The sequence below is a fragment of the Luteimonas sp. gir genome (genome assembly GCF_037198055.1).
Lineage (GTDB): Bacteria > Pseudomonadota > Gammaproteobacteria > Xanthomonadales > Xanthomonadaceae > Luteimonas > Luteimonas citri_A.
Map to the genome: position 1 here is coordinate 110054 of NZ_JBBAXQ010000011.1, position 41246 is coordinate 151299.

Below are 41246 nucleotides of genomic sequence, written 5' to 3' on the forward strand. Positions count from 1 at the left end.
CGTGCGCTCAACGAGGCGACCCGGCCCTCGTAGCTGTCGATCTTGACGGTCTCGCCCGGCTCGAACGGCCGGCGCAGGCTCAACAGGATGCCGGCGATGTAGTTCTCGGCGATGTCCTTGAACGCGAAGCCCATCGCGATGCCCAGCACGCCGGCCGATCCGAACACCACACCGATCACCGCGGTCGCGTTGAGCAGGTCCAGTGCGATCACGATGCCGATCAGCAGGATCGCGGCCTGCACCATGCGACGCAGCAGGCTGTCGAGATAGGGGTTACGCGTACGCAGGTGCAGCCAGTGCAGGCGCTGGGAGACCACGCGGCCCAGCCATGCGGCGAGTGCCACGACCACCAGCGCGGCCAGCAGCAACGGCAGGTTCGCGAGCAGGCGCATGAAACGATTGACGGTTTCGTCGTACACCGCGTCGAAACGACCGCGCACATCGGCCTCCTCGAACGCTTGCGCCGCGCTTGGCGGTGGGGCATCGACCGCTTGAGTGCCGGCGGCCGTGCCAGGATCGGCGGCTGCCGATGCGGCCGGCGCCGCGCTCGGTGCGGCCAGGCTTGGCCCGGCAATGAGGCCGGCCATGAGCGCCAGCAGCAGAACGGCCAACAGGCCGAGGAATCGCCCGCGACGGGGCGGCAGGGAAGCGGTATGGGGGTGATCGGTCATCGGGGGATTGTGGACTCAGAACCACCAAGCGAATGCGAAGATCGCCAGCATCGAGACCGCCAATGCGAGTTTCAATGCCACGCCCAGCGCGATGCCCAGCCACGTGCCGATGCCGACCTTGGCCGCATGGCCGAGGCCGGCAGGATACAGAGTGCGGCGGCTGATCAACTCGCCCACCACCGCGCCGACGAAGGGACCGGCGAACAGGCCCGGCAGGCCGAAGAACAGACCGACGAAGGTGCCGACCACCGTGCCCAGCAATGCCAGCGGACTGGCGCCCACGCGCTTGGCGCCGACCGCGGTGGCCCAAAAGTCCACCGCGAACGAGACCGCGGTCAACAGCCCCAACACGACGAGCGGCATCGCGCCCACGCGCTGGAAACCGTCCGCCCAGGCCGCTGTCAGCAGGCCCGCGAATACCAGTGGCAGGCCGGGCAGGGCCGGCAACACGACGCCGGCCAGGCCGATGGCGACCAGCAGGCCGGCGAGCAGGTAAAGCGGCACACTTATGTCCATGCGGACCCCGCTGGATCGGGGGCCACGGGCCCCTGGAACGGGCCTTTGGGGGGCGATTGCATTTTCATAAATGCCGGGTTACTTTGCAGGCGCTGTGTTTGTCAAGGTCACCGTGAATCGTGACCCTGCATCAAGTCGCTGGCTCGTTCCACCGGTCCGCTGCATCGTCGCACCCGTGTTCTCCTTGCAACCAGCCGCCCGACAGGCGTAATCGCTCGATACATCGAACAGTTTCAGGGAGAGAGAGCAACATGGCAGAGCGCGAGACCGGTACCGTGAAGTGGTTCAACGATGCCAAGGGATTCGGATTCATCAGCCGTGAAAGCGGCGAAGACGTTTTCGTGCATTTCCGCGCCATCCAGGGCACGGGCTTCAAGAGCCTGCAGGAAGGCCAGAAGGTCAGCTTCACCGTCGTCCAGGGCCAGAAGGGCCTGCAGGCCGACGCCGTGACGCCGCTCTGACCAGCTGCGATGCTTCAAGAAAAACCCGGCCAATGGCCGGGTTTTTCTTATGTCCTCTTCTTAATTCGGAAATGCGGCGCACTTCGGATGGGCAGCGGCCTGTCAGGCGGAAGCCGCTCCTCCCTCGGTCAGGACATTCTGTCCTGACTCGGGCGCGCGCCATCCATGGCGCGCTCGACGCGGCCACCGGCTGGCAGGCCGCTGCTGCGGGTACTGGCAACCTGACTTCGGGTAGCCACAGAGTCGCCCGCCGAACAAGTGCACCGCGGGTCAGTAGGCGTAGGCGCGTCCGTTCTGGACGCGGACCGGCGAGCCTTCGCGGATGCCGTCCAGATCGCCCTGACTGAGCACGATCGTGCGGCCGTCCTGCATGCGCACATGCACATTGAAATGACGCGCGCCCTCGACTCGATTCTGGATCGCGTTGCCGGCCACCGCACCGCCGACCGCACCGGCGCCGATCGCGACATTCCGGCGACCGTGACTGTCGGTGTTGTGTCGTGCGAGTTCCTTGGCCGCCACCGCGCCGACGATGCCGCCGATCAGCGGTCCGGCGACATTCGGGCCACGGTCGCCACCGACCACCTCGATGCGGGTCACGGTGCCGCAGTCATAGCACTCACCACGATAACCGCCGCCATAACCGCTGCCGTAGCCATCGTAACGGCCGTAATCGGAATAACCGGGCGAGGACGCGCAGCCGGCGAGTGCCAACGAGACGGCGACCGCTGCGGTACCGATCAGACGAGATTTCATGGGATCTCCTAGCGTGAGCGGGCCCGCTGCCCGACGTCGCCAACGCTATGCGGGGCGACGTGAATGAGGCAGCAATTCGTCGCGTCCAACGACGCGACCGAGGTGGACGTCCAGCCTCGATTCAGACCCGTATTCAGGACTCAGCGCAGATCCCGGTGGCACCCGCTGCAGGTCTCACCGACCGCATCGACCGCGACGCGCAGCTCGGCGCAATCGCTCGGCGGCGTGGCCAGGGCTGTATCGAGGGCGCGTCGCGCCGCGTCGGCATGCGCGCTGAAACCGCGATGGTCGCGCAGCTCGGGAAACGCCGGTTCCAGATCATCGGACAACAGGCGTAGCGCGCGCAGATGGGCCGTGCTGTCGGCCGATGGGCAGCGGCCCGTGTCGACCGCCGTCTGCAGGCCCGCCATGTGGGCCTGGTAGAGCCGCATCAGCGCACCGGGATAGTGGTCCTGCCAATCGCGCCGGCTCTCGAGCGCGCGCAGCACGACGACGAGCGCGAACACCCCGACCACCAGGCCCAGGACGAACACCACTGCATAGCGTGCGGCAGCTGATGGCGGCGTGCGCGCGGAAGACGAGGGCTCGGGCGTCGGCATCGTGCGCTCCTGGCGGTGGCGAAAGGCGGCGCGACCTTAGCATGGGCGGCCGGCGGGGCAGGGCGCCCGGTAGAATGCGCACCATGGACGAACACGCACGCGCCCGCTTTGCCGGAATCGAACGCCTGTACGGGCAGGGCACGATCGCGCGCCTGTTGCAGCGGCACGTCGCGGTGGTCGGGCTGGGCGGGGTCGGTTCGTGGGTGGCCGAGGCGCTTGCCCGCAGCGGTGTCGGCACGCTGACGCTGATCGACGCCGACGATCTGTGCGTGTCCAACACCAATCGGCAGTTGCCGGCGCTCGAGGGCCAGTACGGGCGCAACAAGGCAAGGGTCATGGCCGAGCGCTGCCTGGCGATCCATCCGCGCATGACGGTGCATGCGCTGGAGGACTTCGTGACCCCGGCCAACCTTGAGGCAATGCTGGGGCGGGGCTACGACCTGGTGATCGATGCCTGCGACAGTTTCCGCAGCAAGGTCGAGTTGATCGCCTGGTGCCGGCGACGCAAGCTGCCGGTGATCACGGTGGGCGCCGCCGGTGGCCGTATCGACCCGACGCTGGTGCGCGTGCGCGATCTGTCGCGGACCGAGCACGATGCGATGCTCGCGCTGATCCGCAAGAAGCTGCGCGCCGAATTCAATTTTCCCAAGGGCCCCAAGCGCTATTTCGGGGTGCCGGCGATCTATTCGCTGGAGAACGTCCGCTATCCGCAGGCCGATGGCAGTGTCTGCGGCGTCCGCCCGCAGTTGGGGCCCGATGCCGCGCTCAATCTCGATTGCGGCAGCGGCCTGGGGGCGGCTACGCACATCACCGGTGCGTTCGCATTCGCCGCGGCCGGCAAGGCGCTCGAACTGCTGTTGCGGCCGGCGGCCGATGCCGCCGCCTGATCGACGCGGCGGCTAGAGCGGCGGCAGACCGAACAGCCGCGCAGCGTTGTCGCGCGTCTGCGCGGCCACGATCTCCGGCGGTTCGCCGCGCAGGCGCGCGACCGTCTCCAGCACGTGGACCAGGCGCGCCGGTTCGTTGCGCTGGCCGCGGTGGGCGCTGTCGGGCTGGTCGGGGGCGTCGGTCTCGAGCAGCAGGTGTTCGATCGGCATCGTCGCGGCCAATCGGTGCAGGCGGCGGGCGCGGTCATAGGTCAACGGCCCGCCGAGTCCGATCATGAAACCGCGCTGCCACAGCTGGCGTGCCTGTTCGGCGCTGCCGCCGAAGCTGTGCACCACGCCGCGCAGGCCGTCATACCGTTTGAGCGCTGCGATCACCGGATCGACTGCCCGCCGCGCGTGCACGATCACCGGCAGGTCGTGGGCATGCGCCAGGCGCAACTGGCCTTCGAAACAATGCGCCTGGGCCTGGCGGTCGAGCCCATCGACGAAATGGTCCAGGCCGCACTCGCCAACCGCCACCGGCCGCTCGCGCACGATCCAGTCGGCCAGGGCGTCCAGATCTTCGGGCTGGTGTTCGGCCAGAAACATCGGGTGCAGTCCGTAGGCCGGAAACAGGCCGGCGTCTTCGGCGCAGACCGCGCGCAAGCCCGGCCATGCCGCGCGGGTGATGGCCGGCACCACTTGTTGCACGACGCCCGCCGCCCGCGCGCGCGCCAAGACCGCCGCACGGTCGTCGTTGAACTGCGGTGCGTCGAGATGACAATGGCTGTCGACCAGCCTCAAGGGCGGCGCGCCTGGCCATCGATCGGCGGACGCGGATCGGCGTGTGTCGGCGCGTCGGGCGTGCGCTTGCGCCGGGCCAAGGCGACCGTCGCCAGCCCCAGCAGGACTTCGTCGATCAGGATGATCGGATCGGGGATGACCAGATTGATGCCGAACAGGATGGCCACGACCACGAACAGGCGCGGGTGACTCAACCGGGACAGCCACGACACGAGCGGCACGGTAAAGGGACTGGGCATCGTGGGCCTCGCGAGGGGGGCGGGATGCGGCACACGCTAGCACGGCCTGCTGACGTCCCGGTTTAGCGCCGGGTCAGCCTGAGTCGCCCTTGTTCGTGTGCCTGTTCAGCTTGGCAATGGTGCAATCACTGTCACGACGTACAGGCCGATGGCCGCAAGGAGATCCCATGAAGAGCAACACGATCGCGATTGCGCTGGCGTCTTTGCTGGTAGGTGGCGTGGCCGTCGGCGCGTACCACAACAGCCGCGATGGCGCGGGGACATCGGTCGCCGGCGATACGACCGCGGGCGCCGAGGACAAGCGCGTCGAGGACAAGCTCGACTATGCCGACGTCGTGGCGACCCGCCCGGTCACCGAGACCGAACAGGTCTATGCGACCGTGCTGGGCAGCGAGCCGATCCGCGAGACGATGACCTCGACCTCGCCGCGCCAGGTCTGCGAGGACGTGGTGGTGCAAGACCGTCTGCCCGAGCGCGACGGCAACGTCGGCGGGACCGTGGTCGGCGCGCTGGTCGGCGGTCTGGTGGGCAACCAGGTCGGCGGCGGCAATGGGCGCAAGCTCGCCACCGCGGCCGGCGCGACCGCCGGCGGCTTCATCGGCAACCGGATCGACCGTAACCATGTCGGCGGCCGCGTCGTCGAACGTGTCGACCGTCAGTGCCGCACCGTGCAGGATTCCTCGCAGTCCTCGCGTGTGGTCGCCTACAACGTGACCTATCGCAATCCCGACGGCACCACCGGCTCGATGCGCACCGACAGCAAGCCGGGCAACCGGATCCTGCTGGGCGACGAGGAAAAGACGGTCGGCTACGACGTCACCTATCGCTACGAAGGCACCGAGCACACGCTGCGCATGCGCGAAGCCCCGGGCGAGCGTCTGCCGGTGCTCAATGGCCGGGTGATGACCGCAGCGCTCGACGACGCGCCCGTGCGCGGCTGAGCAACCGCGCCATCGCTGTCTTGCAGGAAGGCCGGCACATCGCCGGCCTTCCTGCGTGGAGGCCCCCGACGACGCCGGCGCGTGGATCGCTACAATGGCCGGCATCCCGCCCAGACCGGACCGCCATGGCCCTGCATCCCTACGATCTGTACGACGTGCGTTCGCTGCTCGATGAAGACGAGCGCGCGGTCCAGGACGCCGTCGCCCGCTTCACCGACGAGCGTGTGCTGCCGATCATCGGCGCCTGCTTCGACGAGGGGCGGTTTCCGACCGAACTGATTCCCGAGATGGCCGAACTCGGCCTGCTCGGCGCCACGTTGCCGACCGAGTACGGCTGCGCCGGCCTCAACGCGGTCAGCTACGGCCTGATCTGCCAGGAACTCGAGCGTGGCGACAGCGGCCTGCGCAGCTTCGCCAGCGTGCAATCGTCGCTGTGCATGTATCCGATCTATGCCTACGGCAGCGAGGAGCAGCGCCGCCGCTGGCTGCCCGACATGGCGGCCGGCCGGGTCATCGGTTGCTTCGGTCTGACCGAGCCCCATGGCGGCTCGGACCCAGCGAACATGAAGACCCATGCGCGCCGCGACGGCGGCGACTGGATCCTCAACGGCGCCAAGATGTGGATCACCAACGGCAACCTGGCCGACATCGCGATCGTCTGGGCGAAGACCGACGACGGCATCCAGGGGTTCGTCGTGGAGAAGGACTTCGCCGGCTTCACGGCGCAGGAGATCAAACACAAGATGAGCCTGCGTGCCTCGGTCACCAGCGCGCTGTACTTCGACGATGTGCGCGTGCCCGATGCCAACCGCCTGCCGAACGTCAAGGGACTCAAGGGTCCGCTGGGCTGCCTGACCCAGGCGCGCTACGGCATTACCTGGGGGCCGATCGGCGCGGCGATCGCGTGCCTGGACGAGGCGCTGGGCTATTCCAAGGAACGCATCCTGTTCGATCGCCCGGTGGCCGCGACCCAGAGCGCGCAGATCAAGCTTGCCGACTGGGCGCGCCGGATCACCAGCGCGCAGTTGCTGTCATTGCAGCTCGGCCGTCTGAAGGATGCCGGCAAGATGCAGCCGACCCAGGTTTCGCTGGCGAAGTGGAACAATTGCCGCATGGCGATCGACATCGCCCGCGAAGCGCGCGATCTGCTGGGTGGCGCCGGCATCACGACCGAGCACTCGCCGATCCGTCATGCGCTCAACCTCGAGTCGGTCATTACCTACGAAGGCACCGAGACCGTGCACCAGCTCGTCGTGGGGCGCGAGTTGACGGGTATCAACGCGTTCTGAGCATGCGTACGATTCGATCGCGCGAGTTCACCGCCGACAGCGCGTGGGGCGCATTGGATGTCGCCGCCATCGAGGGCGCCACCGTCCGTCTGCACTGGACCGATCGTCCCTACCAGTGGCATGTCAACGACGGCGAGGAAGTCTTCGCCGTGCTCGACGGCCGTGTGGAGATGCGCTATCGCCAGGGCGAGGCCGAACACGCGGTCGTGCTGGAAGCCGGCGACCTGTTCCATGCCGGGCCGGGCGACGCGCATGTCGCCCATCCGATCGGCGAGGCGCGCATCCTCGTGATCGAGAAGGCCGGCAGTCTTTGAGACCTGCACTATGCCCACGATGCCGTCATCCGCTGCCGCGCCGATCCTCGAAACCGACCGCCTGATCCTGCGCCTGCCCAAGGCCGAGGATTTCGACCGCTACGCCGAACTGCTGGCCGACGAGACCGCGGCGCGCTACATCGGCGGGTGCCAGCCGCGCGCGGCCGCATGGCGCAAGTTCCTGCAGCAACCCGGCGCCTGGTTGCTGCAGGGCTTCGGCATGTTCTCGGTCGTCGAGCGGGCGGGCGGGCGCTGGCTCGGCCAACTCGGGCCCTGGCGTCCGGAGGGCTGGCCGGGCAACGAGATCGGCTACGCGTTCCATCCCGATGCCTGGGGCCAGGGCTATGCCGTGGAAGCGGCGGTCGCCGCCATCGACTGGGCATTCGAGGCACTGCACTGGGACGACATCATCCACTGCATCGATCCGGCGAACCTGCCATCGCAGAACGTCGCCCGGCGGCTGGGCGCTGTCTGCCGCGGGCCGGGCCGGCTCCCGGCGCCGTTCGAGGACCATCCGATCGAGATCTGGGGCCAGACGCGCGCGCAATGGCACGAGCACCGAAAGCGTTTTGCATGACCGCGATCTACGGCTACTCGCCATCGGGCAATTGCCACAAGCTGCGGCTGCTGCTCGAACAGCTCGGCCGCCCGTATCGCTGGATCGAAACCGACAGTAGCCGCGGCGCGACCCGCACCCCGGATTATCTCGCCAAGAATCCCAACGGCAAGGTGCCGATGCTCGAGCTCGACGACGGCCGCGTGCTGGTGGAGTCGAACGCGATCCTGCACTGGCTGGCGGAGGGCAGTGAGTTCGTGCCGGGCGATGCCTGGCAGCGGGCACAGACGCTGTCGTGGATGTTCTTCGAGCAGTACAGCCACGAACCCTGTCTCGCCGTTGCTCGCTTCATCTGTGGCTGGACGCCGCTCGATTCGCCGCGTCGCGCCGAACTGCCGCGCCTGCACGAACGCGGCGCGCAGGCCCTGGCGGTGATGGAGACGCACCTGTCGGCGCATCCCTGGTTCACCGGCCCGCGCTATGGCATTGCCGATATCGCGCTGTTCCCTTACACCGATGCCGCCGGCGACGGGGGATTCGACCTGTCGCCGTACCCGGCGCTGCGCGACTGGCTGGCCCGCGTGCGCGCGACGCCGCGGTTCGTTGCCATGCCGGCACCCGCGCCCGAACACGCCGCGCTGATCGCGGCATCCCGCCAGTAGGTCCCGACCGCATGTTCGCCACCGTCCCGAACCCGATTCCCGCCCGCATGAAGGGCCTCAACCGCGCCGAGATCTGCGACGCGAACTTCCAGCAGTTCGTCCGTGACTGGCGCGGCCCAGTGCAGGCACGTCCGGCCGATGCCGACGCCGTGCTGCCCGGCAGTGCGTTGGATGCACGCGGGTTTGTCGAACTGCTGGAATCGCAGCTGATCAGCCGGCACCTGGACCTGATGGCGCGCGTACTGCGCGTGCAGAACAAGGTCTTCTACACGATCGGGTCCAGTGGCCACGAGGGCAATGCGATGGTCGCGCGCCTGACCCGGCATACCGATCCGGCGTTCTTGCATTACCGCAGCGGCGGCTTCATGGCCGAGCGCTTTCGCAAGCTGCCCGGCATGGATCCGGTGATGGACTCGGCGCTGTCGTTCGCGGCCAGCCGCGAAGATCCCGCCAGCGGCGGCCGCCACAAGGTCTGGGGCAGTAAGCCGCTGTGGGTGCTGCCGCAGACCTCGACCATCGCCTCGCATCTGCCCAAGGCCTTCGGCACCGCGGTCGCGATCGAGCAGGCGCGGCGCATCGGCCATGCGCTGCCGGTGCCCGACGACAGCATCGTCGTGTGCTCGTTCGGCGATGCGTCGAGCAACCACGCGACCGCGCAGACCGCCTTCAACGCCGCCGCCTGGACCGCCTACCAGAAGCTTCCCGCGCCGGTGCTGTTCGTCTGCGAGGACAACGGCATCGGCATTTCGGTCAAGACCCCGGACGGCTGGATCGCGCGCAACTTCGCTCAGCGCCCCGATCTGGACTACTTCGCCGCCGACGGCCTGGACCTGGCCTCGGGCTACGGCGAGGTCGAGCGCGCGGTGGCGCACTGCCGGCGCACGCGCAGGCCGACCTTCCTGCACCTGCGCACGACCCGGATCATGGGCCATGCGGGAACCGACTTCGAGGTCGAGTGGCGCTCGCTCGAGGAACTGTGCGCGGTCGAGGCCACCGATCCCTTGCTGCGTTCGGCCGCGATCGCGCTCGAGTCGGGGCTGATGAGCGCCGATGCGCTGCTGGCACTGTACGAGGACACGCGCGCGCGCTGCTTCGCGGCTGCGCACGACGCCGACAGCCGGCCGCGGCTGGAGAACCTAGCCGAGGTCATGCAGCCGTTGGCCCCGTACTCGCCGGCCCAGGTCCAGGCCGAGGCCACGCGGTATGAGCACGCCGCCGCGCGCCCAGGCGTGTTCGGCGGCGAGGCCAAGCTGCCCGAGACGCAGCCGCCGCGGCACCTGGCGATCCAGATCAACCAGGCATTGCACGACCTGTTCGCCAAGTATCCCGAAGCGCTGCTGTTCGGCGAGGACGTGGCGCAGAAGGGCGGCGTGTACACCGTCACCAAGGGCCTTCAGAAGGCATTCGGCCCGCGCCGGGTGTTCAACACGCTGCTCGATGAGACGATCGTGCTCGGGCTGGCGCAGGGCTACGCCAACATGGGGCTGCTGCCGCTGCCCGAGATCCAGTATCTGGCGTACTTCCACAACGCCGGCGACCAGATCCGCGGCGAGGCGGCGAGCCTGCAGTTCTTCAGCAACGGCCAGTACCGCAACCCGATGGTCATGCGCATCGCCTCGCTGGGGTATCAGCGCGGCTTCGGCGGTCACTTCCACAACGACAATTCGATCACCGCACTGCGCGACATCCCGGGCCTGGTTGTCGGCTGCCCGTCGCGCGGCGATGACGCGGCGACGATGCTGCGCACGCTGGCCGCGCTGGCGAAGGTCGACGGCCGGGTCTGCGCGTTCCTCGAGCCGATCGCGCTGTACATGACCAAGGATCTTTACGAGCCCGGCGACGGCGGCTGGCTGACCGCGTATCCGCCGCCGGACCAGGCGATGGCCTTCGGCGAGGAACGGGTGTACGCACCCGAGGCAACCGATCTGCTGGTGCTGACGTTCGGCAATGGTGTGCCGATGAGTCTGCGTGCGGCACGCACGATCGAGGCCGAGCGCGGCTGGCGCGTGCGCGTGGTCGACCTGCGCTGGCTGTTGCCGCTCAACGAAGGCGCGATCGCCCGGCACGTGGCCGAATGCGACCGGGTATTGGTGGTCGACGAGGGGCGGCGCAGTGCCGGCGTGGGCGAGGGCATCGTGACCGCGATCACCGAGGCGGGCTTTGGCGACCGGCCGCTGCGCCGGGTGGTCGGGGCCGACACGTTCACGCCGCTGGCCGGGGCCGCATTCCTGGTGATTCCATCGGAGGCGGACATCGTCGCCGCCGCATCGGCGATGGCCTGATCCTAAAAAAGGCCGGCGCAACGCGCCGGCCCTTCGGCTGATAAGGGGCGTTGGATCAGTCGGTGAAGCGGGCCCGGACCTCGACGCGGCGGTTCGGTGCCAGGCAATCGATCAGGGCCTGACCGCGCTCGCTGCGGCATTCGACCACCGGCTCCACGTCGCCGCGCCCGACCGCCGTGATCCGGTCGGCCGGCACGCCGTGCTCGATCAGATACGCGCGCACCGCTTCGGCCCGCTGGTTGGACAGCCGCAGATTGCCCTTGGCGTTGCCGATGCGGTCGCTGTGGCCGATGACGTGGACGATGTCCAGTTGGTGCGCGCTGCCCGAGAGCCGAGCGGCGATCGCGTCGAGCGCGGCCCGCCCGTCGGGGCTGAGGTCGCGGATGCCGGCCTTGCCGAATGCGAACAGGCCGTCTGCATCGAGCTTTTCGATGAAGGCGCTCGATGGTGCGGGCGGCTGCGGTGCCGGTGCCTGCGCGTCGGGTGTGGACGAGCAGGCCGCCAATGCGAGCGAAACGACGGACGCGGCGAAGGCCGCGGACAAGATAGTGCGCTTCATGACATTCCCTTTGAGCTTTCCAGTTCCCCTGCCACCGGACCGCAGCCGGTCCGGCGACTGCCTCGACATTCCCCAGCGCTTGCGCGCCCTGTCAGCGGCCGAGCATAGCAGCCGCACATGGCATGAAAAGGGGGAGGCTTCTCCGATATGCGAGATGGAAATCCCACTTCGGATAGGCAGCGGCCTGGCAGCCGGAAGCCGCGCTTCCCTCGGTCAGGACCGCTCGCGGTCCGGCCACGCGAAGCACGCGCGGCGTTCGCATGGCTGCGCGGCATGCCGCGCAGGCAGAGCGGGCTCATCCATGGCGCGCTTGACGCGACCACCGGCCGTCAGTCCGCTGCTGCAGACCTATGGACTCTGGCTTCGGATGGAAGAAGACGGGGCCTTTGCCTCAGTGCGTTGCGCCGGTAAGCGGATAGAAGCAAAAAGCGGGCAGATCATTCAGCGCGCCAGGCCGTCGCGGAGCGCGACGGTGGTCACCGGATGCGCATCGACCGCCAGTGACGCAGGTCCCAGATCCAGCGGCAGCACCGCAAGCTGGACCTGCGTTGAGACTGCGACGATCCTGCCCACCGGCGCGCCGTCGGCGGCGACGTCCTGCCCGGCCTGTGCGGTGTGGGCACCGTGCAGCGCGACCAGCCCACGTTTGCTCTGGCCCAGGAAATGCGTCCGCGCCACGATCTCCTGGCCCGGGTAGCAGCCTTTCTTGACGCTGTAGGCCTGCAGGCGGTCGAGCGAGAGTTGCTGCGGCGTCCAGCGGTCGAACTCGCTGGCGGCCAGTCGCGGCAGCCCGTGCGCCAGGTCGATCGCGCGCCAGTACGCATCGGCCTCGACATCGGGCTGGGGTGCGGCATCGGCTGCAGTCGTCGTGGTCGTATCCCGCGCGTCTGGCTGCAGGCACAAGGTGCGCGGTTGCGACGGTACGCCCAGGTCCAGTTCCACCGCCTGGCCATCGCATGCGGCCTGGGCGCCGCGCGCAGCCACCGGGGCGGCGAACCGGCCGGTGACGGGCGTGCCGGCCATCACGATTGCGACCTTGCTGCGGAATACGAATCGTTTCAGCGCATCGGCGAACAGGGCGGGGTCCGCGTCGTGCAGGACCAGGTCGAGCGTCTGCGCGTCACGACGCAGCAGCGCGAACAGCGCGATGAGGCGGCCCTTGGGCGTCAGCCAACCGCTCCATTGCCACTGGCCGTCGGCGAGCGTGGACACGTCGTTCATGAACTGGGCCTGCGCGAATGCGAGCGCATCGCGGCCCGACAGCCGCAGCACATGCAGGCCGGAAAGGGCGAAATCCGCGTCGGGCAGGGGATGTGGCTTGTTTACCATGGGTGTGGGAACTAAAATTGAACGAATGATCACCCCGGACATCATAGGCGACGACGCGGCAACGCCGCGGTCGGAACCGGCGGTCACGCCTGTTCCGGCATCCGAGCCGGAGCCAGCGGTCGAGATCGGGGGCCGTGACGGTCTCGATCCCACCCGTTACGGCGACTGGGAAAAGAACGGCCGCTGCATCGATTTCTGATCGCCGCCGCATCGCGTCGGCGCGAGCGGCCCTGTGTACCACCAGCCACGCGGCGCGACGCCGCCAGCGAGGAGACCAGCCAGCGATGGCACATCCCAACCGTCCTCTGTCGCCGCATCTGCAGGTCTATCGACCGCAGATGACCTCGACCATGTCCATCCTCCACCGCATCACCGGCGTGTCCTTGGCGGTGGGCGGCATTTCCCTGGTGTGGTGGCTGATGTCCATCGCCGCAGGCGGCGAAGCCTACGAGTTCGCCTCCCGGCAGTGGGCCTCGCCGATGGGGCTGATCTTCCTGTTCGGCTTCACGCTGGCGTTGATCTACCACCTGCTCAACGGCATCCGCCACCTGCTGTGGGATGCGGGCTGGGGCTTCGAGATTCCCAAGGCCTATGCCTCGGGCTACGCGGTGTTCGTGGTCGGCTTTCTGATCACCGGCATCATCTGGTTCTTCGGTCTGCGGGGTGCGGCATGAGCGGTGGCGGTGGAGAGACCTCGCGCGCAGTGCCGCTGCGCACGCCGGTCAAGCGTGCCCAGGGCCTGGGCTCGGGCAAGTCGGGCACGACGCACTTCTGGAAGCAGCGGGTCACCGCGATCATCCTGGTGCCGCTGGTCGTCTGGTTCGTGCTGACGCTGCTGTCGCTGGTCGGCGCGGAGCTGGACACCGCCCGCGCGATCATCGCCCGGCCGTGGAACGCGATCCTGTTCTCGATCTTCCTGGTCACGCTGTTTTGGCACGCCAAGCTCGGCCTGCAGGTCGTGATCGAGGACTACGTGCACAAGCGGTCCTTCGAGCTGGCGCTCCAACTGCTCGTGACCTTCCTCTGCGGGCTCGGCGCCATCGCCTCGCTGTACGCGATCGCCCGCATCGCCTTCACTGCCTGAGTCCGTGATGACCGCTTACCCGATTACCGAACACAAGTACGACATGATCGTCGTCGGCGCCGGTGGCGCCGGCCTGCGCGCGACCTTCGGCCTGGCCCACAAGGGCCTGCAGACCGCATGCCTGACCAAGGTCTTCCCGACCCGCTCGCATACCGTCGCCGCCCAGGGCGGCATCTCGGCCGCGCTCGGCAACATGGGCGAGGACGACTGGCGCTTCCATTTCTACGACACGATCAAGGGCTCGGACTGGCTGGGCGATCAGGACGCCATCCAGTACATGTGCCGTGAGGCCATCCCGGCGATCATCGAGCTCGAGCACCAGGGCGTGCCGTTCTCGCGGACCAAGGAAGGCAAGATCTACCAGCGCCCCTTCGGCGGTATGACCACGCACTACGGCCAGGGCATCGCCCAGCGCACGTGCGCGGCCGCCGACCGCACCGGCCACGCGATCCTGCACACGCTCTACCAGCAGTCGCTCAAGCACGATGCACGCTTCTTCGTGGAGTACTTCGCACTCGACCTGATCATGGACGAGGAGGGCGCCTGCCGCGGCGTGCTCGCCCTCGACATGGCCGAGGGCACGCTGCACCTGTTCCGCGCCCAGGGCGTGGTGCTGGCGACCGGCGGCTATGGCCGCGCCTACTTTTCGGCGACCTCGGCGCACACCTGCACCGGCGACGGCGGCGGCATGGCGCTGCGCGCAGGTCTCGGCCTGCAGGACATGGAGTTCGTGCAGTTCCACCCGACCGGCATCTACGGCGCGGGCTGTCTGATCACCGAGGGCGTCCGCGGCGAAGGCGGCATCCTGCGCAACGCCAGCGGCGAGCGCTTCATGGAGCGCTACGCGCCCAACGCCAAGGACCTGGCCTCGCGCGACGTGGTCAGCCGTTCGATGACGATGGAGATCCGCGAGGGTCGCGGCGTCGGCGAGCACAAGGACCACATCCATCTCGACCTGACCCATCTGGACCCGGCCGACATCCACAAGAAGCTGCCCGGCATTGCCGAGAGCGCGCGGATCTTTGCCGGCGTCGACGTGGAGAAGCAGCCGATCCCGGTGATCCCGACCGTGCACTACAACATGGGCGGCATCCCGACCAACTACCACGGCGAAGTCGTGCAGTTGAAGGACGGCAACCCGGATGCAGTGGTGCCCGGCCTGTACGCGATCGGCGAAGCGGCCTGCGTGTCGGTGCATGGCGCCAACCGCTTAGGCTCCAACTCGCTGCTCGACCTGGTGGTGTTCGGCCGCGCCGTGGCCAATCGCTGCGCGGAGACGATCAAGCCCGACGCGCGTCACAAGCCGCTGCCGGCCGATGCCTGCGACAAGTCGCTGGCGCGCCTGGACAAGCTGCGCAATGCCAAGGGCGACACCGCGACCGCGGTGATCCGCGACCGCATGCAGCGCACGATGCAGAACGACGCGGCGGTGTTCCGCACCAGCGAGACGCTCAAGCAGGGCGTGGACAAGATCCGCGAGATCCACGCCTCGTTCGCCGACGTCAAGGTCAGCGATCGCTCGCTGGTCTGGAACTCGGATCTGATCGAGACGCTGGAGCTGGAGAACCTGCTGGGCCAGGCGCTGGTGACGATCGTCTCGGCCGAGAACCGCAAGGAATCGCGCGGCGCGCACGCCCACGAGGACTACCCGGACCGCGACGACGAGAACTGGCACAAGCACACGCTGTGCTGGGCGGACGAGGCCGGCAACACCAAGATCGACTACCGTCCGGTGCACATGTACACACTCGACGACGAAGTCGAGGTCGTGCCCCCCAAAGCACGCGTCTACTGAGCCGGGAGACCCCACATGGCCGAATTCACGCTCCCGAAGAACTCCAAGATCAAGAAGGGCCGGCACTTCCCGGCCGCGCCGGGCGCCAAGCGCACGCGCACGTTCAAGATCTATCGCTGGAATCCCGATTCCGGCGAGACCCCCAGCACCGACACCTACGAGCTCGACCTCGACAAGTGCGGGCCGATGGTCCTGGACGCGCTGATCAAGATCAAGAACGAGATCGACCCGACGCTGACGTTCCGTCGCTCGTGCCGCGAGGGCATCTGCGGCTCGTGCGCGATGAACATCGACGGCACCAACACGCTGGCGTGCACGCGCGCGATCGACGATTGCAAGAAGAACGAGGTGCCGATCTACCCGCTGCCGCATATGAGCGTGGTCAAGGATCTGGTGCCCGATCTGACGCATTTCTATGCGCAGTACGCATCGATCCAGCCGTGGATCCGCACCCAGACCGCAGCGCCGCCGGATCGCGAGCGGCTGCAGTCGCCTGAGGACCGCGACAAGCTCGACGGCCTCTACGAGTGCATCCTGTGCGCGTGCTGCTCGACCAGTTGCCCGAGCTACTGGTGGAACGGCGAACGCTACCTGGGTCCTGCGATCCTGCTGCAGGCCTACCGCTGGATCATCGACAGCCGCGACGAGGACACCGGTGCGCGCCTGGATGACCTGGAAGACCCGTTCAAGCTTTACCGCTGCCACACGATCATGAACTGCGCGCGGACCTGCCCCAAGGGGCTGAACCCGGCCAAGGCGATCGGCCAGATCAAGCAACTGATGCTCGCACGACGTGGGTGAGCGGCTGCGCTTGGCCGATGCATCCGCATCGGCTGCAGCCGCGAACGCCCGCACACGGACGTGCGGGCCGGCCTCTCCGGAGTCGGCCATGCCACGCCATGGATGGCATGGGAACTGTCCAAAGAAATGGGAGCGCCAAGCCGATGCCTCCGCATCGGCCGCAGCCGCGAACGCCCGCACACGGATGTGCGGGCCGGTCTCTCCGGAGTCGGCAATGCGCCGCCATGGATGGCATGGGACAAGCCTGGCGCGTCATGAGCGCTTGGCCGATGCCTCCGCATCGGCCGCAGCCGCGAACGCCCGCACACAGGACGCACGTCAGTGACCGACCACGACGACACCACCGAGCTGCGGCGCCTGCGCTGGCGCAGCCGCCGCGGCATGCGCGAACTCGACCGGCTGTTCGAGCGCTGGCTCGACCGGTGCTGGGCGACATCCTCCGAAAGCGAGCGGGATGTTTTCCGACGGCTGCTCGAATGCGAGGACGATAGGCTCTGGAAGTGGTTCCTCGGCCATGAGCGTTCGCCCGATGCGCAACTCGACACCCTCGTCCAATCCATCCGGGCGCTCCCGCCCGACCTCTGAGCCCGCCCGGCTGCACTGGCGGCCGTCGCGCCTGCTGATCGCCGCGTTGGGCCTGATCACGTTCGCCGCCTGCGGTGCCTTGCTGCTCTCCGAACTGCCGGGCCTGTTGGCCTGGCTCGGCATCCCCTACGTCCTGGCCGGTGGCCTGCATACGATCCTGCGCACCGCACGACAGCCGCCGCATCGCGTCGTGGTGCAGGCGACGGGGCAGGTGCTGCTCGATGGGCGGCTGCTGGAAGCACCCTGCCTGCACTGGCGTGGTCCGATCGTGCGCCTGAGCTGGCGCGAGGGCCGACGCACGCACAGGCTACTGTGGTGGCCCGACACCTTGCCGGCACCGCAACGCCGTGAACTGCGTCTGGCCGCAGCGATGCGTCCGCTGCCACGCGCACCGGAATCGGTGGCACCATAGCCACTGCCCAGCGGGACGGGCACGGCGATCGCGCCATCGCCGACGACCCGCATCCATCGACGGACGTCCATGCTCAGACCCATTCCCGCCGCCATCGGCCTGCGTTATCTCCGGGCGAAACGGCGCAACGGCTTCATCTCTTTCATCTCGCTGGCCTCGATCTTCGCGATCGCGATCGGCGTCACCGTGTTGATCACCACCTTGGCGGTGATGAGCGGGTTCCAGAAGGAAATCCGCGACCGCATGCTCGGCATGGTCGCGCACGCGACGGTGAGCGCCGAGGGCGACACGCTGCACAACTGGGGGCGAGCGGTCGAGGTTGCGCGCGAGGACCCACGCGTGGCCGGCGCGGCGCCGTACATCGACACGCAGGCGCTGCTGCGCGGCCGCCGCAACGAGCCGGCCGCGGTGCGTGCGATCTCGCCCGAGGACGAGGGTCAGGTCTCCGACCTGGCAACCTCGATGGTGGTCGGCCAGCTCTCGGACCTGCAGCCGGGCAGCTTCAACATCGTGCTTGGCCGCGAACTCGCGCTGTGGCTCGGCGTCGGCGTCGGCGACAGCGTCATCGTGACCACCGATTTCCAGGTCACGCCGATGGGCGCAGTGCCGCAGCTCAAGCGCTTCACCGTCAGCGGCCTGTTCGAAGCCGGCTACCAGGATTTCGACCGCCGGCTGGCGGTGGTCAACCTGCAGGACGCGCAGCGGCTGCTGCGCATCGGCGATGGCGTCACCGGCGTGCGCCTGAAGCTGCATGACATGGATCTCGCCCAACAGGTCACCCGCGACCTCGTGCACAGGCTGGGCGGGGTCTACCGGGTCAGCGACTGGAGCACCGAGAACGCCAACATGTTCCGCGCGCTCAAGCTCGAGAAGACCATGATCGGCATCCTGCTGTCGCTGATCATTCTGATGGGCGCGTTCTCGCTGTTGAACTCCCAGGTCATGCTGGTCACCGACAAGCATGCCGACATCGCGATCCTGCGCACGCTGGGCCTGACCCCGCGCGGCGTCATGCAGGTGTTCATGGTGCAGGGCACGATGATCGGCGTCATCGGTACCGTGCTCGGGGTCTGCGGCGGCCTGCTGCTGACTTTCAATCTCGAACACATCCTGCGCGCCCTCGAGCGTCTGTTCGGCGTGGTGCTGATGCCTGAGGACGTCTACTACGTCACCGGCCTGCCGATCGACCTGCAGGCCAGCGACGTGACGATGATCGGCGTGATCGCGCTGCTGATGGCGTTCCTGGCCACCCTGTATCCGGCATGGCGCGCGGCGCGCACCGCACCGGCGGAGGCGCTGCGTTATGAGTGAGAACCCGCAAGCAGCCGATACCATCGTGCTGGCGGCCGAGGGTCTGGGCAAGACCTACGCCGAAGGCAAGCTGCATACGCCGGTCTTCGACGGGCTCGATTTCGCCGTGCAGGCGGGCGAGACCGTCGCCATCCTCGGCGCGTCGGGCGCCGGCAAGAGCACGCTGCTGCACCTGCTCGGTGGCCTGGATGTGCCGAGCGCAGGCGAGGTGTTCGTCACCGGGCAGCAGATGAGCGCGCTGTCGAATGCGGCGCGCGGCACCTTGCGCAACCGCGCGCTCGGCTTCGTCTACCAGTTCCATCACCTGCTGCCCGAGTTCACCGCGCTGGAGAACGTGATGCTGCCGGCGCTGCTCAATGGTGCCAGCGACGGCGAGGCGACCACGCGTGCGCGCGGTCTGCTGGAGACGGTCGGGCTGGGCCATCGGCTCGGTCACAAGCCGGGCGAACTCTCGGGGGGCGAGCGCCAGCGCGCGGCCGTGGCCCGGGCGCTGGTCAACAAGCCGGCCTGCGTGCTGGGCGACGAACCCACCGGCAACCTCGACGAGCGCACCGCCGCGACCGTGTTCGAGCTGATGCTGGAGATGAATCGCGCGCAGCGCACGAGCCTGGTGCTGGTGACCCACGACCGCCGGCTGGCGCGCAAGCTCGACCGGGTGATGGAGCTGCACCAGGGCAAGCTGCGCGAGGTCGCGCGCGACGACGTCTGAGGGCGCGCCGCGACACGCCTTGCTTGGCGGCGGGCGCTGCGTGGCTGTCCGAAGCCCGCGCTACTCGCTGGGCTTCGCTGCCTCGGCCGGACGCTGCGAGGCGGCGCGACGCGCGAGCACCGCTTCGCGATGGGCGATGTAGCCGTTGGCGCCGAACACGATCGCCGCGCCGATCATCGTCCACAGGTCCATCGTCTCGCCGAACAGCCACCAGCCGAACACCACGACGATCGGCAACTGCACGAAGCTGATCGGCTGCAGCGCGGAGACCTCGCCCAGGCGCAGCGCGCGTGTCCACAGCCACTGGCCGAGCGTGCCCAGCACGCCCGTGGCGATCAGCCACAGCCAGGTCACCGGACCGGGCCACACCCACTGGAACAGTGCCGGCACCAGCGACAGCGGCACCCACAGCAGATAGGTATAGAAGACGATCGTGTCGGGCGGATCGATCTTCGACAGCTGTTTCATCTGGATCGCGACCAGGGCCGCGAGCAGGGCGCCGAGCACCGGGATCAGCATCGGCAGCGAGAACGCCACGCCCGGGCGCAGGATCACCAGCACGCCGACGAAACCTGCCGACACCGCCATCCAGCGCCGCACGCGCACGATCTCGCCCAGCCACAGCACCGCGGCAATGGTCGCGAATAAGGGCGCGGCATACGACAGCGAGATCGCCTGCGACAGCGGCAGGTGGCCGATTGCCCAGAACGCGCACAGCATCGAGCCCAGGCCGACGAGCGTGCGCACCAGGTAGCGGCCGAGATGGCGCGTGCGCGGCAGGCCGTTGCCGGCGCGCAACAGGATCGGCAGCAGCGCGAGCAGACCGAAGAAGTTGCGGAAGAACGCGACCTCGGTCGTCGGGACGGTCGCCGACGCGAAGCGGATCGTGATCGCCATCAGCGCGAATGCCGACGTGCTGCCGAGCATGAGCAGCGCCGCTTTGCCTGCGGCCGAGGTCGGCTGCCAGCGTTGCGGCAGGCTATTCACCATGTCGTTCCCACGATCCGTGGCTCGGGGACCAAGTCCACGCCGAATCGGGCGCGCACCGAGGCGGCGATGCGCCGCGCCAACGCCAGCAGGTCGCGGCCATGCGCGCCGCCGTGGTTGACCAGCACCAACGCGTGTCCGGCCGAGACGCCGGCATCGCCGTCGCGGTGGCCCTTCCAGCCGCAGCGGTCGATCAGCCACGCGGCCGAAAGCTTGCAGCGGTCGCCATCGACCGCAAACACCGGCAGCTCGGGGTGCGTGTCGCGCAGGGCCGCGGCGATCGCGGCGTCGACAATCGGATTCTTGAAGAAGCTGCCGGCGTTGCCGATCACGGCCGGGTCGGGCAGCTTGCTGCGGCGGATCGCGATCACGGCCTCGGCGACATCGGACGGCGTCGGCGCGGCGACACCGCGCGCGGCGAGGGCGTCGCGGATGCCGGCGTAATCGAGCACCGGCGCGGCGCGGCGCGAGAGCGCAAAGGTGACCGCGGTGACGATCCAGCGCTCAGGCGTCTGCTTGAACACGCTGTCGCGGTAGCCGAAGCCGCAAGCCGTCGCGTCGAGTGCGACCAGTTCGCCGCGCGTGCGATCGAAGGCCTCGACCGCATGGATGCGGTCGGCAACCTCGACACCGTAGGCGCCGATGTTCTGGATCGGCGCCGCGCCGACGGTGCCAGGGATCAGCGCCAGGTTTTCCAGGCCGCCCAAGCCTTGGGCCAGCGACCACATCACCACGTCGTGCCAGGACGCGCCGGCGGCGGCGCGGACCTGCGCCTGGACGCCGTCGTCGGCGACGATGGCCCGGCGGGTGTCGACGATCGCCAGCGCCGCATCGACATCGTCGACGAACAGCAGGTTGCTACCGCCGCCGAGCACCAGTGGCGGCGCCTCACCGAGCGCGTCAAGCGCCTGCGGCAATGCCGCGGCGTCGCCGACCTCGAGCAGCCGGCGCGCCTGCGCCGGGACGCCGAAGGTGTTGCGGGTGCGCAGGTCGACGCGTTCGCGCAGATCGAACGGGGCGGACATCGGCGGCTCAGCGCTCCGACGCAGGACTATGGTCGACGGTCTCGCGGCGCCCGCGGATCGCCTCCACGCAGTCGCCGACCAGCGCCGGCCCGCGATAGACCAAGCCCGAGTAGACCTGGACCAGCGACGCGCCGGCCGCGATCTTGCTGGCGGCGTCGGCGCCGCAGACGATGCCGCCCACGCCGATCAGCGGGATGGTCGCAGGCAACTGCGCGCGCAGCTTGCCCAGCACTGCGGTGGCCCGATCCATCAACGGCGCACCGGACAGGCCACCGGCCTGCGCGGCGGTCGCATCACCTTCGACGCCGGTGCGCGCGATGGTGGTGTTGGTCGCGATGACGCCATCCACCGCCAGGTCGCCGAAGACCCGGGCCGCGGCCTCGATGCCGCCGTCGTCGAGATCGGGGGCGATCTTCACCAGCACCGGCACGCGGCGCCGATGCTGAGCGGCCAGCCGCTCCTGCGCCTCGCGCAGGGTGCCGATCAGGCGCTGCAGGGCCTGCGCCTCCTGAAGGTCGCGCAGCCCCGCGGTATTGGGCGAGGAGATGTTGACGGTGACGTAGTCGGCCAGCGGATAGACCCGCGCCAGACAATGCAGGTAGTCGTCGGCGGCCGCGTCGTTGGGGGTGTCCTTGTTCTTGCCGATGTTGATGCCGAGCACACCGTTGCGGCGCGCGCGCTCGACATTGGCGACCAGCGCATCGACCCCCGCATTGTTGAAGCCCAGCCGGTTGATCAGCGCGCGGTGCTGCGGCAGCCGGAACATCCGTGGTTTCGGGTTGCCGTCCTGTGGGCGCGGGGTCACCGTGCCGATCTCGACGAAGCCGAACCCCAGCGCGAACAGCGCATCGATGTGCGCGCCGTTCTTGTCCAGCCCGGCGGCCAGGCCAACAGGGTTGGGGAAGCGCAGGCCGAAGGCCTCGGTCGGCAGTGGCGCCGGTGCGCCGCCGAGCATCGACGACAGGCCGGCGCGGTGCGCGGCATCGAGCGCGGCCAGCGTCAGATGGTGGGCGCGCTCGGCATCGAGCCGGAACAGCAGCGGTCGGGCGAGTCCGTACACCTCAGCTCGCCGTCCCGAGCCAGAACAGGCCGCCGAAGAACAGCATCAACACCACGATGCCGACGATCGTCGCGACGAACTGCACATAGCCGAGCACCAGCCCGGCGACGGCCATGCCGTCGCCATCGAGCTCGGGCGTGCGGCGGATTTCCGCGCGCGCCAGATGGCCGGTGATCACCGCCACCAGGCTGCCCAGCCAAGGCAGCAGGCTCCAGCCCAACAGGCCGCAGACCAGGCTGGTGACCGCCAGGGCGCTGGTCCGTCTCACAGGTCGAATTTGATGCCCTGGGCCAGGGGCAGGGCGTCGGAGTAGTTGATGGTGTTGGTCTGCCGACGCATATAGGCGCGCCAGGCATCGGAGCCCGACTCACGGCCACCGCCGGTTTCCTTCTCGCCGCCGAACGCGCCGCCGATCTCGGCGCCAGAGGTGCCGATGTTGACGTTGGCGATACCGCAGTCCGAACCGCGCGCCGAGAGGAAGCGCTCGGAGGCCTTGAGATCGTTGGTGAAGATCGCCGACGACAGGCCCTGCGGCACGTCGTTCTGCATGTCGATCGCCTCGTCGAGCTGCTCGTACTTCATCACGTAGAGGATCGGCGCGAAGGTCTCGGCCTGCACCACCTCGGCATCGTTCGACAGGCCGGTGACGATGGTCGGCAGCACGAAGAAGCCCTTGCGGTCGTCGAGCGCCTTGCCGCCGCTCTCGATCGTGCCGCCGGCGGCCTTGGCCTTCTCGATCGCCGCCAGATAGGCGTCCACCGCGTCGCGCGAGTTCAGCGGGCCCATCAGATTGGCCGCGTCGGTGGGGTCGCCGATCCGCGATTCGACCTGGGCGTAGGCGGTCTTGAGCTTGGCCAGCACGTCGTCGAAGATCGAGGCGTGCACGAACAGCCGGCGCGTGGTCGTGCAGCGCTGGCCGGCGGTGCCGACCGCACCGAACACGATCGCGGGGATCGCCAGCTTCAGATCGGCGGTCGGGTCGACGATGATCGCGTTGTTGCCGCCCAGCTCGAGCAGCGAGCGCCCCATGCGGCGCGCGACGCGCTCACCAACGTGGCGGCCGACCTGGGTCGAGCCGGTGAAGCTGACCAGTGCGATGCGCTTGTCGTCGACGAACGCCTGGGCCAGATCGCTGCCAGCGTCGTTGAACAGGAAGAAGATGTCCGGGAAGCCGCCGGCCCGCAGCGCTTCGTTGCAGATCTTCATCGATGCGATCGCCGACAGCGGCGTCTTCGGCGACGGCTTCCAGATCGTGACATTGCCGCAGACCGCGGCGACGAAGCTGTTCCAGGCCCAGACCGCGACCGGGAAGTTGAACGCGCTGATCACGCCGACCAGGCCCAGCGGGTGCCACTGCTCGTACATGCGGTGGCCGGGGCGTTCGGAATGCATGGTCAGGCCGTAGAGCTGACGCGACAGACCGACGGCGAACTCGCCGATGTCGATCATCTCCTGGACTTCGCCGTCGCCTTCGGGCTTGGACTTGCCCATCTCCAGTGCGACCAGCGAGCCGAGCGCGTCCTTGTGCGTGCGCAGCGCCTCGGCGCACAGCCGGATCGCCTCGCCGCGGCGCGGCGCCGGCGTTGTGCGCCATTCGCGGAACGCGGCCTGGGCGCGGGTCACGATGGTCTCGTAGTCGGCCTGCGAGGTCGCCAGCACCTGCGCCAGCGACTCGCCGCTGGCCGGGTTGACCGGAGTCAGCGTGCCGGCACCGGTATCGCGGGCCCATTCGTTGTTGCCGAGGTAGGTGCCCGATTCGGTGGGATCGAGGCCGAGCGCGGTGAGGACGGGATGGGACATCGCGAAAAACTCCTGGTGTGCGCTGGCGCCGCTGGGCGGCGCTGGCGAAGAAGGGGGTGCGACGCGGCGGGACCGCCGCTGGGGGATGGTCGCGGAACTGGCGACCCCGGCACGATTCGAACGTGCGACCTTCCCCTTAGGAGGGGGATGCTCTATCCAGCTGAGCTACGGGGCCATCGGGGTATTGTAGGTCACCTGTGCTGGCGGTGTGCTGGACGAGGCCCCCCCAAAGCGCGCGGGGCGCACGATCGCAATGTCCGCTGCGGAGGCGGTTGGCTGCCATAGGATGGCGCGAATGACATGGGTCCTCGCCCAGGCGCCGCCGCTCAATGGAAATCGCGCGAGGGCAGCGGCATCGTGCCGAGCAGGTCGCTGAGGTCGTGCAGGTCGCCGGCGATGAGATGGGCGACCCCGTCGACCCGCTCCCAGCGGCCGCGCACCGCGAGCAGCCGCGATTCGAGCAGGGCGCGCCGGCGGCGGATCGCCAGGTGCGACCAGACGATGACGTTGATCATGCCGGTCTCGTCTTCGAGGGTGACGAAGATGGTGCCCTTGGCGGTGGCCGGGCGCTGGCGCTGGGTCACCAGGCCAGCAACGTGCACGCCGCTGCCGTGGCGCCGGGCTTGCAGGTCGCGCAGGCCGATGATCCGGCGTGCGGTCATCTGCGGACGCAGCAGCGCCATCGGATGCGGGCCCAGGCTCAGGCCCAGGGCGCGGTAGTCGGACAGGATCTCCTCGCCAGCGGCGGGCGCGGGCAGGGCGACCGCGGCCTCGTCGGGACTGCCGGGCAGCAACGGCCGCCGCTGCTCGATGCCGGCGACCGCCCAGCGCGCGGCATTGCGGTGGCCGGCCAGGCTGCGCAGCGCATCGGCCTCGGCCAGCGCTTGGCGCGCCTTGGCCTCGAGCCCGGCGCGCAGGACCAGGTCGGCGATGTCGGCGAACGGCCGCCGGTCGCGTTCGGCGACGATGCGATGCGCGGCCGCCTCGGGCAGCCCCGCGACCAGGCGCAGGCCGAGCCGGATTGCCGGCTGAACGCCCGGATCGGCGTCGCTGCGCCAGGGCCGGCCACCGACCAGCGTGCTGTCGTAGTCGCTGTGCAGCACGTCGACCGGCAGCACCTCGACGCGGGCGCGCTGCGCGCTGCCGCGGCGGGCGTCCTGCACGATCTGGCTGGGCGAGTAGAAGCCCATCGGTTGGGCATTGAGCAGGCCGCAGGCGAACGCGGCCGGCTCGTGGCGCTTGAGCCAGCAACTGGCGTAGACCAGCTTGGCGAACGAGGCGGCGTGGCTCTGCGGAAAGCCGTAGGAGCCGAAGCCCTTGATCTGGTCGAAGATCTGGTCGATGAATTCCTGCGAATAGTCCTTCGCCAGCATGCGCTCGCGTACCCGCACCCGGTGCTGCTCCATGTCGCCGCCGCGCCGCCAGGCCGCCATCGAGCGCCGCAGGTGGTCGGCCTCGCTGTCGGTGTAGTTGGCCGCCTTCATCAGCAGTTCCATGACCTGCTCCTGGAACAGCGGCACGCCGAGCGTGGGTTCGAGGATGCTGCGGATCTCGTCGTTGGGATAGTCGACCGCTTCGCGGCCCTGCCGCCGGCGCAGATAGGGATGCACCATGTCGCCCTGGATCGGGCCGGGGCGCACGATCGCCACTTCCACCACCAGATCGTAAAAGCGCGCCGGCTTGAGCCTGGGCAGCATCGCCATCTGCGCGCGCGATTCGATCTGGAACACGCCGACGGTGTCGGCGATCTGGATCATCTTGTACGTGGCCTTGTCCTCGGCGGGAAGGGTGGCGAGCTCGAACCGCCGCCCGCGATGGCCGCGCACCAGGTCCAGCGTCTTGCGGATGCAGGTCAGCATGCCCAGGGCCAGGCAATCGACCTTGAGCAACTGCATCGTCTCCAAGTCGTCCTTTTCCCACTGGATGATCGTGCGATCGGCCATCGCCGCGTTCTCGACCGGGACCAGATGCGAGAGCGGGGCGTCGGAAATGACGAAACCGCCGACGTGTTGCGACAAGTGTCGCGGATGGCCGCGCAATGCCTCGGTCACCAGCAGGATCTTGCGGATCAGCGGGTTGTGCAGGTCGAAGCCCGCCTCGGCGATGCGCTGTTCCATCGGCGTGTCGCCGTTGCCCCAGCCGTAGCAGGTGGCCAGCAGCGCGATCTGGTCGTCGGGCAGGCCGAAGGCCTTGGCGACATCGCGCACCGCGCTCTTGCCGCGGTAGCTGATCACCGTCGCGGCGAGGGCGGCCCGCTCGCGGCCGTACTTGGCGTAGACATACTGGATGACCTCCTCGCGCCGCTGGTGCTCGAAGTCGACGTCGATGTCCGGCGGCTCGTCGCGCTGTTCGGACAGAAAGCGCGCCATCAGCAAGCGGGTCTCGTCGGGGTTCACCGCGGTGATGCCCAGCGCGTAGCAGACCGCCGAGTTCGCCGACGAGCCGCGGCCCTGGCACAGGATCTTCTGCTTGCGGGCGAAGGCGACGATGTCGGCCACGGTCAGGAAGAAGGCCTCGTAGCCCTTCTTGGCGATCAGCGCGAGCTCGAATTCGATCAGATCGCGCACCTGGGGCGTGGGGCCGTCGGGCCAGCGTGTGACGATGCCGCGCTCGGTCAGCGCCCGCAGCCAGGTGGTTGGGGTGTGACCATCGGGGACGAGCTCGACCGGGTAGTCGTAACGGATACTGCGCAGGTTGAAGCTGCAGCGCGCCGCCAGCGCCGCGGCCGCCTCCATCAGCGCCGCACCGTAGATGTTGCCCAGCGCGCGCCGGGTGCGCAGGTGGCGCTCGCCGTTGCGGAACAGGTGCGCGCCGCAGTCGGCCAGCGGGGTGTTGTGGGCGATCGCGGTGAGCGTGTCCTGCAGCATGCGCTCGCGCCGGGTGGCCATGTGCGCATCGCCGCTGGCCAGTGCCGGCAGCCCGAGCGCGCGCGCCAATGCCAGCAGCGCGTCCAGGCGCGCGGCGTCGTCACGTTCGCGGTGCAACTCCACGGCCAGATGCGCACGCGTGCCGAACAGGGCGTGCAGCCAGCGGCCCTCGTCCGGATCGGGCGTCTCGCCCGGCAGCCACAGCGCGAACAGCCCGTCGGCCGCGCCCTGCAGCACGGCGGCCATGTCCTCGCGCGTGAGCCGGTAGTGGCCCTTGGCGGCGGCACGCCGCGCTTGGGTGATCAGCGCACACAGCCTGCGGTAGCCGGCGATCGTCTCGACCAGCAGCACGCAGCGCAAGCCGTCGACGAGCCGGAATTCACTGCCGACGATCAGCTTGAGCCCGGTGCCTTCGGAGGCTTCGAGCGCGCGCACGATTCCGGCCAGTGAGCACTCGTCGGTGATCGCCAGCGCCTCGTAGCCGCAATGCACCGCACGCTGGAACAACTGCTCGGCATCGGAGGCACCGCGCAGGAACGAAAAATCCGACAGACAGTGCAATTCGGCGTACGGCGGCGATCCGGCATCGCGCGCATCGGGGGCGACCGCGTCGTTGGCCGCCTCGCGCAGCCGGTGTGCGACCGTCCAGGCCCGCGGCGGTTGGCCACCGGGCGTGTCGCGGTCGACGCCGTCGATCGAGCTCATCGCCGCCATTCCGCAGGCGCCGCAACCGGCCCGCGCGCGCCGGTCATGCGAACCATCCGTGCAGCATCCAGCCGTCGCGCTCGCCGACCGGCACGAAGGCCCAGGCGCGCTGCCCGTTCGAGGTTTCGACGCAGTAGTAGTCCCGGCGTGCGTCGCCATCGTCCCACCAGCCGCTTTCCAGCCGTTCGGGACCCGACAGCACGCGCAGCCGCGGGTCGCGCAACGGGACCGGTTCGGGCAACAGCCACGCCGGACGCGGTGGCCGGGGCGGGGCGGTCTCGATGGCGGCGGCGTCGCCGGACACACGTCGCCAGGCGCGTTCGGGACGCGGATCGCCGGCCGGGGCGACGCGATGCACGGCGTCGTCGCCCAGCCGCGCGCGCAGTCGCTCGCGCAACTGCGGCCAGTCCACCGCCTGCTGCGGACGCGGGTCGAACAGGTCGCGGCTGGCCGGCACGAACGGCGGCAACTGGCGGGCGAGCAGGCCCAGGGCGACGACCGGGCGGTCGACGCCGGTGCGCTCGAGCCGGCTGCGTGCCAGTTCGAACAGCAACGCCGGGTCGCGCTCGGGCGCGAGCAGGCCGACCTCGACATCGGTGTGGCCGCTGGCGTGCTCGAGCCGCAGCGTGAAGCGCTGCACGCCGCCGTCGCGGATCGACAGATAGGTCGCCAGATCGCCGATCAGCCGGCGCAGCGGGAACAGCAGCGCGGTGTGGCTCTCGACCTCGTAGCCCAGCTCGACGCGGGCATCGAAGCGGTCGGGCGGGGCATAGCAGTCGAGCGGGTCGTCGACATCGCCGTAGAGCCGGTCGAGATGGTCGAGCACCGCGACCCCGCAACGTCGCCGCAGCGCATCGCGCGGCAGGCCGCGCACGTCGGCCAGACGGCGCAGGCCCATGCGGTGCAGGCGTTCGCCGGCGTCGTCGGGCAGCGCCGCGCGCCGGATCGGGGCGCGGTCGAGCAGGACCCGCAGTGCGCCCGGCTCGGTCACCGCCAGGCCGTCGCGCAGCCCGGCGAGCACGCGCGCCGCGCGCGGCGTCGGCGCCAGCGCGATGCGGTGCCGGAAGCCGAGCGTGTCGAGCTCCTGGCGCAGCCTGCGCTCGAATGTCGGCCAGGGCCCGAACAGGCGGAAGCTCGCCTGGGCCTCGAGCACGATCGCACGCGGCCACTGCGCGCTGACCAGCGAGCTGTGGCGATAGGCCCAGGCGGCGAGGAAGCGCTGGCAGCGGGCCTCGGCCCCGGCGTCGTGATCGACGGTGCGCACGTCGGCCAGCAGCGCATGCGCGGCCGACAGCCGCATGCCGGCTTTCAGGCCGGCACTGGCCGCCGCCGCGTTGACTGCGTGCAGGCGCCGCAACTGCGCCGGGCCTTCGACCAGCGCCAGTGGCGCGTCGGGATCGTCGAGGCGGCGCAGGACGGCGTCGAGCGCCAGTTGCGGCAGCAGCAGGCAGGTCCAGAGCATGGCGGGCTCACGCCTGCGCGCAGGCGACGGTGCGCAGCCGGCGCCCCAAAAGCCGACGGGCAGGCGGCCACGCGGTCGGGGCTTTGCTGCGTGTGGGCGGGCGCGGCGGCATCAGTGGGCCAATCGGATCGGGCGCGCCGGCGGCTGCGCGCCGCGGCATTTGCGCACCTGCCAGGCATCGTCGGCGGGCAGATATTCCAATCGCAGCGCAGCAGGCGAGGCGTTGACGGCATGCCGGCGGTCGCGCAGGGCGAAGGCGCAACAGTCGCCGGCGTCGGCCGCGACCTGCAGCCGGCGCAGCGCTCGGTCGTCGGCCGTGCGCGGCCAGCCGAGCACCGCCGCGCAGGCGCCGCTGCGCAGGCACTGCTCGAAGGCCCACAGGGCATCGCGCGGTGGCGCGACCACGATCTCCAGCCGGGCCAGGTCGACCCCGCCGGCCTGCCAGGCCGGCGCATAGGCGATGTAGGGCGGATCGACCAGCACCACCCGGCCGCCGGTGGCGGTCATGCGCGCCAAGGCCGGCAACAGCAACGCGATCTCGCCGACGCCATCGGCCGGCAGCAGCAGTTCGGTCAGCGCACCGCGCGGCCAGCCGCGATCGGGCAACACCGCATCGAGCGCGGCCATCCCGGTGGGTTCGCCATCGCCGGCCGTCGCCGTCCCGCGACCGGCGTGCCAGACCGTGCGTGCGGCCAGCAAGGCGTCCAGGGGCAGAACCTGGCCCATCAGCCCTGCCGCACCAGTCCGCAGAACAGGCCCTCGATCGCGAAGTCGGCGCCCGGCGGTACCACGATCGGTGCGTACGCTGGGTTGCGCGGCAGCAGGCGGATGCCGTCGGCGCCCCGCTGCAGCCGCTTGATCGTCAGTTCGCCATCCAGCCGGGCGACCACCGTCTGTCCGTCGCGGGCATCGGCGCTGCGGTGCACCCCGACCAAGTCGCCGTCGAGGATGCCGTCGTCGATCATCGAGTCGCCTTGCACCTGCAGCAGGTAGTCGGGCCGAAGCGAGAAGACGCCGCGGTCGAGCCACAGCTGGCGGTCGAGCCCGATGTCGGCACCGATCGGCACGCCAGCCGCGACCCGGCCCAGCACCGGCAGCGCCAGCAACGGCGGGCGCGTGTCCTCGCCGGGCAGGGTCAGGCCGCGCTTGTGATGCGGATGCGCCTCCAGCAGGCCGGCCGCGGTCAGCGCCTGCACGTGCTTGTGCGCGGCGCTGCGCGAGGCGAAACCGAAGTGCGCGGCGATCTCGGCCAGGCTCGGCGGCCGGCCGGCGCGGATCCGGTCGCGGACGAAGGCCAGCACGGCGGCACGTTGGGGGGGAAGGGAGGGCATGGTGTACATTTGTACACCTTCTGGTCCAGGTTAGCGAGGGGCATGTCCGTCAGGCCGGCGGGCGGGGGCGAAGCGGGCGACACAGTGCCAGCCTCCGCTTTTCCCAGCTGTTCTCCCAAACGCGGAATGAGAGTTTCGCTTCGGTCAGGTAGCGGCCTGCCAGCCGGAAGCCGCTCTTCCCTCGGCAAGGCATCCTGCCTTGACTCGGGCGCGCGCCATCCCTGGCGCGCTCGACGCAGCCACCGGCCGCCAGTCCGCTGCTGCGGACGTTTGCTGCCTGACTTCGGCGGCAACTTCGCCGGTTGGAAGAAGTCGCGCGCTTTGGGATCAGTGCGTCGAAGAACCTTTTCACCTGCCGGCCATCGCGCCGGTCCTATGGTCGGGGCCCACCGCGGGCGGTGGGCCGACGCTTCGGCCACGCACGCAGCCCGTCACCGGAGCCCGGCGCCATGGCGCGCAAGAAGACCCTCAAGCTGGCCACGTTCAACGTCAACGGCATCGGCAAGCGGTTGCCGCAGTTGCTGGCCTGGCTGGAGGCGGCGCGCCCGGACATCGTCGCGCTGCAGGAACTCAAGGCCGCCGATGCCGCGTTCCCGGCCCAAGCGCTGGAGGCGGCCGGGTATGGGGCGATCTGGCAGGGGCAGCGGGCCTGGAACGGCGTGGCGCTGCTGGGTCGCGACACGATGCCGGTCGAAAGCCGCCGCGGCCTGCCGGGCGATCCGGACGACGACCAGAGCCGCTACATCGAGGCGGCGGTGCATGGCATCGTGGTCGGCGCGCTGTACCTGCCCAACGGCAATCCGCAGCCCGGTCCCAAGTTCGACTACAAGCTCGCATGGATGCAGCGCCTGGCCAAGCATGCGCGCACGTTGGTCGGCCTGACGCATCCGGTCGTGCTGATGGGCGACTACAACGTCATCCCGACCGATGCGGATGTCTACGATCCCAAGGCCTGGCGCAAGGACGCGCTGATTCAGCCCGAGGTGCGAGATGCCTTCGAGCGGCTGCTGGCACAGGGCTGGACCGATGCGCTGCGGCATGTGCTCGGCGACGAGGCGCAGGTCTACACGTTCTGGGACCATTTCCGGCAGCACGCCGAGCGCGATCGCGGCCTGCGCATCGACCATCTGCTGGTCAACGCGGTACTGGCCGACCGGCTGCGCAAGGCGGGCGTGGACCGGTGGCTGCGGCTCGAATCCGGCGCCAGCGACCATGCGCCGACCTGGATCGAAGTCGCGGCCGGCTGAAGCGGTTCACGCACGGCCCACGCCCGCAGCGGGAAGGTGGCGCCACCGCAGTCTTTGGAGACCACCATGTCGGACGACAAAAGCAAGACCGGCGCCGCCGATCGCGATCGCATCAACGTCGACGAGGATTACGAGCTTCGCTACTGGACCCAGGCGCTGGATGTCACGCCCGAGCAGTTGCGCGAAGCGGTCGCGGCCGTGGGGCCGATGGCCAAGGATGTGCGTCGCCATCTGGGCAAGTAGCACGCACCGCTTACGATCCGCAGCGCACCTGCGCCACAACGACGAAGGGTTGGACGGCGAACCGTCCAACCCTTCGTTTTCGAACCGGGAATGACTTGGTGGAGCGGAGGAGGATCGAACTCCCGACCTTCGCATTGCGAACGCGACGCTCTCCCAGCTGAGCTACCGCCCCACGATGAGCGCAATTATACGGAGCGTTCGACCAACCCGCCAGCCTTTTCTAGCAACGGTGCGAGCGTGGGTTCGAGCTGGGCGCGGCGCCAGCCCGACAGCGCGCCGGGCCAGTCGGCGCCTTCGACCAGCGCTTCGAGCCACTTGCGCGAGGCGAGCACGCCGTCGGGCAAGCCGAGCTCGGCACTGCGCGCGGCCACCGCCTGTTGCAGTTGCTTCAGGCGCTTGCGGTCGGGCTCTTCGGCGCGCGCGATCGGCGCCTCGGCCTCGTCGGGCAGTTCGGTGACCAGCGCGTCCCAGATCGCGGCACCGAGTTTGCGCGGGGCCTTGGGATGGGCGTCGAGCCGGCGCTGCAGCGCGGCCGGATCGGCCGGCGGATCGCGTGCGAGCAGCGTGGCCAGTTCGTTGTCGAGGATCCAACTGCGCGGCCGGTCGTGGCTGCGGGCGTACTGCTCGCGCCAGCGCAACAGGCGCAACAAGCGGCGCTGCGCGTCGGCGTCGAGGAACAGGCCGGTGCGTCCGCCCAGTTGCGGCCAGCGCTCGCCCTCCATGTTGCCGGCCGTCGCGACCAGCCGCGCGCAGTCCTCCTCCAGCCAGGCCTCGCGGCCGAGCACCGCGATCTTCGCGGCCAGCGTTTCGTGCAGTGCGAACAGGTGCTCGACATCGTCGGCGGCGTATTCGAGCTGGGTCGGCGACAGCGGCCGCCGCAGCCAATCCGAGCGGGTTTCGCCCTTGGGCAGTGCGATACCGAGCGTGTCCTGCACCAGCCGCTGGTAGCCCATCCCTGAGCCGGTGCCGGCCAGGGCCGCGGCGATCTGGGTGTCGAACAGCGGCGCCGGCGCCACGCCGCAGGCATGGCCCAGCGCGACCAGGTCCTCGCTGGCGCTGTGCATGATCTTGACGATGGTCGGGTCGGCCAGCAGCGGGCGCAACGCGTCGAGCATGCCGGGAATCAGCGGATCGACCAGCAGCACATCGATGCCGCCATCGTCGCGTTCGAGCGCGACCTGCACCAGGGCCAGCTGGGGCCAGAACGTCCGCTCGCGGATGAATTCGGTGTCGAGCCCGACGCGGGCGGATGCCGCCTGGAGTCGGGACTGGAGAGTCGCCGGATCGTCGATCCAGCATGCAGGGGAAGAAGGCATGCGCGACAGCCTAACGGCGGCATGCGGGAGCGGCAATCGTGAAGCCGGCGCATCGTCGCCCCGGCTGTGATCGATTAATCTGACGCGATGCGGTCATGGGAGCCAGCGTTGCGCGCAGTCGTCGTGGTCGGAGTGCTGGGCGCGTTGCTGCTGCTGGGCAGCGGCTGCGACGGCGACACCCGCAGCGAAAAGGCCTGGGGCGGCGACGGCAGCGTGACCATCAGCGGCGACGACCGGATCGCCGGCGAGCTCAACTGGCAGCCGCCATTGGTTGCGATTTCCCCCGAAGCGGCGGACGAGGCCCGCACGCGCGCGGCCGATGCCCTGGCCGCCGACGACCTGTACGCGACCGTCGATTCGGCGATCCCGCTGTATCTGGCCCTGCAGCAACTGCCCGGCCAGGAGCGCGCCGCGCGGACCGGGCTGCGTCGGGCGCAGGCCCGGCTGCTCGTACTGGGCGATCGCGCGTTGGACGAGGCCGACAACCGCGATTCGATCGCCGGCCTGCGCGCCGCGCACGAGTTCGCCGCGGTCGCGCGTTATCTCGCCGCCGACGACGAGGCCGTGGTCCGGTATCTGGAACGCGTCGACGAGAGCGATCGGCTGTGGGACCTCAACCGCGAGGCCGAGCGCGCGCTCGCCGCCGGCGAACTGGGCGAGGAGGGCGGCGGCGCACTGGCCGGCTTCCGCGAGGCGGCGGCGTTGCGCCCCGGCCAGCCGCGTGCGTTGCAAGGGCTGGCCGCGGTCGAGAGCGCGCTGATCCGGCGCGCCGAGGACGCCGGCACGCAAGGCGATTTCCGCACCGCCGCGCGTTGGTTGGCCTATGCCACGACTGTCCGGCCCGGGTTTGCGACCGTGCCCGATGCCGAGCGGCGCATCGCGCACATGCGCGCAGTGCGCATCCAGCGGCTGCGCGATGCCGGCGTCGAGGCGCTGCCGAAGATCAACGGCGTGGCGACCGCGCGCGCGCGGCTGGCCGAGATCCTGGCGATCGCCTCGCCCGGCGATCCGGTGGCGCTGGATCTGCGCGAGCGCATCGACCGGGCGGTCCACTACGGCGACTTCCGGCCCGGTCAGGTGTTCACCGATGCGCTGGAAGGCGGTGCGCGCGGGCCGCAGCTGGTCGTGCTGCCGCACGGCGGTTTCATGATGGGTGCGCTGCCCGGCGACGAGACTGCCGACGACAACGAAAAGCCGCGCCATGCAGTCCGGTTCGAGCGCGGCTTCGCGATGGGCGTGCGTGAAGTGAGCGTCGGCGAATTCCGTCGCTTCATCGAGGCGACCGGTTACCAGACCCGGGCCATGCGCCGCGGTTTCTCGATGGTCTACGACGAACGCACCGGCAACTTCCTGCGCCGCAGCAACGTCGACTGGCGCTCGGACTACGTCGGCCGTCCGGCCGGCGACACCATGCCGGTGCTGCATGTCAGCGCCAAGGACGCGCAAGCCTATGTCGACTGGCTGTCGGCGCAGAGCGGGCAGCGCTACCGGCTGCCGAGCGAGGCCGAGTTCGAATACGCCTATCGCGCCGGCACCAGCGAGCGCTGGCCCTGGGGCGAGGGCACGCCACCGCCCGAGGCCGGCAATGTCACCGGCGCACTCGACCGCTCACCGTCGGGGCGGACCTGGGGCAATGCATTTCCCAGTTACGGAGACGGGTACTGGGGCCCGGCCCCGGTGGCCAGCTTCCCGCCCAATCGTTGGGGCGTATACGACCTGGCCGGCAATGTCAGCGAGTGGATGGCCGATTGCTGGCATGCGACCTACCGCCGGGCGCCGGAGGACGGCTCGGCCTGGGTCAATCCAGGCTGCCGCGACCAGGTGATCCGGGGCGGCTCGTGGGCAAGCTCGCCGGCGCAGACCCGGGCCAGCTGGCGGGCACTCGCCTCCGTCGACACGACCAATGCCAGAATCGGCTTCCGCGTCGTCCGCGACCTTTGACCGCCGCCGGTCCTGCCGGCACTGGAGAACGAGATGAGACAGGATCCCTTCGGTCGCGGCCGGCAGCAGCCCGGCCGTGCGCCGCGTCGTGGCTTCAACCTGCGGTGGGTAATCCTGCTGCTGTTCGGGCTCTACGGCGCGTACTACTACATCTCCAACCGCTCGGTCGATCCGGTCACCGGCGAGACGGTGCTGATCGACCGCGGCCTGAGCGTCGACGACGAGAAGGCACTCGGTCTGCAGGCCTACCAGGAGATCCTGGGCCAGGAGCGGGCGGTGGCGCCCGACAGCCCGGTCGCCCGCGACGTGCGTGCGATCGCCGACCGGCTGATCGCCAAGGTCGGTGTGGTCGAGGCCGAGCTGGCGCGCGAGAACGGGCTGGCGCCGACGCGCTTCTCCGAGACCTTCGACTGGGAGGTCAATGTCATCGAGTCCGACCAGGCCAACGCCTTCTGCCTGCCCGGCGGCAAGATGGCGGTCTACACAGGACTGGTGCCGGTGGCGCAGACCACCGATGCGATGGCGGTGGTGATGGGCCACGAGATCGCGCACGCGCTGTTGCGCCACGGCGCCCAGCGCATGGCCCAGCAGCGGCTGACCCAGATCGGCCAGACCGCCGGCGCGATGAGCGGCATGGATCCCCAGCAACAGCAGATGGTCATGGCGGCGATGGGCTATGGCTATCTGTTGCCTTATGCGCGCAAGCACGAGACCGAAGCCGATGCGGTCGGGCTGATGCTTGCTGCGGCGGCGTGCTTCGATCCGCGCGAAGCGGTGCCGTTATGGCAGCGCATGGGCGAGGCCAGCGGCGGGCAGGCGCCGCCGGAGTTCTCCTCGACCCATCCCAATCCCGGCACCCGCATCCAGACCCTGGAAGCGCTGATGCCCAAGGCGCTCGAGTACCGCGCGAAGTTCTGCGAGGACGCGCAGACCGCCGCGCGCTGAGCGCGCGGCCGGGCGGTTTCAGAAGCTCATGAACAAGCCGCCGTTGACCGGCAGGTTGACGCCGGTGATGTAGCCGGCGTCGTCGGCCGCAAGGAATGCGACCGCGCGGGCGATGTCGTCGGGCTGGCCGACACGGCCCACCGGCACGCTGGCGACAGTGCGCGCCAGCACCTCGGGCGGCATCGCCGCGGTCATCGGCGTGGCGACGTAGCCGGGCGACAGGCTGTTGACGGTGACGCCCTTGGCCGCGACCTCGCGTGCGAGCGACATCGTGAAGCCATGCAGGCCGGCCTTGGCCGCGGCATAGTTGGTCTGGCCGAAATTGCCGGTCTGGCCGCTGACCGAACCGATGTTGACGATGCGCCCGAAGCCGCGCGTCGCCATGCCCTCGACCGCGTGACGGCAGAGGTTGAACACGCTGCCCAGATCGATGTGCAGCACCTCGTCCCACTGCGCACGCGTCATCTTGCGCAGGGTGGCATCGCGGGTGATGCCGGCGGCATTGACCAGGATATCGAGCCGGCCATGCTGTGCCTCGATGTCGGCGACCGCCGCCGCGCAGGCGTCGAAGTCGCCGACATCGAGCGCCAGCGTCTCGACCTGCGGCGCCGCTGGATCGCGGCCGGTCTCGAGCCGCGCAGGATCGCGCGCCAGGTCGGCAGCGATCACGCGGTAGCCATCGGCGGCCAGGCGCATGCAGATCGCGCGGCCGATCCCGCCCAGGCCGCCGGTGACCAGCGCGATCCGAGGCGACGCGCTCATGCGAACGGGCGCCCGCTCGGGCACGGACACGACGCGCGCCGGATCAACGGCCGCGCTTGTCGCCCGGGCGGTCGGTGTGGACGCCGCCGGTCATGGTCTTCTGGAATTCCTTCCACATTTCCAGATTGCGCTCGGTGAGCTGGTTCATCATCGCCCACGGCGTCTGCCCGAGCAGGCCGCCCATCTGCTGGCGGAACTGCTGCTGCTGGTCCAGGAAGACCTGCATCGAGCGTTCCAGGTAGCTGCCCATGAACCCCTGCATCGAATCGCCGTAGAAGCGGATGATCTGGCTCAGCAGTTGGGTCGAGAGCACCGGCTCGCCGTCCGACTCCTGGTCGGAGATGATCTGCAGCAGGACCGAGCGGGTCAGGTCCTCGCCGCTCTTGGCGTCGCGCACCTCGAAGTTCTCGCCGTCGACGATGAGTTGGCGCACGTCCTCGATGGTGATGTAGCTGGAGATTTCCGTATCGTAGAGCCGACGGTTCGGGTACTTCTTGATGATGCGCGTGGCGCCCATGAAGCCGGTACTCAAGTCTTTGATGCCGCGCAGCATGGCGCAGCGGGGAAGGGGGCGCAACTGGAACAAGGCATGAATGCGGCCGGCCGCAATGCGCCGCAGACCGTCCGCCGCGGTATGGACACGGGATGCGAGCGCAGCCCGCCGCCCCTCACCACCCCATGTGGTGGCCGCCGTTGATGTCGAGGTTGGAGCCGGTGATCCACGACGCTTCCTCGGCCACCAGGAAGTTCACCGCATAGGCGATCTCCTCCGGGCGCCCCAGCCGGCCGGTCGGGATGTCGGCGGCGATCTTGGCGCGGACCTCCTCGGGCACCGCCATCACCATGTCGGTGGCGACGTAGCCGGGCGAGACCGTGTTGACGGTGATGCCGAGCTTGGCGTTCTCGCGCGCCAGCGAAATCGTGAAGCCATGCATGCCGGCCTTGGCGGCGGCATAGTTGGCCTGGCCGTACTGGCCCTTGAGGCCGTTGATCGAGCTGATCTGGATGATCCGGCCCCACTTGCGCTCGCGCATGCCCTCGATCACCGGGCGGGTGACGTTGTAGACCGAGTTGAGATTGGTGTTGATGACGTCCTGCCACTGCAGCGCATGCATCTTGTGGAACGTGCCATCGCGGGTGATGCCGGCGTTGTTGATCAGGATGTCGATGGGCCCGAGCTGGGACTCGACCTCGCGCACCATGCGCTCGGCCTCGACGTGGTCGGACACATCCCCGGCCGCGATCGCGACCTCGTAGCCGGCCTCGCGCAGCTGTCGTTGCCAGGCCTGCGCCTTTTCGGCGTTGCGGTAATTGGTGGCGACGCGATAGCCGCTGTCGGCCAGACGCCTGACGATGGCCGTGCCGATACCGCCGGTGCCGCCGGTGACCAATGCCACGCGTGCGCTCATTGCCGCCCTCCCGTTGCGATGCAGGCGTCGCCCCCATGGCGACGACAAGCCAGTCTAGCCATGACGCGGAGCGCGTCCAGTGTGCGATGCACCAACCGGATCGGCGATCGGAATACGCGCCGGATCGAAGCACTCGAGCGCGTCTGCATGCCAGGCCGGCACGCTGTCGGCGGTGAGCGGCGATTGCCCCAATGCCTGCCAGGCTACGCGCAACGCGGGCAGGGGATCGGCCGGGTCGGGCGCTTGCGCACCGAGGGACTTGGACAGCTTGCGCCCGTCGGCATCGCGCAGCAGCGGCAGGTGCGCATGGCGCGGGGTGGGCAGTCCGAGCCGTCGCTGGAGCAGGATCTGCCGCGGCGTGGAATCGAGCAGATCGGCGCCGCGGACCACCTCGGTGATGCCCTGATCGGCATCGTCGACGACCACCGCCAACTGGTACGCCCACATCCCGTCGGCCCGCCGCAGCACGAAGTCGCCGACCTCCGCCCACAGGTCCTGCTCGATCCGGCCGCGCAGTCCATCGTCGAAGGCGATCCGCGCGCCCGGCGGCACGCGCAGGCGGATCGCAGGATCCGGGCGCGGGCGGGTGGCGACACAACGTCCGCGATGGATCCCGCCGGCGGCTGCCAGCGCGCTGCGGCTGCAGTGGCAGACGAACGCGTGGCCGTCGGCCAGCAGCCGGTCGAGCGCCGACTGGTACAGGGTGTCACGCGTGCTCTGGCGCACGACCTCGCCGTCCCAGTCCAGGCCGCAGGCGCGTAGCATCGCCAACTGCGCGTCGGCGGCGCCGGCGACCTCGCGTGGCCGGTCGACATCCTCGATCCGCACCCGCCACTGCCCGCCGCTGCGGCGGGCCATCAGCCAACTGCCAAGCGCGGCGACCAGCGAGCCGGCATGCAGCGGGCCGGTCGGAGAGGGCGCGAAGCGGCCGCAGGATCTGGAGGCGGGGGAAAGGGCCGACATCGCGCCGGAACTGTCTCGAACATGAACTGTCACGGGGCGCACACTGTGGCATCGCCGCCCGTGAATTGAAATCATGGGCATGCGTGCGCAGATTCTTCGCACTCATTCCCATCCCGCCAGACGCAGGCAGACCTTCAAAAGGCCCCCGATGCTCAAGCGCTACGCCCTTCTCATCGCCACCAACTTCGCCGTGCTGGCCCTGGTCAGCATCGTCATGGCCGTTCTCGGCATCAATCCATCGACTTACGCCGGCTTGCTGGTGTTCGCCGCCCTGTTCGGGTTCGGCGGCGCGTTCTTCACGCTGGCGATCTCCAAGTGGTCGGCCAAGCGCTTCACCGGCGCGCAGGTGATCACCGAACCGCGCAACGAGGCCGAGCGCTGGCTGCTGACGACCGTGCAGCGCCAGGCGCAGATGGCCGGCATCGGCATGCCCGAGGTCGCGATCTACGACGCACCGGAGATCAACGCATTCGCCACCGGCGCCCGGCGCGACGCGTCGCTGGTCGCGGTGTCGACCGGCCTGCTGCGTGCGATGACGCGCGAGGAGGCCGAGGCGGTGCTGGCGCACGAGGTCAGCCACGTCGCCAATGGCGACATGGTGACGATGACGCTGCTGCAGGGCGTACTCAACACCTTCGTGATCTTCCTGGCCCGTGTGGTCGGCCGGGCGATCGACGGCTACCTGAGCGGCGGCCGCGATAACGGCGGTGGCGGCATTGCCTATTTCGCGATCGTGTTCGTGCTCGACATGATCTTCGGCCTGTTCGCGTCGATGATCGCGATGTGGTTCTCGCGCCATCGAGAGTTCCGCGCCGACGCCGGCGGCGCCCAACTGGCAGGTCGCGAGAAGATGATCGCCGCGCTCGAGCGGCTGGCGCAGACCTACGGCGAGAGCACGCTGCCCAAGCAGGTCGCGGCGTTCGGCATCAGCGGTGGCGTCGGCGGCGGCCTGAAGCGCCTGCTGATGAGCCACCCGCCGCTCGAGGAGCGCATCACCGCGCTGCGCAATGCCAACCTCGACGGCAGCAGCGTCCGGCAGGGTGTCGTGGCCTAAGCGTCATTTTCTAGTGGAACGAAAAGCCCGCCTCTTCGGCGGGCTTTTTCTTGGCTTTCTCTTCAGATGAGAGGGGCTACTGAGAGCCATCTTCGGATGGGCATCGGCCTATCGGCCGGAAGCCGCTCTCCCCTCGGCAAGGCATCCTGCCTTGACTCGGGCGCGCGCCATCCATGGCGCGCTTGGCGCGGCCACCGGCCGCCAGTCCGCTGCTGAAAACGTTCTCAACTTGCCTTTGTTTAGGTGCAGAGCCGCCCTCTCGAAGAAATCGTGGGCTGCCGAGTTCGACGCCTTGTTGCGATAGCGGAGCATCAGTAAGCGAGATGCTTTGCGGAGCACCGCTGTGCAGTTTCGATCCACCATGGGCGACTGTGAGCTTTTCCCGAGACATGCCGCGCACTCCAGCGTACTTTGCTGAAGTTCACCGAACAGTAAAGCAGAGTTGGCTGGCCGAGTCTGTAAACCATCCTGGCCGTCGGAGCGCGCGCTTCAATCGAAGCCAGTTTTCGAACGATGTCGGCAGCGGACTGACGGCCGGAGGCCGCGTCGAGCGCGCCATGGATGGCGCGCGCCCGAGTCACGGCAGGA

Annotated in this window: 45 protein-coding genes and 2 tRNA genes (1 of these 47 cut by a window edge); 22 read left to right on the forward strand and 25 right to left on the reverse strand. The window is 69.3% G+C overall.

Annotated features, from left to right (window positions below; all coding sequences use genetic code 11):
- Both WAF18_RS13855 and WAF18_RS13860 read right to left on the reverse strand, forming a co-directional pair.
- On the reverse strand, positions 1–671 hold the 5' portion of the coding sequence (locus WAF18_RS13855) for a mechanosensitive ion channel domain-containing protein (RefSeq protein WP_337245631.1). The gene continues 544 nt to the left of window position 1, outside the view; the window shows 671 of its 1215 coding nt (coding positions 1–671); it begins with the start codon at positions 669–671; the stop codon falls past the left edge of the window.
- 15 nt (positions 672–686) lie between these two features.
- A complete protein-coding gene (locus tag WAF18_RS13860) occupies positions 687–1187 on the reverse strand; it encodes a DUF456 domain-containing protein (RefSeq protein ID WP_337245632.1) in 501 nt (166 codons plus the stop codon).
- Between the two features lie 251 nt (positions 1188–1438).
- Between WAF18_RS13860 and WAF18_RS13865 the strand changes: the two genes are divergently transcribed.
- Positions 1439–1648 (forward strand): cold-shock protein, encoded by a 210-nt coding sequence (locus WAF18_RS13865; RefSeq protein ID WP_047135804.1) that lies wholly within the window; start codon positions 1439–1441, stop codon positions 1646–1648.
- A 270-nt stretch (positions 1649–1918) separates the two neighbouring features.
- Here the strand turns inward: WAF18_RS13865 and WAF18_RS13870 are convergent, their stop codons facing one another.
- Both WAF18_RS13870 and WAF18_RS13875 read right to left on the reverse strand, forming a co-directional pair.
- Positions 1919–2404: a peptidoglycan-associated outer membrane lipoprotein precursor gene (locus tag WAF18_RS13870; RefSeq protein ID WP_183425413.1), complete on the reverse strand. Its 486-nt coding sequence runs from the start codon at positions 2402–2404 to the stop codon at positions 1919–1921.
- Positions 2405–2544: 140 nt separating this feature from the next.
- On the reverse strand, positions 2545–3003 hold the full coding sequence (locus WAF18_RS13875) for a hypothetical protein (protein WP_337245633.1): 459 nt from the start codon (positions 3001–3003) through the stop codon (positions 2545–2547).
- An 83-nt stretch (positions 3004–3086) separates the two neighbouring features.
- On the opposite strand from WAF18_RS13875, the gene WAF18_RS13880 reads away from it, so the two are divergent.
- A complete protein-coding gene (locus WAF18_RS13880) occupies positions 3087–3890 on the forward strand; it encodes a tRNA threonylcarbamoyladenosine dehydratase (protein WP_337245634.1) in 804 nt (267 codons plus the stop codon).
- Positions 3891–3902: 12 nt separating this feature from the next.
- Here WAF18_RS13880 and WAF18_RS13885 read toward each other — a convergent pair whose 3' ends face one another.
- Positions 3903–4673: a TatD family hydrolase gene (locus WAF18_RS13885; RefSeq protein ID WP_337245635.1), complete on the reverse strand. Its 771-nt coding sequence runs from the start codon at positions 4671–4673 to the stop codon at positions 3903–3905.
- Positions 4670–4912 carry a DUF6116 family protein gene (locus WAF18_RS13890; RefSeq protein WP_183425409.1) on the reverse strand — a complete coding sequence of 81 codons (243 nt, stop codon included), beginning with the start codon at positions 4910–4912 and terminating at the stop codon, positions 4670–4672. The genes WAF18_RS13885 and WAF18_RS13890 overlap by 4 nt, the downstream gene beginning before the upstream one ends.
- A 167-nt stretch (positions 4913–5079) precedes the next feature.
- Between WAF18_RS13890 and WAF18_RS13895 the strand changes: the two genes are divergently transcribed.
- The 6 genes from WAF18_RS13895 to WAF18_RS13920 all read left to right on the forward strand — a co-directional run bounded on the left by WAF18_RS13895 (position 5080) and on the right by WAF18_RS13920 (position 10956).
- Complete coding sequence (locus WAF18_RS13895; protein ID WP_337245636.1) at positions 5080–5853, forward strand: glycine zipper 2TM domain-containing protein; 774 nt, start codon at positions 5080–5082, stop codon at positions 5851–5853.
- A 125-nt stretch (positions 5854–5978) separates the two neighbouring features.
- Positions 5979–7142: an acyl-CoA dehydrogenase family protein gene (locus WAF18_RS13900; RefSeq protein WP_337245637.1), complete on the forward strand. Its 1164-nt coding sequence runs from the start codon at positions 5979–5981 to the stop codon at positions 7140–7142.
- A 2-nt stretch (positions 7143–7144) separates the two neighbouring features.
- Positions 7145–7456: a cupin domain-containing protein gene (locus WAF18_RS13905; protein ID WP_183425406.1), complete on the forward strand. Its 312-nt coding sequence runs from the start codon at positions 7145–7147 to the stop codon at positions 7454–7456.
- A 19-nt stretch (positions 7457–7475) separates the two neighbouring features.
- Positions 7476–8033, forward strand: coding sequence for a GNAT family N-acetyltransferase (locus WAF18_RS13910; protein ID WP_337245638.1), 558 nt, complete (start codon positions 7476–7478; stop codon positions 8031–8033).
- The gene (locus WAF18_RS13915) at positions 8030–8674 is read left to right on the forward strand and encodes a glutathione S-transferase family protein (protein ID WP_337245639.1); all 645 of its coding nucleotides are present in this window, start codon (positions 8030–8032) and stop codon (positions 8672–8674) included. The genes WAF18_RS13910 and WAF18_RS13915 overlap by 4 nt, the downstream gene beginning before the upstream one ends.
- An 11-nt stretch (positions 8675–8685) precedes the next feature.
- A complete protein-coding gene (locus WAF18_RS13920) occupies positions 8686–10956 on the forward strand; it encodes a thiamine pyrophosphate-dependent enzyme (RefSeq protein WP_337245640.1) in 2271 nt (756 codons plus the stop codon).
- 55 nt (positions 10957–11011) lie between these two features.
- Here the strand turns inward: WAF18_RS13920 and WAF18_RS13925 are convergent, their stop codons facing one another.
- Together WAF18_RS13925 and WAF18_RS13930 are read right to left on the reverse strand one after the other, a co-directional pair.
- Positions 11012–11515 (reverse strand): OmpA family protein, encoded by a 504-nt coding sequence (locus tag WAF18_RS13925; protein ID WP_337245641.1) that lies wholly within the window; start codon positions 11513–11515, stop codon positions 11012–11014.
- 441 nt (positions 11516–11956) lie between these two features.
- Positions 11957–12844: a folate-binding protein gene (locus WAF18_RS13930; protein WP_337245642.1), complete on the reverse strand. Its 888-nt coding sequence runs from the start codon at positions 12842–12844 to the stop codon at positions 11957–11959.
- A 25-nt stretch (positions 12845–12869) separates the two neighbouring features.
- On the opposite strand from WAF18_RS13930, the gene WAF18_RS13935 reads away from it, so the two are divergent.
- The 9 genes from WAF18_RS13935 to lolD all read left to right on the forward strand — a co-directional run bounded on the left by WAF18_RS13935 (position 12870) and on the right by lolD (position 19541).
- Complete coding sequence (locus tag WAF18_RS13935) at positions 12870–13043, forward strand: DUF1674 domain-containing protein (RefSeq protein ID WP_255492626.1); 174 nt, start codon at positions 12870–12872, stop codon at positions 13041–13043.
- 85 nt (positions 13044–13128) lie between these two features.
- Positions 13129–13518 carry a succinate dehydrogenase, cytochrome b556 subunit gene (gene sdhC, locus WAF18_RS13940; RefSeq protein WP_183425400.1) on the forward strand — a complete coding sequence of 130 codons (390 nt, stop codon included), beginning with the start codon at positions 13129–13131 and terminating at the stop codon, positions 13516–13518.
- On the forward strand, positions 13515–13928 hold the full coding sequence (sdhD, locus tag WAF18_RS13945; RefSeq protein ID WP_183425399.1) for a succinate dehydrogenase, hydrophobic membrane anchor protein: 414 nt from the start codon (positions 13515–13517) through the stop codon (positions 13926–13928). The genes sdhC and sdhD overlap by 4 nt, the downstream gene beginning before the upstream one ends.
- Before the next feature lie 7 nt (positions 13929–13935).
- A complete protein-coding gene (sdhA, locus tag WAF18_RS13950; RefSeq protein WP_337245643.1) occupies positions 13936–15723 on the forward strand; it encodes a succinate dehydrogenase flavoprotein subunit in 1788 nt (595 codons plus the stop codon).
- Positions 15724–15738: 15 nt separating this feature from the next.
- Positions 15739–16524, forward strand: coding sequence for a succinate dehydrogenase iron-sulfur subunit (locus WAF18_RS13955; RefSeq protein ID WP_183425397.1), 786 nt, complete (start codon positions 15739–15741; stop codon positions 16522–16524).
- A 381-nt stretch (positions 16525–16905) separates the two neighbouring features.
- A complete protein-coding gene (locus WAF18_RS13960) occupies positions 16906–17109 on the forward strand; it encodes a succinate dehydrogenase assembly factor 2 (RefSeq protein WP_337245662.1) in 204 nt (67 codons plus the stop codon).
- On the forward strand, positions 17054–17521 hold the full coding sequence (locus WAF18_RS13965) for a hypothetical protein (protein WP_337245644.1): 468 nt from the start codon (positions 17054–17056) through the stop codon (positions 17519–17521). Before WAF18_RS13960 ends, WAF18_RS13965 begins: the two co-directional genes overlap by 56 nt.
- Before the next feature lie 69 nt (positions 17522–17590).
- Positions 17591–18832: a lipoprotein-releasing ABC transporter permease subunit gene (locus WAF18_RS13970; RefSeq protein WP_183425394.1), complete on the forward strand. Its 1242-nt coding sequence runs from the start codon at positions 17591–17593 to the stop codon at positions 18830–18832.
- Entirely contained in the window at positions 18825–19541 is a 717-nt protein-coding gene (gene lolD, locus WAF18_RS13975) for a lipoprotein-releasing ABC transporter ATP-binding protein LolD (protein WP_337245645.1), read from the forward strand. The genes WAF18_RS13970 and lolD overlap by 8 nt, the downstream gene beginning before the upstream one ends.
- A gap of 60 nt (positions 19542–19601) precedes the next feature.
- Here the strand turns inward: lolD and WAF18_RS13980 are convergent, their stop codons facing one another.
- The 10 genes from WAF18_RS13980 to lexA all read right to left on the reverse strand — a co-directional run bounded on the left by WAF18_RS13980 (position 19602) and on the right by lexA (position 30778).
- A complete protein-coding gene (locus tag WAF18_RS13980) occupies positions 19602–20531 on the reverse strand; it encodes a DMT family transporter (protein ID WP_337245646.1) in 930 nt (309 codons plus the stop codon).
- On the reverse strand, positions 20525–21553 hold the full coding sequence (gene murB / locus WAF18_RS13985) for a UDP-N-acetylmuramate dehydrogenase (RefSeq protein ID WP_337245647.1): 1029 nt from the start codon (positions 21551–21553) through the stop codon (positions 20525–20527). The genes WAF18_RS13980 and murB overlap by 7 nt, the downstream gene beginning before the upstream one ends.
- Before the next feature lie 7 nt (positions 21554–21560).
- Entirely contained in the window at positions 21561–22613 is a 1053-nt protein-coding gene (locus tag WAF18_RS13990; RefSeq protein ID WP_337245648.1) for a quinone-dependent dihydroorotate dehydrogenase, read from the reverse strand.
- 1 nt (position 22614) lies between these two features.
- Positions 22615–22890: a DUF4190 domain-containing protein gene (locus WAF18_RS13995; protein ID WP_183425960.1), complete on the reverse strand. Its 276-nt coding sequence runs from the start codon at positions 22888–22890 to the stop codon at positions 22615–22617.
- Complete coding sequence (locus WAF18_RS14000; protein WP_183425390.1) at positions 22878–24413, reverse strand: aldehyde dehydrogenase family protein; 1536 nt, start codon at positions 24411–24413, stop codon at positions 22878–22880. Before WAF18_RS14000 ends, WAF18_RS13995 begins: the two co-directional genes overlap by 13 nt.
- A gap of 98 nt (positions 24414–24511) precedes the next feature.
- Positions 24512–24588 (reverse strand) — tRNA-Arg (locus tag WAF18_RS14005).
- Between the two features lie 151 nt (positions 24589–24739).
- A complete protein-coding gene (locus WAF18_RS14010) occupies positions 24740–27994 on the reverse strand; it encodes an error-prone DNA polymerase (protein ID WP_337245649.1) in 3255 nt (1084 codons plus the stop codon).
- A gap of 34 nt (positions 27995–28028) precedes the next feature.
- Positions 28029–29447, reverse strand: a complete 1419-nt coding sequence (locus WAF18_RS14015; RefSeq protein ID WP_337245650.1) for a DNA polymerase Y family protein — start codon at positions 29445–29447, stop codon at positions 28029–28031.
- 111 nt (positions 29448–29558) lie between these two features.
- Positions 29559–30173 carry a translesion DNA synthesis-associated protein ImuA gene (gene imuA, locus WAF18_RS14020; protein WP_337245651.1) on the reverse strand — a complete coding sequence of 205 codons (615 nt, stop codon included), beginning with the start codon at positions 30171–30173 and terminating at the stop codon, positions 29559–29561.
- Complete coding sequence (gene lexA / locus WAF18_RS14025; RefSeq protein WP_337245652.1) at positions 30173–30778, reverse strand: transcriptional repressor LexA; 606 nt, start codon at positions 30776–30778, stop codon at positions 30173–30175. Before lexA ends, imuA begins: the two co-directional genes overlap by 1 nt.
- Positions 30779–31227: 449 nt before the next feature.
- On the opposite strand from lexA, the gene WAF18_RS14030 reads away from it, so the two are divergent.
- The gene (locus tag WAF18_RS14030; protein WP_337245653.1) at positions 31228–32025 is read left to right on the forward strand and encodes an exodeoxyribonuclease III; all 798 of its coding nucleotides are present in this window, start codon (positions 31228–31230) and stop codon (positions 32023–32025) included.
- A 66-nt stretch (positions 32026–32091) separates the two neighbouring features.
- The gene (locus WAF18_RS14035; RefSeq protein ID WP_183427096.1) at positions 32092–32268 is read left to right on the forward strand and encodes a DUF3606 domain-containing protein; all 177 of its coding nucleotides are present in this window, start codon (positions 32092–32094) and stop codon (positions 32266–32268) included.
- Positions 32269–32364: 96 nt separating this feature from the next.
- On the opposite strand, the gene WAF18_RS14040 is transcribed toward WAF18_RS14035, so the two are convergent.
- Positions 32365–32440: transfer RNA gene (locus WAF18_RS14040), tRNA-Ala, on the reverse strand.
- A gap of 13 nt (positions 32441–32453) precedes the next feature.
- Positions 32454–33584, reverse strand: coding sequence for a ribonuclease D (rnd, locus tag WAF18_RS14045; protein WP_337245654.1), 1131 nt, complete (start codon positions 33582–33584; stop codon positions 32454–32456).
- Between the two features lie 108 nt (positions 33585–33692).
- Here rnd and WAF18_RS14050 point away from each other — a divergent pair, with 108 nt between their 5' ends.
- Both WAF18_RS14050 and WAF18_RS14055 read left to right on the forward strand, forming a co-directional pair.
- Positions 33693–35525, forward strand: a complete 1833-nt coding sequence (locus WAF18_RS14050) for a formylglycine-generating enzyme family protein (protein WP_337245655.1) — start codon at positions 33693–33695, stop codon at positions 35523–35525.
- Between the two features lie 33 nt (positions 35526–35558).
- Complete coding sequence (locus tag WAF18_RS14055; RefSeq protein ID WP_337245656.1) at positions 35559–36470, forward strand: M48 family metallopeptidase; 912 nt, start codon at positions 35559–35561, stop codon at positions 36468–36470.
- An 18-nt stretch (positions 36471–36488) separates the two neighbouring features.
- Here the strand turns inward: WAF18_RS14055 and phbB (WAF18_RS14060) are convergent, their stop codons facing one another.
- The 4 genes from phbB (WAF18_RS14060) to gluQRS form a co-directional block, all read right to left on the reverse strand.
- Positions 36489–37232 carry an acetoacetyl-CoA reductase gene (phbB, locus tag WAF18_RS14060; protein WP_337245657.1) on the reverse strand — a complete coding sequence of 248 codons (744 nt, stop codon included), beginning with the start codon at positions 37230–37232 and terminating at the stop codon, positions 36489–36491.
- A gap of 43 nt (positions 37233–37275) precedes the next feature.
- Complete coding sequence (phaR, locus tag WAF18_RS14065; RefSeq protein WP_183427118.1) at positions 37276–37749, reverse strand: polyhydroxyalkanoate synthesis repressor PhaR; 474 nt, start codon at positions 37747–37749, stop codon at positions 37276–37278.
- Between the two features lie 151 nt (positions 37750–37900).
- Entirely contained in the window at positions 37901–38641 is a 741-nt protein-coding gene (gene phbB, locus WAF18_RS14070; protein WP_337245658.1) for an acetoacetyl-CoA reductase, read from the reverse strand.
- Positions 38642–38695: 54 nt separating this feature from the next.
- Positions 38696–39604, reverse strand: a complete 909-nt coding sequence (gluQRS, locus tag WAF18_RS14075; protein WP_337245659.1) for a tRNA glutamyl-Q(34) synthetase GluQRS — start codon at positions 39602–39604, stop codon at positions 38696–38698.
- A gap of 148 nt (positions 39605–39752) precedes the next feature.
- Here gluQRS and htpX point away from each other — a divergent pair, with 148 nt between their 5' ends.
- Positions 39753–40658 carry a protease HtpX gene (gene htpX, locus WAF18_RS14080; protein ID WP_047135836.1) on the forward strand — a complete coding sequence of 302 codons (906 nt, stop codon included), beginning with the start codon at positions 39753–39755 and terminating at the stop codon, positions 40656–40658.
- 311 nt (positions 40659–40969) lie between these two features.
- Here the strand turns inward: htpX and WAF18_RS14085 are convergent.
- Positions 40970–41246: hypothetical protein (locus WAF18_RS14085; RefSeq protein ID WP_337245660.1), on the reverse strand; the 277-nt coding region annotated here is incomplete at its 5' end.

Bases quoted from the DNA above. Each gene is read 5' to 3' on its own strand.
- htpX (WP_047135836.1), top strand. From the start codon at position 39,753: ATGCTCAAGCGCTACGCCCTTCTCATCGCCACCAACTTCGCCGTGCTG.
- phaR (WP_183427118.1), bottom strand. From the start codon at position 37,749: ATGGGCGCCACGCGCATCATCAAGAAGTACCCGAACCGTCGGCTCTAC.
- lexA (WP_337245652.1), bottom strand. From the start codon at position 30,778: ATGCCCTCCCTTCCCCCCCAACGTGCCGCCGTGCTGGCCTTCGTCCGC.
- WAF18_RS14015 (WP_337245650.1), bottom strand. From the start codon at position 29,447: ATGCTCTGGACCTGCCTGCTGCTGCCGCAACTGGCGCTCGACGCCGTC.
- WAF18_RS13970 (WP_183425394.1), top strand. From the start codon at position 17,591: ATGCTCAGACCCATTCCCGCCGCCATCGGCCTGCGTTATCTCCGGGCG.
- rnd (WP_337245654.1), bottom strand. From the start codon at position 33,584: ATGCCTTCTTCCCCTGCATGCTGGATCGACGATCCGGCGACTCTCCAG.
- WAF18_RS13870 (WP_183425413.1), bottom strand. From the start codon at position 2,404: ATGAAATCTCGTCTGATCGGTACCGCAGCGGTCGCCGTCTCGTTGGCA.
- sdhC (WP_183425400.1), top strand. From the start codon at position 13,129: ATGGCACATCCCAACCGTCCTCTGTCGCCGCATCTGCAGGTCTATCGA.
- WAF18_RS13915 (WP_337245639.1), top strand. From the start codon at position 8,030: ATGACCGCGATCTACGGCTACTCGCCATCGGGCAATTGCCACAAGCTG.
- imuA (WP_337245651.1), bottom strand. From the start codon at position 30,173: ATGGGCCAGGTTCTGCCCCTGGACGCCTTGCTGGCCGCACGCACGGTC.
- WAF18_RS13965 (WP_337245644.1), top strand. From the start codon at position 17,054: ATGCGCAACTCGACACCCTCGTCCAATCCATCCGGGCGCTCCCGCCCG.
- WAF18_RS13895 (WP_337245636.1), top strand. From the start codon at position 5,080: ATGAAGAGCAACACGATCGCGATTGCGCTGGCGTCTTTGCTGGTAGGT.
- WAF18_RS13955 (WP_183425397.1), top strand. From the start codon at position 15,739: ATGGCCGAATTCACGCTCCCGAAGAACTCCAAGATCAAGAAGGGCCGG.
- WAF18_RS14030 (WP_337245653.1), top strand. From the start codon at position 31,228: ATGGCGCGCAAGAAGACCCTCAAGCTGGCCACGTTCAACGTCAACGGC.
- WAF18_RS14035 (WP_183427096.1), top strand. From the start codon at position 32,092: ATGTCGGACGACAAAAGCAAGACCGGCGCCGCCGATCGCGATCGCATC.
- WAF18_RS13865 (WP_047135804.1), top strand. From the start codon at position 1,439: ATGGCAGAGCGCGAGACCGGTACCGTGAAGTGGTTCAACGATGCCAAG.
- WAF18_RS13910 (WP_337245638.1), top strand. From the start codon at position 7,476: ATGCCGTCATCCGCTGCCGCGCCGATCCTCGAAACCGACCGCCTGATC.
- WAF18_RS13930 (WP_337245642.1), bottom strand. From the start codon at position 12,844: ATGGTAAACAAGCCACATCCCCTGCCCGACGCGGATTTCGCCCTTTCC.
- WAF18_RS13920 (WP_337245640.1), top strand. From the start codon at position 8,686: ATGTTCGCCACCGTCCCGAACCCGATTCCCGCCCGCATGAAGGGCCTC.
- murB (WP_337245647.1), bottom strand. From the start codon at position 21,553: ATGTCCGCCCCGTTCGATCTGCGCGAACGCGTCGACCTGCGCACCCGC.
- WAF18_RS14055 (WP_337245656.1), top strand. From the start codon at position 35,559: ATGAGACAGGATCCCTTCGGTCGCGGCCGGCAGCAGCCCGGCCGTGCG.
- WAF18_RS13900 (WP_337245637.1), top strand. From the start codon at position 5,979: ATGGCCCTGCATCCCTACGATCTGTACGACGTGCGTTCGCTGCTCGAT.
- WAF18_RS14000 (WP_183425390.1), bottom strand. From the start codon at position 24,413: ATGTCCCATCCCGTCCTCACCGCGCTCGGCCTCGATCCCACCGAATCG.
- phbB (WP_337245658.1), bottom strand. From the start codon at position 38,641: ATGAGCGCACGCGTGGCATTGGTCACCGGCGGCACCGGCGGTATCGGC.
- WAF18_RS14010 (WP_337245649.1), bottom strand. From the start codon at position 27,994: ATGGCGGCGATGAGCTCGATCGACGGCGTCGACCGCGACACGCCCGGT.
- WAF18_RS13905 (WP_183425406.1), top strand. From the start codon at position 7,145: ATGCGTACGATTCGATCGCGCGAGTTCACCGCCGACAGCGCGTGGGGC.
- WAF18_RS13860 (WP_337245632.1), bottom strand. From the start codon at position 1,187: ATGGACATAAGTGTGCCGCTTTACCTGCTCGCCGGCCTGCTGGTCGCC.
- sdhD (WP_183425399.1), top strand. From the start codon at position 13,515: ATGAGCGGTGGCGGTGGAGAGACCTCGCGCGCAGTGCCGCTGCGCACG.
- WAF18_RS13925 (WP_337245641.1), bottom strand. From the start codon at position 11,515: ATGAAGCGCACTATCTTGTCCGCGGCCTTCGCCGCGTCCGTCGTTTCG.
- gluQRS (WP_337245659.1), bottom strand. From the start codon at position 39,604: ATGTCGGCCCTTTCCCCCGCCTCCAGATCCTGCGGCCGCTTCGCGCCC.
- lolD (WP_337245645.1), top strand. From the start codon at position 18,825: ATGAGTGAGAACCCGCAAGCAGCCGATACCATCGTGCTGGCGGCCGAG.
- WAF18_RS13980 (WP_337245646.1), bottom strand. From the start codon at position 20,531: ATGGTGAATAGCCTGCCGCAACGCTGGCAGCCGACCTCGGCCGCAGGC.
- WAF18_RS13875 (WP_337245633.1), bottom strand. From the start codon at position 3,003: ATGCCGACGCCCGAGCCCTCGTCTTCCGCGCGCACGCCGCCATCAGCT.
- WAF18_RS13890 (WP_183425409.1), bottom strand. From the start codon at position 4,912: ATGCCCAGTCCCTTTACCGTGCCGCTCGTGTCGTGGCTGTCCCGGTTG.
- WAF18_RS13935 (WP_255492626.1), top strand. From the start codon at position 12,870: ATGATCACCCCGGACATCATAGGCGACGACGCGGCAACGCCGCGGTCG.
- sdhA (WP_337245643.1), top strand. From the start codon at position 13,936: ATGACCGCTTACCCGATTACCGAACACAAGTACGACATGATCGTCGTC.
- WAF18_RS13960 (WP_337245662.1), top strand. From the start codon at position 16,906: ATGCGCGAACTCGACCGGCTGTTCGAGCGCTGGCTCGACCGGTGCTGG.
- WAF18_RS13880 (WP_337245634.1), top strand. From the start codon at position 3,087: ATGGACGAACACGCACGCGCCCGCTTTGCCGGAATCGAACGCCTGTAC.
- phbB (WP_337245657.1), bottom strand. From the start codon at position 37,232: ATGAGCGCGTCGCCTCGGATCGCGCTGGTCACCGGCGGCCTGGGCGGG.